The 56,006-nt window shown below is 59.5% G+C and carries 54 protein-coding genes, 3 tRNA genes and 1 pseudogene (2 of these 58 running past the window's edge); 35 read left to right on the top strand and 23 right to left on the bottom strand.

Going from position 1 to position 56,006, the window contains the following annotated elements; genetic code table 11:
- The 4 genes from M1E04_RS19115 to recX all read left to right on the top strand — a co-directional run.
- Positions 1 to 10 carry the 3' end of a hypothetical protein gene (locus M1E04_RS19115; protein ID WP_265386899.1) on the top strand. It extends 122 nt beyond the left edge of the window, so 10 of the gene's 132 nt are visible here — the last part of the coding sequence; its start codon lies off the left edge, out of view; it ends in the stop codon at positions 8 to 10.
- A 104-nt stretch (positions 11 to 114) separates the two neighbouring features.
- Entirely contained in the window at positions 115 to 615 is a 501-nt protein-coding gene (locus M1E04_RS19110; protein WP_456291870.1) for a CinA family protein, read from the top strand.
- Positions 616 to 700: 85 nt separating this feature from the next.
- Entirely contained in the window at positions 701 to 1,765 is a 1,065-nt protein-coding gene (recA, locus tag M1E04_RS19105) for a recombinase RecA (RefSeq protein WP_065989790.1), read from the top strand.
- Positions 1,766 to 1,773: 8 nt separating this feature from the next.
- A complete protein-coding gene (recX, locus tag M1E04_RS19100; RefSeq protein ID WP_065989787.1) occupies positions 1,774 to 2,241 on the top strand; it encodes a recombination regulator RecX in 468 nt (155 codons plus the stop codon).
- Between the two features lie 48 nt (positions 2,242 to 2,289).
- Here recX and M1E04_RS19095 read toward each other — a convergent pair whose 3' ends face one another.
- Together M1E04_RS19095 and M1E04_RS19090 are read right to left on the bottom strand one after the other, a co-directional pair.
- Complete coding sequence (locus tag M1E04_RS19095; RefSeq protein WP_456291869.1) at positions 2,290 to 3,405, bottom strand: LOG family protein; 1,116 nt, start codon at positions 3,403 to 3,405, stop codon at positions 2,290 to 2,292.
- 378 nt (positions 3,406 to 3,783) lie between these two features.
- Positions 3,784 to 4,209 carry a quorum-sensing-regulated virulence factor family protein gene (locus M1E04_RS19090; protein WP_065989783.1) on the bottom strand — a complete coding sequence of 142 codons (426 nt, stop codon included), beginning with the start codon at positions 4,207 to 4,209 and terminating at the stop codon, positions 3,784 to 3,786.
- Positions 4,210 to 4,431: 222 nt separating this feature from the next.
- Between M1E04_RS19090 and M1E04_RS19085 the strand changes: the two genes are divergently transcribed.
- Positions 4,432 to 5,163: a tRNA-uridine aminocarboxypropyltransferase gene (locus M1E04_RS19085; RefSeq protein ID WP_456293215.1), complete on the top strand. Its 732-nt coding sequence runs from the start codon at positions 4,432 to 4,434 to the stop codon at positions 5,161 to 5,163.
- Positions 5,164 to 5,223: 60 nt separating this feature from the next.
- Here the strand turns inward: M1E04_RS19085 and M1E04_RS19080 are convergent, their stop codons facing one another.
- Positions 5,224 to 6,108 (bottom strand): DMT family transporter, encoded by an 885-nt coding sequence (locus tag M1E04_RS19080; protein WP_456291868.1) that lies wholly within the window; start codon positions 6,106 to 6,108, stop codon positions 5,224 to 5,226.
- 175 nt (positions 6,109 to 6,283) lie between these two features.
- Between M1E04_RS19080 and erdR the strand changes: the two genes are divergently transcribed.
- Together erdR and M1E04_RS19070 are read left to right on the top strand one after the other, a co-directional pair.
- Positions 6,284 to 6,931, top strand: coding sequence for a response regulator transcription factor ErdR (gene erdR / locus M1E04_RS19075; protein ID WP_065989781.1), 648 nt, complete (start codon positions 6,284 to 6,286; stop codon positions 6,929 to 6,931).
- Positions 6,932 to 7,036: 105 nt separating this feature from the next.
- On the top strand, positions 7,037 to 7,405 hold the full coding sequence (locus M1E04_RS19070) for a diacylglycerol kinase (protein ID WP_065989780.1): 369 nt from the start codon (positions 7,037 to 7,039) through the stop codon (positions 7,403 to 7,405).
- A 27-nt stretch (positions 7,406 to 7,432) separates the two neighbouring features.
- Here the strand turns inward: M1E04_RS19070 and M1E04_RS19065 are convergent, their stop codons facing one another.
- Positions 7,433 to 8,359, bottom strand: coding sequence for a LysR family transcriptional regulator (locus M1E04_RS19065; RefSeq protein WP_065989779.1), 927 nt, complete (start codon positions 8,357 to 8,359; stop codon positions 7,433 to 7,435).
- A 122-nt stretch (positions 8,360 to 8,481) separates the two neighbouring features.
- Between M1E04_RS19065 and fpr the strand changes: the two genes are divergently transcribed.
- The gene (gene fpr / locus M1E04_RS19060) at positions 8,482 to 9,261 is read left to right on the top strand and encodes a ferredoxin-NADP reductase (protein WP_065989778.1); all 780 of its coding nucleotides are present in this window, start codon (positions 8,482 to 8,484) and stop codon (positions 9,259 to 9,261) included.
- Positions 9,262 to 9,425: 164 nt separating this feature from the next.
- On the opposite strand, the gene tsaA is transcribed toward fpr, so the two are convergent.
- From tsaA to M1E04_RS19045, 3 genes are all read right to left on the bottom strand, one after another.
- Positions 9,426 to 10,133, bottom strand: coding sequence for a tRNA (N6-threonylcarbamoyladenosine(37)-N6)-methyltransferase TrmO (gene tsaA, locus M1E04_RS19055; protein WP_192132136.1), 708 nt, complete (start codon positions 10,131 to 10,133; stop codon positions 9,426 to 9,428).
- A 17-nt stretch (positions 10,134 to 10,150) separates the two neighbouring features.
- Positions 10,151 to 10,612 (bottom strand): YehS family protein, encoded by a 462-nt coding sequence (locus tag M1E04_RS19050; RefSeq protein ID WP_192132134.1) that lies wholly within the window; start codon positions 10,610 to 10,612, stop codon positions 10,151 to 10,153.
- A gap of 70 nt (positions 10,613 to 10,682) precedes the next feature.
- The gene (locus tag M1E04_RS19045; RefSeq protein ID WP_192132132.1) at positions 10,683 to 11,393 is read right to left on the bottom strand and encodes an rRNA pseudouridine synthase; all 711 of its coding nucleotides are present in this window, start codon (positions 11,391 to 11,393) and stop codon (positions 10,683 to 10,685) included.
- Positions 11,394 to 11,555: 162 nt separating this feature from the next.
- Between M1E04_RS19045 and M1E04_RS19040 the strand changes: the two genes are divergently transcribed.
- Complete coding sequence (locus M1E04_RS19040) at positions 11,556 to 12,551, top strand: alpha/beta fold hydrolase (RefSeq protein ID WP_065989770.1); 996 nt, start codon at positions 11,556 to 11,558, stop codon at positions 12,549 to 12,551.
- A 12-nt stretch (positions 12,552 to 12,563) separates the two neighbouring features.
- Here the strand turns inward: M1E04_RS19040 and M1E04_RS19035 are convergent, their stop codons facing one another.
- Entirely contained in the window at positions 12,564 to 13,016 is a 453-nt protein-coding gene (locus M1E04_RS19035; protein WP_192132130.1) for a GNAT family N-acetyltransferase, read from the bottom strand.
- Positions 13,017 to 13,136: 120 nt separating this feature from the next.
- The gene (gene rimO / locus M1E04_RS19030) at positions 13,137 to 14,474 is read right to left on the bottom strand and encodes a 30S ribosomal protein S12 methylthiotransferase RimO (protein WP_065989766.1); all 1,338 of its coding nucleotides are present in this window, start codon (positions 14,472 to 14,474) and stop codon (positions 13,137 to 13,139) included.
- Between the two features lie 270 nt (positions 14,475 to 14,744).
- Here rimO and M1E04_RS19025 point away from each other — a divergent pair, with 270 nt between their 5' ends.
- Positions 14,745 to 16,643, top strand: a complete 1,899-nt coding sequence (locus M1E04_RS19025; RefSeq protein ID WP_065989764.1) for a potassium transporter Kup — start codon at positions 14,745 to 14,747, stop codon at positions 16,641 to 16,643.
- A gap of 209 nt (positions 16,644 to 16,852) precedes the next feature.
- On the opposite strand, the gene M1E04_RS19020 is transcribed toward M1E04_RS19025, so the two are convergent.
- The 4 genes from M1E04_RS19020 to M1E04_RS19005 all read right to left on the bottom strand — a co-directional run bounded on the left by M1E04_RS19020 (position 16,853) and on the right by M1E04_RS19005 (position 21,534).
- Positions 16,853 to 18,142, bottom strand: a complete 1,290-nt coding sequence (locus M1E04_RS19020) for a virulence factor family protein (RefSeq protein ID WP_192132128.1) — start codon at positions 18,140 to 18,142, stop codon at positions 16,853 to 16,855.
- The gene (gene mprF / locus M1E04_RS19015; protein WP_456291867.1) at positions 18,142 to 20,784 is read right to left on the bottom strand and encodes a bifunctional lysylphosphatidylglycerol flippase/synthetase MprF; all 2,643 of its coding nucleotides are present in this window, start codon (positions 20,782 to 20,784) and stop codon (positions 18,142 to 18,144) included. The genes M1E04_RS19020 and mprF overlap by 1 nt, the downstream gene beginning before the upstream one ends.
- 329 nt (positions 20,785 to 21,113) lie before the next feature.
- Positions 21,114 to 21,190 (bottom strand) — tRNA-Met (locus tag M1E04_RS19010).
- Positions 21,191 to 21,457: 267 nt separating this feature from the next.
- Positions 21,458 to 21,534 (bottom strand) — tRNA-Met (locus M1E04_RS19005).
- A 237-nt stretch (positions 21,535 to 21,771) separates the two neighbouring features.
- On the opposite strand from M1E04_RS19005, the gene dinB reads away from it, so the two are divergent.
- Complete coding sequence (dinB, locus tag M1E04_RS19000) at positions 21,772 to 22,830, top strand: DNA polymerase IV (RefSeq protein WP_456291866.1); 1,059 nt, start codon at positions 21,772 to 21,774, stop codon at positions 22,828 to 22,830.
- A gap of 17 nt (positions 22,831 to 22,847) precedes the next feature.
- Here the strand turns inward: dinB and M1E04_RS18995 are convergent, their stop codons facing one another.
- From M1E04_RS18995 to M1E04_RS18985, 3 genes are all read right to left on the bottom strand, one after another.
- The gene (locus M1E04_RS18995) at positions 22,848 to 23,804 is read right to left on the bottom strand and encodes a hypothetical protein (protein WP_192132121.1); all 957 of its coding nucleotides are present in this window, start codon (positions 23,802 to 23,804) and stop codon (positions 22,848 to 22,850) included.
- Between the two features lie 83 nt (positions 23,805 to 23,887).
- Entirely contained in the window at positions 23,888 to 25,603 is a 1,716-nt protein-coding gene (locus M1E04_RS18990) for a proline--tRNA ligase (protein ID WP_192132119.1), read from the bottom strand.
- A gap of 173 nt (positions 25,604 to 25,776) precedes the next feature.
- Entirely contained in the window at positions 25,777 to 27,099 is a 1,323-nt protein-coding gene (locus M1E04_RS18985) for an OprD family porin (RefSeq protein ID WP_192132117.1), read from the bottom strand.
- Between the two features lie 981 nt (positions 27,100 to 28,080).
- Between M1E04_RS18985 and M1E04_RS18980 the strand changes: the two genes are divergently transcribed.
- Together M1E04_RS18980 and M1E04_RS18975 are read left to right on the top strand one after the other, a co-directional pair.
- Positions 28,081 to 28,506: an HIT domain-containing protein gene (locus M1E04_RS18980; protein ID WP_456291865.1), complete on the top strand. Its 426-nt coding sequence runs from the start codon at positions 28,081 to 28,083 to the stop codon at positions 28,504 to 28,506.
- 2 nt (positions 28,507 to 28,508) lie between these two features.
- Positions 28,509 to 28,715, top strand: a complete 207-nt coding sequence (locus M1E04_RS18975) for a SlyX family protein (RefSeq protein WP_065989748.1) — start codon at positions 28,509 to 28,511, stop codon at positions 28,713 to 28,715.
- 77 nt (positions 28,716 to 28,792) lie between these two features.
- Here the strand turns inward: M1E04_RS18975 and M1E04_RS18970 are convergent, their stop codons facing one another.
- The gene (locus M1E04_RS18970; RefSeq protein ID WP_004667445.1) at positions 28,793 to 29,014 is read right to left on the bottom strand and encodes a cold shock domain-containing protein; all 222 of its coding nucleotides are present in this window, start codon (positions 29,012 to 29,014) and stop codon (positions 28,793 to 28,795) included.
- A gap of 108 nt (positions 29,015 to 29,122) precedes the next feature.
- Positions 29,123 to 29,398 (bottom strand): annotated as a pseudogene (locus M1E04_RS18965) (cold shock domain-containing protein membrane protein); the annotation flags it as partial.
- 425 nt (positions 29,399 to 29,823) lie between these two features.
- On the opposite strand from M1E04_RS18965, the gene M1E04_RS18960 reads away from it, so the two are divergent.
- From M1E04_RS18960 to M1E04_RS18875, 18 genes are all read left to right on the top strand, one after another.
- Positions 29,824 to 30,297: a Dps family protein gene (locus M1E04_RS18960; protein WP_037014103.1), complete on the top strand. Its 474-nt coding sequence runs from the start codon at positions 29,824 to 29,826 to the stop codon at positions 30,295 to 30,297.
- 436 nt (positions 30,298 to 30,733) lie between these two features.
- On the top strand, positions 30,734 to 31,081 hold the full coding sequence (locus M1E04_RS18955; protein ID WP_065989744.1) for a ribbon-helix-helix domain-containing protein: 348 nt from the start codon (positions 30,734 to 30,736) through the stop codon (positions 31,079 to 31,081).
- 262 nt (positions 31,082 to 31,343) lie between these two features.
- Positions 31,344 to 33,119, top strand: a complete 1,776-nt coding sequence (gene aspS / locus M1E04_RS18950; protein ID WP_065989742.1) for an aspartate--tRNA ligase — start codon at positions 31,344 to 31,346, stop codon at positions 33,117 to 33,119.
- A 151-nt stretch (positions 33,120 to 33,270) separates the two neighbouring features.
- The gene (locus M1E04_RS18945) at positions 33,271 to 34,017 is read left to right on the top strand and encodes a YebC/PmpR family DNA-binding transcriptional regulator (protein WP_065989740.1); all 747 of its coding nucleotides are present in this window, start codon (positions 33,271 to 33,273) and stop codon (positions 34,015 to 34,017) included.
- Between the two features lie 124 nt (positions 34,018 to 34,141).
- Entirely contained in the window at positions 34,142 to 34,666 is a 525-nt protein-coding gene (gene ruvC / locus M1E04_RS18940) for a crossover junction endodeoxyribonuclease RuvC (RefSeq protein ID WP_065989739.1), read from the top strand.
- Positions 34,667 to 34,727: 61 nt separating this feature from the next.
- The gene (gene ruvA / locus M1E04_RS18935; protein ID WP_065989737.1) at positions 34,728 to 35,336 is read left to right on the top strand and encodes a Holliday junction branch migration protein RuvA; all 609 of its coding nucleotides are present in this window, start codon (positions 34,728 to 34,730) and stop codon (positions 35,334 to 35,336) included.
- The gene (gene ruvB, locus M1E04_RS18930; protein ID WP_065989736.1) at positions 35,337 to 36,392 is read left to right on the top strand and encodes a Holliday junction branch migration DNA helicase RuvB; all 1,056 of its coding nucleotides are present in this window, start codon (positions 35,337 to 35,339) and stop codon (positions 36,390 to 36,392) included.
- Positions 36,393 to 36,529: 137 nt separating this feature from the next.
- Positions 36,530 to 37,000 carry a tol-pal system-associated acyl-CoA thioesterase gene (ybgC, locus tag M1E04_RS18925; protein ID WP_456291864.1) on the top strand — a complete coding sequence of 157 codons (471 nt, stop codon included), beginning with the start codon at positions 36,530 to 36,532 and terminating at the stop codon, positions 36,998 to 37,000.
- Positions 36,990 to 37,685 carry a protein TolQ gene (gene tolQ / locus M1E04_RS18920; RefSeq protein ID WP_037014076.1) on the top strand — a complete coding sequence of 232 codons (696 nt, stop codon included), beginning with the start codon at positions 36,990 to 36,992 and terminating at the stop codon, positions 37,683 to 37,685. Before ybgC ends, tolQ begins: the two co-directional genes overlap by 11 nt.
- A 14-nt stretch (positions 37,686 to 37,699) precedes the next feature.
- Positions 37,700 to 38,164 (top strand): protein TolR, encoded by a 465-nt coding sequence (gene tolR, locus M1E04_RS18915; RefSeq protein WP_037014073.1) that lies wholly within the window; start codon positions 37,700 to 37,702, stop codon positions 38,162 to 38,164.
- The gene (tolA, locus tag M1E04_RS18910) at positions 38,164 to 39,255 is read left to right on the top strand and encodes a cell envelope integrity protein TolA (RefSeq protein WP_065989723.1); all 1,092 of its coding nucleotides are present in this window, start codon (positions 38,164 to 38,166) and stop codon (positions 39,253 to 39,255) included. Before tolR ends, tolA begins: the two co-directional genes overlap by 1 nt.
- 17 nt (positions 39,256 to 39,272) lie before the next feature.
- Positions 39,273 to 40,553: a Tol-Pal system beta propeller repeat protein TolB gene (gene tolB, locus M1E04_RS18905; protein WP_205902582.1), complete on the top strand. Its 1,281-nt coding sequence runs from the start codon at positions 39,273 to 39,275 to the stop codon at positions 40,551 to 40,553.
- A 53-nt stretch (positions 40,554 to 40,606) separates the two neighbouring features.
- On the top strand, positions 40,607 to 41,110 hold the full coding sequence (pal, locus tag M1E04_RS18900) for a peptidoglycan-associated lipoprotein Pal (protein WP_065989719.1): 504 nt from the start codon (positions 40,607 to 40,609) through the stop codon (positions 41,108 to 41,110).
- Positions 41,111 to 41,116: 6 nt separating this feature from the next.
- Positions 41,117 to 41,935: a tol-pal system protein YbgF gene (ybgF, locus tag M1E04_RS18895; protein WP_296306192.1), complete on the top strand. Its 819-nt coding sequence runs from the start codon at positions 41,117 to 41,119 to the stop codon at positions 41,933 to 41,935.
- Positions 41,936 to 42,114: 179 nt separating this feature from the next.
- Positions 42,115 to 42,762: a 7-carboxy-7-deazaguanine synthase QueE gene (gene queE, locus M1E04_RS18890; protein WP_065989715.1), complete on the top strand. Its 648-nt coding sequence runs from the start codon at positions 42,115 to 42,117 to the stop codon at positions 42,760 to 42,762.
- Between the two features lie 15 nt (positions 42,763 to 42,777).
- Positions 42,778 to 43,452: a 7-cyano-7-deazaguanine synthase QueC gene (queC, locus tag M1E04_RS18885; RefSeq protein WP_167355802.1), complete on the top strand. Its 675-nt coding sequence runs from the start codon at positions 42,778 to 42,780 to the stop codon at positions 43,450 to 43,452.
- A 63-nt stretch (positions 43,453 to 43,515) separates the two neighbouring features.
- Positions 43,516 to 43,591 (top strand) — tRNA-Lys (locus M1E04_RS18880).
- Between the two features lie 658 nt (positions 43,592 to 44,249).
- Positions 44,250 to 45,161, top strand: a complete 912-nt coding sequence (locus tag M1E04_RS18875; RefSeq protein WP_192132114.1) for a DMT family transporter — start codon at positions 44,250 to 44,252, stop codon at positions 45,159 to 45,161.
- 396 nt (positions 45,162 to 45,557) lie between these two features.
- On the opposite strand, the gene M1E04_RS18870 is transcribed toward M1E04_RS18875, so the two are convergent.
- On the bottom strand, positions 45,558 to 45,872 hold the full coding sequence (locus tag M1E04_RS18870; RefSeq protein WP_192132112.1) for a DUF7693 family protein: 315 nt from the start codon (positions 45,870 to 45,872) through the stop codon (positions 45,558 to 45,560).
- A gap of 113 nt (positions 45,873 to 45,985) precedes the next feature.
- Here M1E04_RS18870 and M1E04_RS18865 point away from each other — a divergent pair, with 113 nt between their 5' ends.
- The 4 genes from M1E04_RS18865 to M1E04_RS18850 all read left to right on the top strand — a co-directional run bounded on the left by M1E04_RS18865 (position 45,986) and on the right by M1E04_RS18850 (position 51,586).
- A complete protein-coding gene (locus M1E04_RS18865; RefSeq protein WP_192132110.1) occupies positions 45,986 to 46,807 on the top strand; it encodes an NADPH-dependent oxidoreductase in 822 nt (273 codons plus the stop codon).
- A 385-nt stretch (positions 46,808 to 47,192) separates the two neighbouring features.
- Entirely contained in the window at positions 47,193 to 49,220 is a 2,028-nt protein-coding gene (locus M1E04_RS18860) for an FIST N-terminal domain-containing protein (protein WP_065986019.1), read from the top strand.
- 53 nt (positions 49,221 to 49,273) lie between these two features.
- The gene (locus M1E04_RS18855) at positions 49,274 to 50,083 is read left to right on the top strand and encodes a helix-turn-helix transcriptional regulator (RefSeq protein ID WP_192132108.1); all 810 of its coding nucleotides are present in this window, start codon (positions 49,274 to 49,276) and stop codon (positions 50,081 to 50,083) included.
- Between the two features lie 105 nt (positions 50,084 to 50,188).
- Positions 50,189 to 51,586: an NAD-dependent succinate-semialdehyde dehydrogenase gene (locus M1E04_RS18850; protein WP_197985948.1), complete on the top strand. Its 1,398-nt coding sequence runs from the start codon at positions 50,189 to 50,191 to the stop codon at positions 51,584 to 51,586.
- A 114-nt stretch (positions 51,587 to 51,700) separates the two neighbouring features.
- On the opposite strand, the gene M1E04_RS18845 is transcribed toward M1E04_RS18850, so the two are convergent.
- From M1E04_RS18845 to M1E04_RS18830, 4 genes are all read right to left on the bottom strand, one after another.
- On the bottom strand, positions 51,701 to 53,194 hold the full coding sequence (locus tag M1E04_RS18845; RefSeq protein WP_456291863.1) for a M10 family metallopeptidase C-terminal domain-containing protein: 1,494 nt from the start codon (positions 53,192 to 53,194) through the stop codon (positions 51,701 to 51,703).
- A 281-nt stretch (positions 53,195 to 53,475) separates the two neighbouring features.
- Positions 53,476 to 54,165 carry a type 1 glutamine amidotransferase domain-containing protein gene (locus M1E04_RS18840; protein ID WP_065986742.1) on the bottom strand — a complete coding sequence of 230 codons (690 nt, stop codon included), beginning with the start codon at positions 54,163 to 54,165 and terminating at the stop codon, positions 53,476 to 53,478.
- Between the two features lie 224 nt (positions 54,166 to 54,389).
- The gene (locus tag M1E04_RS18835; RefSeq protein ID WP_065986744.1) at positions 54,390 to 54,992 is read right to left on the bottom strand and encodes a TetR/AcrR family transcriptional regulator; all 603 of its coding nucleotides are present in this window, start codon (positions 54,990 to 54,992) and stop codon (positions 54,390 to 54,392) included.
- A gap of 141 nt (positions 54,993 to 55,133) precedes the next feature.
- Positions 55,134 to 56,006 carry the end of an ABC transporter ATP-binding protein gene (locus M1E04_RS18830; RefSeq protein WP_065986746.1) on the bottom strand. The gene runs 987 nt beyond the window's last position, so the window shows 873 of its 1,860 coding nt (coding positions 988-1,860); its start codon lies off the right edge, out of view; the stop codon is at positions 55,134 to 55,136.

Below are 56,006 nucleotides of genomic sequence, written 5' to 3'. Positions count from 1 at the left end.
GCGCAAATAAGTGTCTTGCAGGCGTGATCCGGATTCAGGTCGCGTCCTGTGTTGCAGATCGACCCGGCTGGTGTAGCGTGTCTGCTTCGCCTCGACCGATACGGAGAATCTCCCGTGGATGACATTACCCATCTGGCAGCAACCCTGGGCCAGCAACTGTTGGCAACAGGCGCGCAGGTCAGCACGGCCGAATCCTGCACCGGAGGCGGTATCGCCGAAGCCATCACCCGAATCCCGGGGAGCTCGGCCTGGTTCGAGGCCGGGTATGTCACTTACTCCAACCGGCAGAAGACCCGACAACTGGCAGTGCCGGAAGCGGTGTTTGCGCAAGTCGGTGCCGTCAGTCGCGAAGTGGTCGAGGCCATGGCAAGGGGCGCGCAGGCCAACAGCGGCGCGCAGTTTTCGGTCGCGGTCAGCGGCGTGGCCGGGCCGGACGGGGGCTCGCTGGAGAAACCCGTGGGCACGGTGTGGGTCTGCTGGGGTGTGGCGGAACGATTGATCGCCGGGCGGTTTCTATTTGCAGGTGACCGCGATGCGGTCCGCCGACAAACGGTGATCGCCGCGCTAGAGGGGCTTGTCCGGCTCTCTCGCGGAGAAATACCAAATCAGGGGTAGGCGCGCGTCGGACCCTGTGGAATAATACTGGCTACTTATACAGTTATATCGGCCGTCAAGGCCTAACCTATTACGAGAGGATTCAATGGACGACAACAAGAAGAAAGCCTTGGCTGCGGCCTTGGGTCAGATCGAGCGTCAGTTCGGCAAAGGTGCCGTAATGCGCATGGGTGACCATGACCGCCAGGCTATTCCTGCTATCTCCACCGGCTCGCTGGGCCTCGATATCGCACTCGGTATCGGTGGCCTGCCAAAAGGCCGGATCGTTGAAATCTACGGCCCGGAATCTTCGGGTAAAACCACCCTCACTCTGTCCGTCATCGCAGAAGCCCAGAAAATGGGCGCCACCTGCGCATTCGTCGACGCCGAGCACGCGCTCGATCCAGAGTACGCCGGCAAGCTGGGCGTCAACGTCGATGACCTGCTGGTCTCCCAGCCAGACACCGGCGAACAGGCCCTCGAAATCACCGACATGCTGGTGCGTTCGAACGCGATCGACGTCATCGTCGTCGACTCCGTTGCCGCTCTGGTGCCAAAGGCTGAAATCGAAGGCGAAATGGGCGACATGCACGTCGGCCTGCAAGCCCGACTGATGTCCCAGGCGCTGCGTAAGATCACCGGTAACATCAAAACTGCCAACTGCCTGGTTATCTTCATTAACCAGATCCGTATGAAGATCGGCGTGATGTTCGGCAGTCCGGAGACCACCACCGGTGGTAACGCGCTGAAGTTCTACGCATCGGTCCGTCTGGACATCCGTCGCACGGGCGCGGTCAAGGAAGGCGACGAAGTCGTCGGTAGTGAAACCCGCGTTAAAGTCGTCAAGAACAAGGTGGCTCCGCCGTTCCGTCAGGCTGAGTTCCAGATTCTCTACGGCAAGGGCATCTACCGTAACGGCGAGATCATCGACCTCGGCGTGCTGCACGGTCTGCTGGAGAAATCCGGTGCCTGGTACAGCTACCAGGGCAGCAAGATCGGTCAGGGTAAGGCCAACTCCGCGAAGTTCCTGGCGGACAACCCGGAAATTGGTACCACCCTCGAAAGGCAGATTCGCGAGAAGCTGCTGACGGCAGCGCCTGATGTGAAGGCCCAGTCGTCCCGCGTAGCGGCAGACGATGTGGCTGAAGTCGAAGCTGACGCGGACATCTGATCCCCGCCATGCCAGCTGTGCTTGATACGCCCGTCGCTGTAAGGCGTACTGCAATGGACCTGCTCGCACGACGCGAGCACGGTCGTGTCGAGCTGACGCGCAAGTTGCGTCAGCGCGGCGCTCCCCCCGAATTGATTGACGCAGCGCTCGACCGTCTGACGGAAGAGGGTCTGCTATCTGAATCCCGATACCTCGAAAGCTTCGTTTCCTACCGTGCCCGTTCTGGCCACGGCCCTTTGCGTATCCGCGAAGAGCTGGGGCAACGCGGCTTGCCGCGTGCAGACGTCGAACAAGCGCTGCGCGAGTGCGGCGTGGACTGGTGGGAGAAACTGGAAGCGCTGTGGCAGCGCAAGTTCAGCGGTCAACTGCCCAGGGATGCTCGCGAGCGTGGCCAGCAGATGCGCTTTCTGAGTTATCGCGGATACCCGCCCGAGCTGATTGGTCGTTTGCTGAGTGGCAAGGGCAACGACGACTGACGCGTGATCTGCCTGAAGGCGCGCAGACGCGCCCTCAAGCATGCACCATCACATCGATTTCACAGGCTCGCTCCCTCGGGCCTGCTGAGAGTGCGCAGGTCTTGCCCAGTTTTCCTCCAGGTTTATGCAGTCCACCAGTTCGCGCAAGCGGCCATGGTTGCGGCCGTTAAACGTGAATGCCAGGCGCGTGAGATGGCTGAACTGCGCTTCGTCATATTCGTCCTGATGCCCGTATTGCTGGAAGTCGCCGCTTAACCGCAGATCGACAAACCTGTCCTGCAGGGCGTTCAGCGCCTGTTCGCTCAAGGCGTGGTGCATGCGAATGACGAAGGTGTTCTTCAGCCAGCGGCTGGAGTGAAAGTTGCTGTAGAAGCGGTTGATCTCTGCGACGGCCTCATCGGCGCTGTACACCAGCTTCATCAGGTTCATGTCCGTAGGCAGAATGTACTTGTTCGTCTCCAGCTCATTTCTGATGAAGCTGAGCGCTCCTTCCCAGAAGGTCCCGCCCGGGGCATCCAGCAGCACAATGGGAACCAGCGGACTTTTACCGGTCTGGATCAGCGTCAGCACTTCCAGCGCTTCGTCCAGGGTGCCAAACCCGCCTGGGCAGAGCACCAGCGCATCGGCCTCTTTGACGAAAAACAGCTTGCGCGTGAAGAAGAAGTGGAACGGCAGCAGATTGCCGGTGCCATCCACGGTCGCATTGGCGTGCTGCTCGAAGGGCAGGGTGATATTGAAGCCCAGGCTGTGATCCAGACCGGCGCCTTCGTGGGCCGCGGCCATGATCCCGCCACCGGCGCCGGTGATGACCATCAGGTCCGAAGCGGCCAGCTGCTTGCCCAGTTCACGGGCCAGCGCATAAACAGGATGTTCGAGGGGTGTGCGGGCGGAGCCGAACACGGTGACCTTGCGCCGGCCTTTGAATCGTTCGAGCACCCGGAAAGCATTTTCCAGTTCGCGTAACGCTTGCAGGGTGATTTTGGCATTCCAGCGATTCAGGTCGTCCTGGGCCATGCGCAGGACGGTCAGGGTCATGTCCCGGTACAGCGGAAGATTGGGGCTGTCCGGGGCGACCGAACCGAGGAGCTCTTCGACCTTGAGGGTGAGGTCGTTTCCGTTGCTCTGAAAGTGTTGAGACAACGCGTCACTGGGTACGTACGGCATTCACGCTTTCTCCTTCTGCAGAATCATTGACCGTCACCAGGGGGCGGGATCGCGACGCTTCATGCGTCGGCGTGCGCAGCTCATCCGAAAGACAGGGGAGCATCAAAGCTGCGCGGCGCCCGATTCTGGACTAATCCGTGGTTGAAAAGAGAAAACATTGATGGCAACCGGTGCCGCAGGCAACCCTTTCTTGCATGCAAAATGTGATGAGTCAGGACGGGCACGGCGAAACGAAAAGCAGGCACCAGGATCAGCGATCAAACAGCGGGCGGGACGTGCTGAGTGGCGGGAATTTGAATGGCGTATGTAGCGGGGAGGGGAAGGCAAGACTGCGCGTTGAAGGGGTCTCGAAACGCGCAGCCCGTAAAGCTCGTTACATCACTTCTTGTGGGCAGGGGGCTTGGCAGCGCAGTCCGCCGCTTTGATTTCCTGGGTGGTGATGAGCTTGTTGGTTTTGTATTCGGTGAACTGGTACCGCAGGATCGCGCCCTTGGCCATCAGTTGGCGGTAACCGGCGTTGCGGCACACGCTACCGCCCAGCTGACCGCGGACGTCGTCCGGGTTTTCGCGCATCTGAGCCGCCTGGCCGGACTGCACGCTCAGGTGGTTGATCAGCATCTTGCCTTCAACGGTGTAGCCTTCGTCGAGGATGTCTTCGTTGATGGCGCGTGGGGTGCCGACACTGCTTTCCTTCGCGACTTTATCAAGCATCTGGCTCAGTTCGTAATCCTGCTTGGACGCCGCGTTGGCGCACAGTGGAGCGACGAGCAAAAGCGTGAGAGTGGGGGCGATGAGGCGCAGCATTGAATTCTCCTGGTGCGTGGACGGGTGTTGCAGAGGCTGGCCGTTGGACCGGCGACATCCCGAGGCGTTCACTGTGGGCGTGAGTGCTCTCAAGGCCGGGCAGTATAGGGGAGGAGCCTTGGCGGACACCAGAGAGCACGGCGCCTTGGCCCGCGTCTGATAGAATGCCGCGACTTTTCGACCTGCCGGATGCCCCTCGTGTCACTGCCTTCTTACCCCTCAATGACCCAGACTGTTTTTCACGGTAATTCGGTCGCACGTCTGAGAGATGAGCGGGAGGAGGAGAGCACGAAACCTTTCCTGGCTCGCGGATCACGTGCGCCAAGGTGCCATTGCTGTCGAGTGATCGAAAGTCACTGCCTTTGCAGGTGGCGTCCCAAGGTCCAGGCACGATCTGGGGTTTGCCTCATCATGACCAAAAAAGAGGTATTCAAACCCAGCAATACCGGTTGGCTGATAGCAGACGTGATTCAGGATAACCATGCGTTTGTGTGGTCACGCACTGAGGTCGACGAAAAGCTGATTGCATTGCTCAATGATCCGCAATGGCATCCCTACCTGGTGTTCCCGGGTGAATACGTAGCGGCGGAGCGCGTCACCAACACCGTGACGATTAACCCGAACAAGAGACCGCTGTTTGTGCTGATTGACGCGACATGGACTGAAGCGAGGAAGATCTTCCGTAAAAGCGCCTACTTTGATTCGATCCCGATTTTAAGCCTGATTCCCGAGAAGCTTTCACGATACAAGTTGAGACGCTCTACCCGCAGCGAACATCTGTGTACCGCTGAAGTGGCCGCACTGTGTTTCGATCTGGCCGGCGATACTGAGGCAGGCTCTGCGTTGAGCTGTTATTTCGATGTGTTCAGTCAGCACTATTTAGGGGCTAAAAATCAGTTGCCCCTCGACTTGCTAAGCGATGCCCATCAAGAGCTGAAGGGTTACCTCGAGTAGTCATCAGTTGTGTCGCCGCCCGCGAGCCGCCTTAAAACGGCTCGCAATACGAGTAAGACCTCAGGCGAGAGTTTTCTTCGGCCACAACTGCGCCAGCAGCATCCCCGCCAGCATTAATCCACAACCGATATAACCACGCAGTTGCAAGGCCTCTCCCAGAATCCAGGCGCCGGCGATGGCGGCGAACACGGCTTCCAGAGAGAGGATGATGGCGGCATGGGAGGCAATGGCGTGCTTCTGCGCGACCACTTGCAGCGTGTAACCCACGCCGACCGCGACGATGCCGCCATAAAGCAGGGAAGGGCCCGCATTGATGATCGCATTGAGGGCGATCGGTTCGAAGAGGACTGCCAGGAGCAGGCTCACTACCGAACAGGTGGCGAACTGTAAAAAAGCCAGACGGATCGGGTCGTGGCGGCTGGCGAACAAACTGACCAACACCACGTGTGCACCCCACACGAACGCGCCGATCAACTGCAGCCAATCCCCCGAAGCGACGTGAAAGTTATCGCCGATACTGAGCAGGCACATGCCGACCACTGCCAACAGGCAGCCCAGCCAGGTGCCCAGCCCGGTTTTATGCCCGAGCAGCAAGCCCAGCAACGGAACTACAATCACGTAAAGGCCGGTGATGAAGCCGGAGTTTGTCACGCTGGTAAACAGCAGGCCGACCTGTTGCAGGTTGATGCCCAGTGCCAGCGCTAGGCCCATGATGATGCCGGCGCGTAACATGCCGCGATTGAGCAAGGGCTCCGGCACGCGGGCCGTCTTGGCATTGCGCAGAATCAGCGGGATCAGGCAGAGGGAGCCCAGCGCGAACCGCAGACCCGAGAACAGATAGGGACCGATGTGATCCATCCCGGCGGTCTGGGCGACGAAGCCGGTGCCCCAGATCAATGCGGTCAGGAGCATGAGCAGGTCCGCTCGCAGGGCATGGTTTGGCATGATGGCACTCGTCAGGTCGGGGGCGCAGACTTTGCCGCAAAGCATCAGGCTTGACCACCCCGACTTCGCTGGGCATCCTTGGCGCCGCTCACGTACGGTCCCTGTGTCAAGATGTCGCGGGTGACCTCATTGGGTGTTGAATTCGTCGGCGCTCAGTCACTTACAGGATCATGAAATGCCATACGAAATCCTGATTGCCGACGACCATCCCCTGTTTCGCAGCGCCTTGCATCAGGCGCTGAGCCTTGGGCTCGGGCCGGACGCCAGATTGGTCGAGGCCGAGAGCATCGCTGATCTGGAAGCGCGACTGACCGAGAAGTCTGACTGGGATCTGGTTCTGCTGGACCTGAACATGCCCGGCGCCTATGGCTTTTCGGGGTTGGTGCTGTTGCGCGGTCAGTACCCGCAAGTCCCGGTGGTGATGGTCTCCGCTCAGGAAGAGGCCGCGGTGGTGGTCAAGTCCCGCGAGTTCGGCGCCAGCGGCTTCATCCCGAAATCCAGTTCCCTGGAAACCATTCAGAAGGCCGTGCGAACGGTGCTGGATGGCGATGTCTGGTGGCCCCCGCAGGTCAACGAAAGCATCAGCGTGTCGCCGGAGGCCAAGGCCGCCAGCGAAGGCCTTGCCAGCCTGACGCCCCAGCAGTTTCGCGTGTTGACGATGGTCTGCGAGGGGTTGCTGAACAAGCAGATCGCCTACGAGCTGAGCGTGTCGGAAGCCACGATCAAGGCCCACGTCACGGCGATCTTTCGCAAGCTCAACGTGCGCACCCGAACCCAGGCCGCTTTACTGCTGCAACAATTGGAATCCATTCCCCAGAGCTGATTCCCGCGAATCAGGCTAAACCCGGGCTTTACGCGGCTGACCTTCACACTTTTTTGACCGTCGCCGCACTAGCCTCCACCGCTTTCATTCATCAGTAGTTTTCCTATGACGTCCCCATTCAAAGGCCAGACCGGCCTCAAACGTATTCTCAACGCGTCTGGCTATTCCTTTGACGGCCTGACCGCTGCATTCAAGGGCGAAGCGGCGTTCCGTCAACTGGTGCTGCTCAACGTCGTGTTGATCCCGCTGTCCTTCGTGTTTCATGTCAGCCGCGGCGAGCGCGCGATCCTGATCGCGGTGTGCCTGTTGGCGCTGATCGTGGAACTGCTGAACTCGGCCATCGAAGCCGCGATTGACCGGATTTCCCTCGACCGCCACCCGCTGTCGAAGAACGCCAAAGACATGGGCAGCGCCGCACAGTTCGTGGCGCTGAGCATGATTGCCGTGGTCTGGGGCCTGATCTTGCTGGGCTGACAATCGCCTTTATAGCCGGGCTGCGCGTCAGGCAATGCTCGGCAGCACAATCTCGTCGCTGCGGTTAACACCGGCGGTGAATGAGCGACAGAGGTCGAGGAATTCGCGGATAGCGGACGTCTGATATTTCTGTTTGTGCCAGATGAAGTAGAACTGGCGCACCAGATCCAGCTCCGGCGTTTCAACCGCAACGAGGCTGCCGCGACGGAAAGCGTCACGCAGGGCCAGACGCGAGATGCAACCAATTCCCAGCCCTGACTCCACAGCACGTTTGATCGCCTCGGTGTGTTCCAGCTCCAGCCTCACGTTCAGGCTGTTCAGGTGATGACGCATGGCCTGATCGAAGGTCAGGCGCGTCCCCGAACCCTGCTCCCGCAAAATCCACGCTTCCCGCGTCAATTCCTCCAGTGACGCCCGGCCCTTTTTGGCCAGCGGATGCTGAGGGGCGCAAAACACCACCAGCTCATCCTCGACCCAGGTTTGCACTTCGATGTCGGGGTGGCTGCAGTCGCCTTCGATCAAGCCCAGATCGATTTCGTAATGGGCGACCTGCTGAACGATGTTCGCCGTGTTTTGCACGTGCAGCTTCACCTGGCTCTCGGGGTGGCGCTGCATGAAGCTGCCGATCAAGAGGGTTGCCAGGTAGTTGCCGATGGTGAGCGTTGCACCGACCGCCAGCGAGCCGAAGCCGGACTTGCCGTTTAGCAGGTCTTCGATCTCCTTCGCCTGATCGAGCAGCGCAACGGCCTGGGGCAACAGTTGCCGGCCGGTGGCATTGAGGCTCAGGCGCTTACCGGCGCGGTCGAACAGCTGGCAGCTGGACTGGCGCTCCAGTTCGGTGATGGAAGTACTCGCCGCCGATTGCGATAAGGAGAGCAGGACCGCTGCGCGGGAAACGCTTTCCTGCTGGGCGACGGCGACGAAAACCTGGAGCTGACGGAGAGTAAATCGCATATCTATATAACCGATAACCCATATCTTGATAATTCAGTTAACAGATATTGTGTCTGCCACTAGAATGTCGCGCAATGGCGCATCGACTGGCGCACGTTATTTATCAGGAGCTCCCACGTACCATGAGCAACATGAATCACGAGCGTGTCCTCAGCGTTCATCACTGGAACGACACCCTCTTCAGTTTCAAGTGCACCCGTGATCCTGGCCTGCGCTTCGAGAACGGTCAGTTCGTCATGATCGGTCTGCAGCAGCCAAACGGGCGCCCGCTCATGCGTGCCTACTCCATTGCCAGCCCGAACTGGGAAGAGCATCTGGAGTTCTTCAGCATCAAGGTGCCGGACGGCCCGCTGACCTCCCAGCTGCAGCATCTGAAGGAAGGCGACGAGATCATCATCAGCAAGAAGCCTACGGGCACGCTGGTGCTGGATGACCTCAAGCCGGGCAAGCATCTTTACCTGCTCAGCACCGGGACCGGTCTGGCGCCGTTCATGAGCGTGATTCAGGACCCAGAAACCTACGAGCGTTTCGAGAAGGTCATCCTCTGCCACGGCGTGCGTTACGTGAACGAAGTTGCTTACCGCGAGTTCATCACCGAGCATTTGCCGCAAAACGAGTTCTTCGGCGAGATGCTGCGCGACAAACTCATCTACTACCCGACCGTGACCCGCGAGCCGTTCGAGAACGAAGGCCGCCTGACCGACCTGATGCGCAGCGGCAAGCTGTTCAGCGACATCGGTCTGCCACCGATCAACCCGCAGGACGACCGCGCCATGCTGTGCGGCAGCCCGAGCATGCTCGACGAAACCAGCGAAGTGCTTAACAGCTTCGGTCTGACCGTTTCGCCGCGGATGCGCGAGCCGGGTGATTACCTGATCGAGCGCGCCTTCGTCGAGAAGTAACGCCATTCAGATACGACCCAATCGCCGATGAACATCCTCGCAGCCCTGCGAGGGTGACGTCATCGGCGAATAGGTCAGTACAGGCACCCGCATTTTTGGGGTCTGAAAAAAACCGCCTGGAGGTCACGGACCAGGCGGTTTTTTTGTGGGCAGGCGTCAGTCGTTTATCCACCGGCGGCGGGAACCACCTCCAGCACGCAAATGACACCCGGCTGCGGATAGTGCCAGCGAACGTCCAGATCCCAGAACTGCGCGCCGTAGCGGCGCTCTGGCGTGGGCGTCTGGTAGGCCGGTCGCGGGTCTTGAGCCAGGCACTGCTCGATCAGCTCGATCAGGGGTTCTTCGAGGCGCAACCCCTGTTCGCGGGCCTGGGTCAGCGCCGGGTCGGACCACTGCACCGGAATCATCTCCGGCGCGGCGGCGGCCATGCTGTTGCGTGCATCAGCGATCACATCGGCGTAAGGCACGTAGGGTTTGACGTCCAGCACCGGGGTGCCGTCCAGCAGATCGATGCCTGACAACCACAGGCGCCCGGCCTCGACCTTGTCCAGCTTGACCACCGACTGACCGATGCCGTTCGGCCGATGGGTGGCGCGCGTGGCGAACACGCCCATCGACTGATTGCCGCCGAGGCGAGGAGGGCGCACCTTGAGTCGCGGCTTGTCCTCCAGGGCTTGATGAAACAGAAAAAGCAGCCAGACATGGCTGACTTGTTCCAGGCCCTGCACGGCGTCACCCTGATCAAAGGGCGCGATCAACTCCAACACGCCCCGCGCGGCAGGCGCCAGTTGCGGCTGCCGGGGAATCGCAAACTTCTCTTTGAAGCACGAGCGCATGAAACCGATCGGCGAAACGCTGTAGGCCTGGGTCATCAACGGAGCTGCAGCGCTTAGCCGCGTACGCGCAGGGTCAGGCCGCGCAGGAAGTTGCGCAGCAACTGGTCGCCACAGACACGGTAGTTGGTATGACCCGCCTTGCGGAACAGGGCGCTGAGTTCAGGCTTGGACACCGGGAACTCGGACGCCTTGAGGATCGCGTGCATGTCGTCTTCCTTCAGCTCGAAGGCCACACGCAGCTTTTTCAGAACGATGTTGTTGGTGATCGGCAGCTCGACAGGCAGCGGCGGGCGGCTCTCGTCCTTGCCGCGCTTGAAGAACACTAGACCGTCGAGGAAGTGCGCCATGACTTCGTCGCTGCATGGCACGAAGCCTTCCTCTTCGTCTTTCTTCATGTAGGCCATGACATCGGCCTTGTCAGCGTCGAACCCGCCGAGCTTGATGATATCGACCACTTTGGCGTCGTTGATATCAAGCATGTAACGGATGCTGCGCAGTACATCGTTGTTCATCATGGTGCGTGTATTTCCTGGGGATTCGCAGATGAGCGCCCGCGAGAGTCGATAGGGCGCTCAGAAAGGGGATTCAGAATTTTTCTTTGTCGGTCATGTAGCGCCACTGGCCTTCAGGCACCTTGCCGATGGACACGCCGCCGATACGAATACGTCGCACCGAAACAACCTTCAGGCCTACCGCTTCGCACAGCTGGGCAATGACCCCGGGCTGCGGGTTTTTCATGGCGAAGCGCAGGCGGTTTTCGTTCTGCCAGCTGGCTTTGACCTTGGGCAGTTCCTTGCCCTTGTAGGTCATGCCGTGGTTCAGGCGGTTGAGGCCGTGGGTAACCATGTCGCCCGAGATCTCGACGACGTATTCCTGCTCGATCTTGCTGCGGTCGTCGGTGAGTTTGCGCAGGATTTTCCAGTCCTGGCTGAACACCATCAGGCCGCTGGCGTTGGCTTGCAGCGTGGAAATAGATTCCAGGCGCAGGAAGTGCCCTTTGAGCGGACGTCGGCCGATGCTGTGGTCGGCGGACAACGTACCGGGCGTGATCAGCGCCAGGGCGCTTTCAGGGGCCATGCCCGCCGGCGCGTTGAACAGCAGGGTGACGGATTCAGGGGTATCGGCTTTTGCTTCCGCATTCAGCACCACGGTCTGGTTTTCGACCTTGAACTGGGGCTCGTCGACGACAACGCCGTCCACCGTGACCCAGCCGCCTTCAATGAACAGCTCGGCTTCGCGCCGGGAGCAACCGACCAGCTCGATCAGGCGTTTGGAAAGGCGAATGGGGTCAGTCATGAGAAAAGCCGTAACAAAATGGAAAGGCGCCTATTGTACCCGCCCAGGCACCGTTAATCGCGGCCACATTGAAATTGGCGGGTGAATAAGCCTCCACTCGATGGATTTTTCCGGGAGCGACGCAGGTCTGCTCTCTATTCCTACATTGTCTGGAGCGAATTCATGACCAAATGGCTACCCGCACTGCTGATGACTGTCAGCCTGCCGCTACTCGCTGCGCAAACCCCGGCCTACGGCCCGCAGCTGGAAGGCTTCCAGTACCCGTTCCCGGCGCAGAACTTCAGCTTCGATTCCCAAGGCGCACCGGTGCAGATGGGTTACATGGACATCAAGCCGACTGGCACCGCCAATGGTCGCAGCGTGGTGCTGCTCCACGGCAAGAACTTTTGCGGCGCCACGTGGGAAGGCACTATCAAGGCGCTGACGGGCGCAGGTTATCGTGTGGTCGCGCCGGATCAGATCGGCTTCTGCCGCTCCAGCAAGCCGGCGGACTATAAATACACCTTCCAGCAACTGGCGCAGAACACCCAAGCGCTGCTGACCCAACTGGGCATCGATCACGTCACGGTGGTCGGGCATTCCATGGGCGGCATGCTGGCGACGCGCTTTGCGCTGATGTACCCCGAGCAAGTGGACCAGTTGCTGCTGGTCAACCCTATCGGTCTGGAAGACTGGAAAGCCAAAGGCGTACCGGATCGCAGCTTCGATGACTGGTATACCCGGGAGCTGAAGACCAACGCCGGCAGCATTCGCAAGTATCAGCAGTCGACCTATTACGCCAACGAATGGCGGCCCGAGTTCGATCACTGGGTCAACATGCAGGCCGGCATGTTCAACGGCAAAGGCAAAGAGGAGGTGGCGCGAGCTTCTGCCCAGACCTACGGAATGATCTTCAATCAGCCGGTGTTCTACGACTTCGAGAAATTGAAGATGCCGACCGTGTTGCTGATCGGCCAGAAGGACAATACCGCCATTGCCAAAGACGCAGCGCCTGAGGCATTGCGCAAGACGCTGGGCAATTACCCGGAGCTGGGCAAGGCCGCCGCCAAGCGCATTCCCCAGGCGACGCTGGTGGAGTTCGCCGGGTTGGGCCATGCGCCGCAGATTCAGGATCCGCAGCAGTTCAACAAGGTGCTGTTGGAAAACCTGAAGCGTTGATTCGGTTGAGCTTCAGCTGATCCTGAGCCGCATCCGCAGCATCGGATGCGGCCGACCGAGTCCATCGACTTCCGCCCGGCCCACCACCTCAAACCTCTGCCGTTCATAAAAGCCCAGCGCCTGGGCGTTCTGCTCGTTCACGTCCAGCTCGGTGATGTGGAAATGCTCGATCGCGTAGTCCAGCAGTTGCTTGCCCAGGCCCATGCCACGGTGTTCAGGGGCGATAAACAGCATTTCGAGTTTGCCCGGCGTGGTGCCGGCAAAGCCAGTGATGCGCAGGTGCGAGTCCCGGCTGCAGAACAGGTTCACGGCGCCCAGGTATTGGGTTTCCAGCAGATGCCGCAGCAGCGTGATGTAGTTCTCCGGCAGAAAGTCATGGGTCGCGCGCACGGAGGCTTCCCAGACCCGGGTGAGTTCGGCGAAGTCGTGCTGCCTGGGCAGATAGATGACCGAGTGCCGGGCCATATTGCCGCTGCTCCCTGGGTAGTGATCCTGATGTGGGGACGATAGCCAGAAAAAACAAACCCCGCCGTTTTACGGGCAGGGCTGTTGGAGGTGAAGCGCTGTCGAGCTGGAAATTGAGCCTTAGATCGGCTCAGCCCACAGGTCGTACTCATCGGCATCTACAACGCGGCACATGACCTTGTCGCCTGGCTTGAAGTCACGGTCGCTTTCGACAAACACATTGCCGTCGATTTCCGGCGCGTCGAAGAACGAACGACCGACGAAACCCTGTTCATCCACTTCGTCGATCAGCACTTCGATTTCCTTGCCGATTTTCATCTGCAGGCGCGCGGCGCTGATGGCTTGCTGGTGCGCCATGAAGCGGTCCCAGCGATCCTGCTTGATGTCGTCCGGCACGATCGGCGCATCCAGCAGATTCGCCGGTGCACCCTCGACAGGGGAGTACTGGAAGCAACCGACGCGGTCGAGCTGGGCTTCAGTCAGCCAGTCCAGCAGGTACTGGAAGTCTTCTTCGGTTTCGCCCGGGAAGCCGACGATGAAGGTCGAACGGATGATCAGGTCCGGGCACTGCTCGCGCCAGTTCTTGATGCGCGCCAGGGTCTTGTCTTCGAAGGCCGGGCGTTTCATCAGCTTGAGGATCTTCGGGCTGGCGTGCTGGAACGGGATGTCCAGGTACGGCAGGATCTTGCCCGCCGCCATCAACGGAATGATCTCGTCGACGTGCGGGTATGGGTAAACGTAGTGCAGGCGCACCCACACACCCAGCGAACTCAGCGCCTGGCACAGCTCGGTCATGCGCGTGCGCACCGGCTGGCCGTTCCAGAAACCGGTGCGGTATTTGATGTCGACGCCGTAGGCGCTGGTGTCCTGGGAGATCACCAGCAGCTCTTTCACGCCGGCTTTGACCAGCCGCTGGGCTTCGTCGAGCACGTCGCCAATCGGGCGGCTGACCAGCTTGCCGCGCATGGACGGGATGATGCAGAAACTGCAGCTGTGGTTGCAGCCTTCGGATATCTTCAGGTACGCGTAATGTCGCGGGGTCAGCTTGACCCCTTGCGGCGGTACCAGATCGATCAGCGGGTTGTGATCGAGCTTTGGCGGCGCGGCGTCATGGACGGCATTGACCACTTGCTCATACTGCTGCGGACCGGTCACGGCCAGTACGCTCGGGTGCACGTTGCGGATGACGCTTTCGTCGACGCCCATGCAGCCGGTGACGATCACTTTGCCGTTCTCGGCCAGCGCTTCGCCGATGGTCTCGAGGGATTCGGCCTTGGCGCTGTCGATGAAACCGCAGGTGTTGACCACGACCACGTCAGCGTCCTGGTAGGTCGGAACGACCTGATAGCCTTCCATGCGCAGCTGAGTCAGGATGCGCTCGGAATCGACCAGGGCCTTCGGGCAACCGAGGCTGACAAAGCCGACCTTCGGGGCGGCGGACGTGGTGACGGTGGACATTGACTAACCTCGGCGTAGGATGCCCGGCGAATAGCCGAAGCATTGACTGGGCGCTTGGGGCGCCTCTGATCAAAAAGTGCGCAATTCTAGCGGCGCGTCGAACGATTGACCAGTGTTATACAGAGAATTACGACGAGTGCTGCGCTATGCTTCGCGGCGTTACGCCCGGCGCCCCAAGTGGGCCGGGCGCATCGGAATTTACCGGTGCGGCGCAGGTCAATCCGACAACGCCGGATCGCGGTGATCGAGTCATGGTTTCAGGAGTGGTAAATGGGTCACGCAACGAGTCAGGCAGGGGTCGGGCATTCTTCGGCAAAACCGCTGAGTCTGCTGGTGGGCGCGGTGGGTGTAGCCTATGGCGACATCGGTACCAGCCCGCTGTACACCATTAAAGAAGTGTTCGTCGGCGGCTACGGCGTGCAAGCCGGTCACGACGCCGTACTGGGCATTCTGTCGCTGATCTTCTGGTCACTGATCTGGGTGGTCTCCTTCAAATACATGGCCTTGGTGCTGCGTGCCGACAATGACGGCGAAGGCGGCATCATGGCGCTCACGGCGCTGGCGCGAAGGGCTTCAGCCAAATACCCGAAGCTGCAGGCGAGCATGATCGTCTTTGGCCTGTTCGGCGCAGCGCTGTTTTACGGCGACAGCATGATCACCCCGGCGATCTCCGTGTTGTCGGCGGTCGAGGGCATGGAGCTGGCATTTGACGGGCTTGAGCACTGGGTGGTGCCCATTTCTCTGGTTGTGCTGGTGGCGCTGTTTCTGATTCAGCGTCACGGCACCGCGCGGATCGGCGTGATGTTTGGCCCGATCATGGTGCTGTGGTTCGTGACCCTCGGCGTGCTCGGTGTCCACGGCATCCTCCAGCAGCCGGAAGTGCTGCACGCGGTCAATCCGGTGTGGGCGGTTCGCTTCTTTATCGATCATCCCGGCATTGGCGTATCGGTCCTGGGCGCCGTAGTTCTCGCACTGACCGGTGCCGAGGCGCTGTACGCGGACATGGGTCACTTCGGTCGCAAGCCGATCTCGCGCGCGTGGTTCGCGCTGGTATTGCCGGCGCTGGTGCTGAACTACTTCGGTCAGGGCGCCCTGGTGATCCAAGACCCGGAAGCGGTGCGCAACCCGTTCTACCTCCTGGCGCCGAGTTGGGCGCTGTTGCCGTTGATCGCGCTGTCGACCCTGGCGACCATTATTGCTTCGCAGGCGGTGATCTCCGGGGCGTTCTCGATGACGCTGCAGGCGATTCAGCTCGGCTATATCCCGCGCATGTACATCCAGCACACCTCAAGCGACGCCCAAGGGCAGATCTACATCGGCGCGGTGAACTGGGCGCTGATGGTCGGGGTAATCCTGCTGGTGCTGGGCTTTGAGTCTTCCGGCGCGCTGGCCTCGGCCTACGGCGTGGCGGTGACCGGCACGATGCTCTGCACGACGATTCTGGTGGCGGCGGTCATGCTGCTGGCCTGGAAGTGGCCACCGCTGATCGCGGTGCCGATTTTGGCCGGATGCCTGTTCGTGGACGGCATGTTCTTCGCGGCGAACGTGCCAAAAGTCCTGCAGGGCGGGGCGTTCCCGTTCCTGGCGGGCATTGCGCTGTTCATCCTGATGACCACCTGGAAGCGCGGCAAGCAGCTGCTGGTGGACCGCATCGACGAAGGGGGTCTGCCGCTGCCGATCTTCATCAGCAGTATTCGCGTGCAGCCGCCCCATCGCGTTCAGGGTACGGCAGTGTTTCTGACGGCGCGTGCGGACGCCGTGCCCCATGCGCTGTTGCATAATTTGCTGCACAACCAGGTGCTGCATGAACAAGTTGTATTGCTGACCGTTGTGTACGAAGACGCCCCGCGCGTGCCGGCAGCGCAACGCTTCGAGGTCGAGGCGTTTGGCGAGGGCTTCTATCGCGTGATTCTGCACTTCGGCTTCATCGACGAGCCGGACGTACCGGCAGCGCTGAGCTTGTGTCACCTGAAGGAGCTCGACTTCAGCCCTATGCGCACGACCTACTTCCTCAGTCGCGAAACCGTGGTCTCGTCGAAACTGGAGGGCATGGCCCGCTGGCGCGAGGGTCTGTTCGCGTTCATGCTGAAGAACGCCAACGGCAATCTGAGGTTCTTCAAGCTGCCATTTAACCGCGTGATCGAACTGGGTACGCAGGTGGAGATGTAATCAGCTCCGTTTCGGCGCGATGGGGTTTAACCGGGAATGTGTCGGGTGTCACGCCGCGAGATTGATGGCGTACATACAGGCCTCTTCCCGGCTGAAGTCGATCCCCCGGGGATGAAACTTATCCCAGATGCTAACCGGCTTGAGCAGACCCCGAAAACAAAAAAATCCCCGCACTCGCAAGAGCGCGGGGATTTTTTATGGGTGCTGGATTACTCGGCGGCGGGCTCTTTGCCCTTCCACTTGTCGATCACCGCACTCAAGCGCTTGGCCAGGGCAGGGTAGTCTTCGTCAAAGTGATGGCCACCGGGCAGCTGCATCTTCTCGCCGGGCGCAGTGGCTTCGGTGCAGCCGCTTTCGTCCTTCTCTTCGATGCCGTAGACGCACAACACCTTGTCGCCGGGCAGCTTGGCCATTTCAGGCCCTGTCGCGGCTTCTTTACCGGCAGCGCCCAACCAGCCTTCAACAGCAATCTCGAAGCTGCCTGTGCGGGCGAAGGCGAGCAGGATGATCCCGTCGACCCGCGCCTTGTCTTCTTCCGGCAAGCGGTTGTAGATCGCGGGCAGCACATCGGCGCCGAAGGAGTAGCCGGCAAGGACGAAGTGCTTGGCACCCCATTTCTGCCGGTAGTGGGCCATCAGCTCGCTGAGATCAGCGGCCGTTTGCTCGGGGGACTTGTGCTCCCAGTAATAACGCAGCGTGTCGATGCCGACGACTGGGTAGCCGCCCATTTTCGCCATGTCGCCTGCCACGTCCTTGTCCAGGTCGCGCCAGCCGCCGTCGCCGGACAGAAACAGCGTCACCGTGTCGGAGGGCTGTGAAGACGGCACCTCAACCACAGGAATGTTCAGGCCGCCGTTGTCATCACCACCAATCAGCCGACGGCGCACTTCGTTGTTCAGCACCTGCGGGTACTTGATGTCGTAATCGCTGATGCTGGTTTCGGTGTTGGGTGCGTCGCGAACCAGCGTGGCGCTTTCGTCGTCAGGCCCATCGTTCCAGGCGACCGTCCATTTGCCGTGCGCGGCGGCTTTCGGCACAGGGTCGGTGCAGCCCGGCTGATCACGGACAAAACCGACCGAGATAGCTCGGGCGTTGTCGTTGTTCTGACCGGCCAGCCAGCGCCAGGCCACCGAAGCACCAGGCCCGACACCGGCGACCAGATCAGGGGCACCGTCGAGCTTCTGCAGCGCAGCATTGAAGGTCTTGGCCTGAAGCTGACAGTCATCCTTCGGCAGTGTCACTTGGATCACACGAGCGGAAGCGTCGTAGCTCAGGGCGAGCAGTTGCTTCTCGGTCAGTGATTCTTCGGCGGTGACGGCCAGGGCGACTTGGGTTTTCACCTTGGTCGAGGGCACTACACGGATCAGCGCAGAGCCGTCGTCCAGGGTGATGTGTTCAAGGGTCGGTTGCGCGGCGGGGCGGTTCCACAGCCAGAAACCCAATGCCACCACCAGAATTACCAGGGCTGCGAGCAAAAAGCGCCAGTAGCGTTGAATCATCAGCGTTTCACCAATCCAGTCAGGCCGCCCGCGATCAGGGCGGCGGTATCTGCCAGTGCCACCAGCGGATCAAGTCCTGCGGGCACGGCCATATAACGAGGTTCCCAGTCAGGCTGGAATTTGTCTTTGAAACGGCGCAGCCCCTGGAAGTTGTAGAGCTGTTCGCCACGGCTGAACACCATCGAACCCAGACGCTGGGTCAGAGGTGCGCCACGCCGCGGTTGCAGCCCGGACAACGGCACCATGCCGAGGCTGAAGCGGGCGTAACCTTCTTTTTTGTAATGCAGGATCAGCCCGACCATCATGAATTCCATGGTCAGCTTTGGCGCTTCCGGGTGCGAGCGCATCAGGTCCAGGCTCGCCAGATCATTGCGCGAGGTCTCCAGCAGATTGGAGAATGCGACCGGCTTGCCCTGGAAATGGACGATGGCGATACGGAAATGCTTGAGGTACTCCAGGCTGAAACGGCCCAGCGAGAAGCCTTTTTCGCGGACGTTCTTGCCCATTAGCCACGCATCGGAAATCACTTTGAGCTCATCCATGGGCGCTTGACCCACTTCATAGATTTCCAGCGACAGACCGTCGCGCCCACCCCGGTTCCAGGTGTAGCGCAGGTCCTTCATTTCCTTGCCCTTGGCTTCGATATCGAACTTGTGCAGATCCACGCGGGCTTCTTCGCCCAGCTTGATCGCAGTCAGGCCGATGTCCATGTAGAACGGCAGGTTCTCGGCGCGCACCTGATAGAACACGGGACGGGCATGGTGAACGTCGCACAGATCTCGAAACTGCCAGATCAGCTCGGCCCGTTGCTGGGTCGGGCCAATCGGGTCGTACAAGGCAACCAGGCTGCGGCCACGATGGGCGTACATCAGAAAGGCGTTACCGTCCGGGTGCATCAGCACCGCTTTGTCGCCGGTGAGGACCAGACCACCATCGGGCTGGCTGGACGCTTTGATGATCTCTGCCGCTTTGGCCAGTTGCGCCTCGTCAGGCAGGTTGATCACAGGGCGAGCGGTGCGCAGCAACCAGGTCAGCGAGACGATCAACAGCAACACCGCGCTGCCCAGTGCCGAACGCAGCCCGCGAGGGGCGTCGGCGTCCAGGGTGAATTGCCACCACAACTGATGGCTGTAGGGCACGTCCTGGTAGGCGAACAGCAGCAACCAGACCGAAGCGCCCAGCACGCAAACACTGGCGACCAGATACAGCGGCGAAAACGGCAGCTCCAGCAAACGACTCGGGCGGTAGAACGAGCGCCGGAAGATCGCCAACAGGCACGCGGTCAGGAGCAGCAGGCTCGCTTCTTCCCAGTCGAAGCCCTTGAGGATAGACAGGATGGAGCCCACAAACAGCAGAATCGTGGTCAGCATCCATGCCGCGGAGAGGCGACGACGCAGGCCCTGGGCAAGCAGCAGGCAGAGCACGCCAATCAGGCTGGCGCCGAAGTGAGAAGCGTCGATCAGTCGATGGGGAATGAGGAACCCGAGACTCTCCAGACGGGTATCAATCTCGGGCGTGGAGCCGGAAAACAGCAGTACCACGCCGGAGAGGAACACCAGCAACGCCAGAATCGGGGCGCCAAGGCCTGATGCAACACGCATGGCCTGTTGCGCGAAAAGAAGTCGCTTGGCCTCACTGTAGAGCAGCACCAGACACGCGATCAGCAGTGGCATCACCACGTAAATCAGGCGGTACAGCAGCAGCGCGGCAGCCAACGGTGCAGCGCCCAGTTCGTCGGCAAATGCGGCGAGCAGAATGGCTTCAAAGACGCCGACTCCACCGGGCACGTGGCTGAGAACACCGGCGGCCAAGGCCAGCAGGTAAACCAGCAGGAAAGCGCCGAAGGGTGGGGCGGAGGGCAGCAACAGATAAAGGACGGCCGCAGCGGCTGCAACGTCCAGCGCGGTGATCACCAGCTGCATCAGCGTCAGGCGCACGCCAGGCAAACGCAGCGTTCGGCGGCCGGCGCGCACCAGCAAGTTATGCGGGATCGTCTGTTCCGGCAGACGTCGGCGATAAATGGCATAACCCAGGATTGCGCTGGTGGCCAACACCGCCACCGCCACGGTGGACAGCACCGGCACCGATACATGCAGCGCCAGCGAAGCGGCGGGCAGGTCGCTCAAGGTCGCCAGGGCAGCCAGCGGGGGAAGTGCGCAACCCAGTGACAGGCTGGCGAATAGGGTCATGTGGGCAACTTCGCCCGCACCCACTCCCAGTCGCGAATAAAGACGGTAACGAACCGAGCCGCCGGACAACATTGACAGGCCTACGGCGTTGCCGATGGCGAACGCGCAAAACCCGCCCATGATCAGCGACTTCGGTGGCAGATCGACATTGGCGTAGCGACTCGCGGACCACTCGTAGCCCAGCAGAATCACAAAGCCGATCGCCGTCGCCAGCACCGCGCCCGCCAGAGAAGGCAGCGGCACGCTGAGCAGCGAATCCTGCAGGGCGTAGATGTCCAGCTCGGTCAGCATGTGCCGGCAGGCGATCAGGGCGACGGCGAACAAAAGGATGGTGACGCCCAACCCGATGGGTTGACGATACTTGCTCACCAGTTCGCGTGGGCGCAATCGTTTCGGGGGAGCCGGAGGATGCTCCGTCACTGCTTCATTTGTGTCGGACGGGTTGGCGCGCATCAATCACTCCTTGGATCGTGCGCGACAGGATGGAGGTATACAGCCAAGTTACCAATCCCTACGCAAAAAATAATTCAGGATGTTAGCGCTTCAACGTCTAACGGGCGAATACCACGGGTACGTATCAGTGACCGTTCAGTCTAGGTTCAGTCGCTGGCCAGCGTATCGGCCGGGGCGATTAAAACTATTGCCCCGGCAACATACAGTAACAAGACCTCTCGGATGAGCGCACCCCGGTAATGGGATGTGACAAGGATTCCGACCCGCTGTTCGTGAGCTTTCAGCGAGGCAAAAAAAAGGCCACTCTTTCGAGTAGCCTTTTTAGATGTTGGTTGCGGGAGCCGGATTTGAACCGACGACCTTCGGGTTATGAGCCCGACGAGCTACCAGACTGCTCCATCCCGCGTCTGTGTGGCGGCATTCTACAGTCGAACGACAAAGTGTCAACCTTTAATGCCAAGGATCGACAAAATAACCGTATCGGGAGCGTTGGGTCGCCTAAGTGGCGGTTGGACAAGGTTTTTATCGAAATCCGCGCCTAAGGGCTGGTCGCCGTCATACATGGGCCCGGTTTGATTCATATGAAGAGGTGAGGGGGGTAACGATGGGGGTGGGCTTGCTCAAACAGCGGCCACAAAAAAGGCCACTCTTTCGAGTAGCCTTTTTTGATGTTTGGTTGCGGGAGCCGGATTTGAACCGACGACCTTCGGGTTATGAGCCCGACGAGCTACCAGACTGCTCCATCCCGCGTCTGTGTGGCGGCATTCTACAGAGGATCGCCGGGGTGTCAAGCAATCGGCAGAAAAAAATGCTTTTTCTTCAAGCGGTTAGCGTGGCGGTTGGGACGGATATCGGTGGCGCGCCTCGGTTTAGGGGTATTTTGGCTGGTTGGGTGGCGCGCACATTCCGTAGGGAGCGAGGCTTATTAAGTGTCAGAAAGTCGCGTGAATGAGATACTGCGCGACCGCTTTCCTACGACTCCATGTGATGCCGCAGCGCAAAATCATCCATATCGACTGTGATTGCTTCTACGCCGCGATTGAGATGCGCGATGACCCGCGCCTGGCCGGCAAGCCCCTTGCAGTGGGTGGGTCGGCAGAACGGCGGGGTGTGATCGCCACCTGCAACTATGAGGCCCGGGCCTACGGCATTCGCTCCGCGATGTCATCCCGTCATGCGCTGACACTGTGCCCGGACCTCACCATCGTCAAACCGAGGATGGACGCCTATAAAGAAGCATCGAAAGAGATCCAGACGATCTTCCGCGACTACACCGACCTGATCGAGCCGCTTTCGCTGGATGAGGCTTATCTGGATGTCACGGAATGCGAGCACTTTGCCGGCAGCGCGACGCGCATCGCCCAGGACATTCGTCGGCGGGTCTCCAATCAGCTGCACATCACGGTTTCCGCCGGCGTTGCCCCGAACAAGTTTCTGGCCAAGATCGCCAGCGACTGGAAAAAGCCCAACGGGCTGTTTGTGATCACGCCTGATCAGATCGAAGGCTTCGTCGCCCAGTTGCCAGTGTCCAAATTGCACGGTGTCGGCAAAGTCACCGCCGACAAGCTTGGCCGCCTCGGCATCATCACCTGCACCGATCTACGCGGCTGGAGCAAGTTGTCGCTGGTGCGGGAATTCGGCTCGTTCGGCGAGCGGCTGTGGAATCTGGCCCATGGTGTGGATGAGCGTCCCGTGCAGAACGACAATCGGCGGCAGTCGGTCAGCGTCGAAAACACCTACGACACCGATCTGCCGGACCTCGCCAGTTGTTTGCTGATGCTGCCGGCGTTGCTGGAAACGTTGAACGACCGCATCGGTCGGATCGACAGCCTCTACCGCCCCGGCAAGCCGTTCGTGAAGGTCAAGTTTCACGACTTCACCCAAACGACGCTGGAACAGGCGGGGGCAGGGCGGGACTTGAGCAGTTACGAGCAACTGCTGACCCAGGCGTTCGCACGCGGTGGCAAGCCTGTGCGATTGCTGGGAATCGGCGTGCGTCTGCATGACCTTCGTGCTGCCCATGAACAGCTGGAGTTGTTCAGCTGAGGCTGGTTCAGGCCAGGTTATTCGCTGCCCGGCGGCACTGCGACCAGTCGACCGGCGTCTTTTGCCAGTGACCGAAGGAATTCGTGCTGCAACTGCGGATCGTTGCGGGTCAGTTCGATCAATGACTGTTCCAGCTCACTGGCTTCTTCTTCCAGGCCCAGCTCGGACAGACGCTTGACGCGATGCACCCACTGGCTGACTTCGTCGTCTTCCAGATCGTCGTAAATCAGGTCATGGGCTTCAATCAGCTTGCCGCGCAGTGATTTGCTCAGCGGCAGTGTGGCAGTTGCCTGGACGTTGCTCTGGTCATCCTGAACCTTGATGTTCAGCTGGGTGACATAACTCAGGTTCTGCTCGGCGAACGGGCTGTCCAGCAGATTCACCCGCAGCACGCCGTTACGGTCCGTATTCAGCTCGTGGGCCTCTTTGCCCGCAGTGACTTCAACCGGCGCTTCACTCCACGGCAGGCTCGAATGCTCGACGCGATGATCGCGCTGCACCTCGTCGATACCGGCCAGGTTCTGTTGAGCGCGTCCATGGGAGGGCGCATTCATGAACGGGTTGACGCCCGCGACCCCGTAAGTGAGCCAGTCCTTGGTGACACTGTCCGGCAGGCTGCCGAACGTCAGCACGTTGACCACGTTGGCGCCGACGCCCGCGACGATGGCCACGGCGCCCAGGGGGATTTCATAGACTTCCCGCCAAGGCTGATACGGCGTGTACCGGTCGTAGTGGCGGGTGACTTCGAATTCAGTGATGTCGAAGGTTTTCAGCTCGTGGATGCGTATCCGGCGCTGGGGCAATTCCAGCGTCTTGGGCTCGCCAAGGTCGACCTGAAAACTGTGGTCGAGCAATTTGCGCTCGACACGTTCTTCATGCTCGCTGCGCTGGGACAGATGATTGGCACAGCCGCCGAGAGCCAGGCTGGTGCACAACACAGTGCCCGCGAGACGTGAGGTATTTCGCTTGAACATGAGATCTCTAGGTGCAGGTAAGGCGCATCGCAGAGGCGTGGCGGATGAAAGCGCGCCTGCACAATCGCAGGCGCGCCATCCGGTCAGCGCTTGATCCGGTCCTTGATGAAAGACAACACATCGGCAACAGGCAGGGCCTGCGGTTCGGCTTCGGTGCGGCTCTTGTATTCGAGGTTGCCCTCAGCAAGACCACGGTCACTGACCACGATGCGATGCGGAATGCCGATCAGTTCCATGTCGGCAAACTTGATCCCCGGGCTGGTCTTCTTGTCGCGGTCATCCAGCAACACTTCGAAGCCCGCCGCCGTCAGTTCGGCGTACAGCTTGTCGGTTGCCTCTTTGACTGCATCGGTTTCGTAGCGCAGCGGCACGAGGGCGATCTGGAAAGGCGCGAGCGCGTCGCTCCAGATGATGCCGTTTGCGTCGTTGTTCTGCTCGATCGCAGCCGCCACAACGCGGGACACACCAATGCCGTAGCAACCCATGGTCAGGGTGACCGGCTTGCCGTTCTCGCCCAGCACCTGGCACTTCATCGCGTCGCTGTACTGGGTGCCCAGCTGGAAGATGTGCCCGACTTCGATGCCGCGCTTGATGATCACATTGCCCTGACCGTCAGGGCTTGGGTCGCCGGCGACGACGTTACGCAGGTCAGCCACGGCGGGAACCGGCAGGTCCCGTTCCCAGTTGACGCCGAAGTAGTGCTTGTCATCAATGTTCGCGCCAATGCCGAAGTCGCTCATCAGCTCCACCGAGCGGTCGATGATGCACGGCAGCGGCAGATTCAGCGGGCCGAGGGAGCCCGCGCCGGCGCCGATGGCGTCACGCAGTTCGGCTTCGGAGGCCATGACCAGCGGGCTGGCGACTTGCTCCAGATTGGACGCCTTGATTTCGTTGAGCTCGTGATCGCCACGGATGATCAGCGCAATCAGCTTGCCTTCCTCGGCAGCATGCACAACGAGGGTCTTGACGGTCTTTTCGATCGGCAGATTGAACTGCTCGACCAGGGCCGCGATGGTCTTGGCGTCGGGGGTGTCGACAAGGCGCAGTTCTTCAGTCGGGGCAGGGCGGCTGGCCTCGCGCGGAATGGCTTCGGCTTTTTCGATGTTGGCGGCGTAGTCGGAGGTGTCGCTGAATACGATGTCGTCTTCGCCGGACTCCGCCAGTACGTGGAACTCATGGGAGCCCGCACCACCAATGGAGCCGTTGTCAGCCACCACAGGGCGGAAGTTCAGGCCCAGGCGGGTAAACACGTTGCAGTACGCCTGATGCATACGGTCGTAGGTTTCCTGAAGGGAATCCTGGGTCGCATGGAAGGAATAGGCGTCCTTCATGATGAATTCGCGGCCGCGCATCAAACCGAAGCGCGGGCGGATTTCGTCACGGAATTTGGTCTGGATCTGGTACATGTTGATCGGCAGCTGTTTATAGCTGTTGAGCTCGTTGCGGGCCAGATCGGTGATGACTTCTTCGTGGGTCGGGCCCGCGCAGAATTCGCGATCATGACGGTCTTTCAGGCGCAACAGCTCAGGGCCGTACTGTTCCCAGCGGCCCGATTCCTGCCAAAGCTCTGCCGGTTGAATGCCCGGCATCAATACTTCCAGCGCGCCCGCTGCGTTCATTTCTTCACGAACCACCGCTTCGACCTTGCGCAATACCCGCAGGCCCATGGGGAGCCAGGTGTAGAGACCGGAGGCAAGTTTGCGAATCATGCCGGCACGAAGCATCAGCTGATGGCTGATCACGACCGCATCGGATGGCGTTTCTTTCTGTGTGGCGAGCAAATATTGACTGGTACGCATGGTCGGCCGTTGTCGGTTGCGGTGACTGGGAAATGACCCGGCATTGTACGGTGGTGGTATCGCTGAGTACAGGCCGGACGGGCGCCGCAAGGGGAGGGATTGTCAACCGTGCGCCCATGAAAAAGCCCGGCGCGAAGGCCGGGCTTTTCGATAACGAGTGTCAGACAGTGCGATTACAGGACCGAAATCGGGTAGTCGACGATCAGACGGAACTCGTTGATATCGCCTTCGCCCTGGTCAGTGTTGGCACGGTGGAATGCTTGACGGATGCGGAACGACAGGTCTTTGGCTGGGCCGGTCTGAACAACGTACTTGGCCTCAACGTTGGTCTCGTGGTGTTTGCCATCCTCACCGTACAGACCGGTGTAGGTGCTGTTCGACGGAGTGTGAGTCCCGTCGATGTCAGTACCTGTCACGTAGCGAGCCATGAAGCTCAAGCCTGGAACACCGTAAGTGGCCATGTTCAGGTCGTAGCGGGCTTGCCAGGATTTTTCACCCGGGCCGTTGAAGTCGGAGTATTGAATCGAGTTCGCCAGGAAGATCGAGTCGCCACCGCGGTTGTTGTCGCCGATACCGATGTAGTCGAACGGTGTATCACCGTTAACTTTCTGGAATGCCAGGGTCAGGGTATGAGCGGCCAGGAACGAGTAGGCTGCAGACAGGGAGAAAGTGTTGTTGCTAATGTCGCCTGCTTTCTTGCTGCCGGTGTCCTGGGTGTTGTAGTAGTTGAAGTCGAACGCCAGCGCCTGGTCGTCGGTCAACGGCAGTGCGTAGTTCACGTTGCCGTAGGACTGGTTCCACACGTCTTCCAGTTTGTTGTAGTAGAAACCAACGCCCAGGTTGTCAGTGATCGAGTACTTGCCCCCGCCATAAGTAGCGGACTTGGAGGTCACGCCAGCGTAGGTGGCCCAGATATCGCCGTTGTGGGTCATATCGTCCTGGCTGGTGCCCGAAGTGAAGCGACCGGCTTCTACGTCAAGACCTTTGATCTCGCTGCTCTGCAAGGTCACGCCAGTTGCTGTTTGCGGCAGCAGGCGGGAGCCGCCGACTGCGAAGACCGGGTTCTGCGGCTGCATGTCGCCGATCTTCAGTTCGGTCTTGGAGACGCGGAATTTAACAGCGCCACCGGCCTTGCCGAAGCTGTCTTCGTTTCGGCCCTGGCTGTCGGTGACCAGGTTGCCTGAACCAGAGTATTTGTCGGAGCCATCGAGCTTGAAGCCGGCGTAACCGAATGCGTCAATACCAACACCGATCATGCCTTGGGTGTAACCGGAGCTGTAGTTCGCCCAGAAACCTTGGGTCCAGTCCTTGTCGTCTACGGCGCCATCTTTTTTGTCGCGGTTGAAGTAGTAGTTACGAGCTTTGAGTTCCAGCGTGCTCCCCTCTACAAAACCAGTTGCTTCGGACTGATCGCTTACGAATGCCGCAGCCGATGCCAATTGGGTGCTGGCTGCAGTAACTGCCAGTGCGATTGCGCTCCACTTCATCACTCTCATCGTGACTTTGCTCCTTTGGTTTTTAAGAAGAGTACTGCCGTCCACCTGTTTTTTTATCTGGCCGGCTTCTTTCTTTTTGGTGTCGGCGAAATCTACAACACGCTGACATTATTGGCGATAGTGACAAACCTATCCTTTCAGTTTCTTTACGGCCTTGTCGCCGCCAGCTTTGTCCATGTCGCTACTGAACAGCTCCTGTTTATTCAACCGTGCGCTACCGGGTCACTGTGGACGCTGAATTCATTCATCACTCATCGAATCCAGCCGCTCCAGCTACCTTGTCAAACGACGCTGAGTCCGTTCGGGTCCGGCCTGTCTTTCGACGCGCTCGTCTTCAAGCTTGTGTGTGACAAAGCAACAACCGTGCACAAAATTTCGACGAACATGAAAAAAATGTCGAAAGCGGTGAGGAAACATTCGATGTGGCCCTTAACCCACTGAATTAAAACGATAAAAATATTTTAGATAGCCTGCTTTGTAACATCAGTTGCCTTGAGGATAACGCGGGCAAATGTCACTGGCGTTACCTGTTACCCCTCCGGAGTGGGTAAATCGCGGATAGCTGTCACATATTCGCGCCTCATCTGAGTCTTTTTGGTGCGTCGTCCGGCGAAGTTGCCTGCGTTTGGTTCTCTCGGATCGGAGTCGGCCTGGTCGCTGGCGTTATGCAGCTAGGGTCAGTGTGTAAAATTGAACGTGAGGCCCGAGTTCAAAGGGTTTTCCCGAAATCCGGTGCTTGATTTGCAGCAACACATTCGGGCCTTAATCTGCTTCATGAGCGTGCGCTGCGTTTTTTTATGCTCGCTTCTGGTGCGAGGCGGGCGCGTACTGCTCGCCGATCAACACCAGATCCGCAAAATGCCTTGAACCGCAGTGCCAGATGAATCACGCGGAGTTCACGAGTATCCTTCCGTCTCCCACGACCTCCATCGGGCCGGTGTCTTGGCTCGATAAATCTAATCGGCGATCAGGAGTATCAACGTGTTTGTTCTGGATCCGCGTTTGCTGCAAGACACACTGCCGATTGGCGATTTCCCGCTGTGCACGCTGCTGCTGTCCAATGATTCCAATTACCCATGGTTCATCCTGGTGCCAAAGCGTCCGGACATCAGTGAAGTGTTTCAGCTTTCAGAGACGGAGCAGGCCCAGTTGTGGAGGGAAACCACCTACCTCTCGGCCGTACTTGATCGTACTTTCAAGGCCGACAAAATGAACGTTGCAGCCTTGGGAAATATGGTCAATCAGCTGCATATGCACGTCATCGTTCGCCGGGTCGGCGACGCGGCGTGGCCTGCGCCGGTGTGGGGCAAGCACCCCGCCAAGCCTTACTCGGCGGAGGAGGTGGCCCGGATTACCACGCTACTGAAGTCGGAATTGACCGAAGCATTCACCTTTAAGGAGGACTGACCATGGAGCTCGAATCTCGGGTCATGGAGCTGGAAAGTCGACTGGCTTTTCAGGACGATACGATTCAGGCCCTCAACGACGTATTGGTTGCCCAGCAGCGCAGCCTTGATCGTCTGGAATTACAGATCGCCGCCCTGATCAAGCGTCAGGAGGAAATGGGCGGGCAGGGCGACGGCTTTGCTGAAGACTCGCGTCCCCCTCACTATTAAGGGAAAGGGCGCTAAGGGCAGGAATTTCAGCCAAAAAAAACCGCGCCTGTGAGCGCGGTTTTTTTTTTGCGGCGACGTTAACGGCGCGGGAGCGCAGCGATGACGTCTTCCGCTTGCAGGCCTTTGTCGCGGTTCATCACCGAAAACTCGACACGCTGGCCTTCGACCAGAACGCGGTGACCTTCACCGCGGATAGCGCGAAAGTGCACGAAGATATCATCGCCCGAATCACGGGAAATGAATCCGAAGCCTTTGGAGGTGTTGAACCACTTTACCGTGCCGGTATCGCGGTTGCCCAAGTCCTGGGACTGCGCGGCGGGCGCGGGAGAGGAGCGATAAAAGCTGACAGCCAGGTGCAATGCCACGGCAATCACGACAGCGAGCAGACTGACCAGAACGGCCGGTTGGCCGGCGATGGTTTCAAGTGGAACGACCAGCGTGAGGATTTGAAGCACGACGGCCAGGACGAGCAAGCCGCTGACCAGGTTTTGCAGTTGATGACGTGGACCTTTATTCCAGTAGGGGATCACTGGCGCGAGCACCAGGTTGATGAGGCCGAAGAGCGCCAGGTACAGCGCATCCGGTTGGGACAGGTAAGAAGACAGCGCTTCACTACGCAGGCTGGGGATGAAAGACAGCAGCAGGGCAGCTGCGCCCGTTAGCAGGTGGACTATTTTCAACATTTCGATGACTCACATTAAGATGGATCACAAGGAAATAGCGGGTGACCTTCGGTACGCTTCGGGAAAAAAGGGAGGCGTGATGCACGAGTGTCGGTCCTGCCTATGCACTGCCGCCGGACGGCACTTTGGTGGCAGCGCGTCTGTATTTAACAGCAAAGCCGAGAGCTACTCAAATCAAGCGCTTAGCGCCCGTGCAGGCGGATGATTGCCGCCGTATGCCGGTTTTTTTTGATTGCGATCAAAAGCTCGTTCCAGAGCGGCCGCCATAAACAAACCGTCACGCCGATCGTTGCTATTAAATGAAGCGGGTCTGACCGCGGTCGTGGTGGCCGAACTAATCCCGACAGATGGCTGCGCAGGGTCAATGGTCTTGATAGAGTGGTCGGCAGTCGTTTGAAAAAAACCATCATAGAAGAGGGCTGAACATGGCAATCGATATCGGCATCAGCGAAGAAGACCGCAAGTCCATCGTGGACGGTCTTTCCCGCCTGCTGGCAGACACCTACGTGTTGTATCTGAAAACCCATAACTTTCACTGGAACGTGACGGGCCCGGCTTTCCGTACGCTGCACCTGATGTTTGAAGAGCAATACAACGAACTGGCGCTGGCGGTGGATCAGATCGCTGAACGTATCCGCGCACTGGGATTCCCGGCCCCGGGTACCTATTCGACCTATGCACGTTTGTCGTCGATCAAGGAGGAAGAGGGCGTACCTGCGGCCGAGGACATGATTCGTTCGCTGGTTCAGGGGCAGGAAGCGGTCACCCGTACGGCACGGGGCATCTTTCCGTTGCTGGACAAAGTGAGCGACGAGCCAACGGCGGACTTGCTGACCCAGCGCATGCAAGTGCATGAGAAAACGGCCTGGATGCTGCGCTCGATGCTGGAAACCCAGTAATCAGACACGCAGTAAGCGACAACTGATCAACGAAACACAGGCGCGGGCAACGTAACGAGTGCCCGCTCCGCACTGCCGCTACCCGCCTCGCACGACTGTCCCCTCCTGATTCATCCTCTGTGTCAAATCCCTCCGCTCATCGCGCTCATCTGTAAAACGCATTCGCCGAGTTTGTCGAGTCGGGCTGACTGCAGTCGTCGGCTGAACGGGACGAAATAAATCGGCGAAAAATACATATCTAACACCCCGAGGGAGATAGGGTCTGGGCCGTTTGCCGCCTCTCGAAAATCACCCCTGCAGCGTGGCGATCTCCTACAGGTTCAGAGTGCTCCTTCTGCTGGTTGCGCCTTTTGGAATACGGCTTGATAGACACCTCTTTTCAACTGATTGCGAAGGTGCCGATGCCAAATCCGTAATCGCAACAAGGGGGACCTGCATGAACCTGAATACTGCCCGAGAGGGATGGGAGCCGACCCAGTGTCTGAACGCCCGGGGCGACCCTTTTATCGAAAATTTCAACATGAGCCTCGCCCAGCCGCACGCCAGATCGGTGAGGCTCAATGGGCTGGCCACGTGCCTGCGACTTGAGGAGGTGTACTGGAATATTCTGTCCGAAATGGCCCGATTCAACGATTGCTCCATCAATGCCGTGCTGTCCTACGTCGATCGCGAGGTTCACCTGCGTTACGGCGGCGTCAAGAACTTCAGCGGTCTGATCCGCGTCGTGTGCGTAGCGCACGTATTGAGTGCCGAGGGCTTGCGGTTGACGCCGTCCCCGACATGACCTGATTTCAGCGGGCCCGTTGCGGCGGGCCTGCATTCGCTGGCGGCACCGCGCCATCCACGCGCCGCGCCGACATCTTCTTGCCCGGTATCGGGCTGCGCGGCTGCACAGCGATGATTATCCCTATATAATCCCCCGCCTTACTGTGGAAGGCAGGAACTGACCGTCAGGTCGGACTGCATGCCAAAGCTTGCGCACCCTTGCACCGGCGACGGGCGAAAGCTCCATCGAATTCCGAATTACGAGAAGTGAACACACGATCATGATGCGCAGCCATTATTGCGGCCAACTGAACGAGAGCCTGGAAGGTCAGGAAATTACCCTTTGCGGATGGGTCCATCGCCGTCGCGACCACGGGGGGGTGATTTTCCTCGACATTCGCGATCGTGAAGGTCTGGCCCAAGTGGTTTTCGATCCGGATCGTGCTGACACCTTCGCCATCGCCGACCGTGTTCGCAGTGAATACGTGGTCAAGTTGACCGGTAAAGTGCGCGCGCGTCCTGCCGGCGCCGTCAACCCGAACATGGCGTCGGGCGCAATCGAAGTGCTGGGCTACGAGCTCGAAGTGCTCAACGAGTCGGAAACCCCGCCGTTCCCGCTCAATGAATACTCCGACGTCGGCGAAGAAACCCGCCTGCGTTATCGCTTCATCGACCTGCGTCGTCCGGAGATGGCTGAAAAGCTGCGTCTTCGCTCGCGTATTACCTCGAGCATCCGTGGCTTCCTGGACGGCAACGGCTTCCTGGATGTCGAGACGCCGATCCTCACCCGCGCCACGCCCGAAGGCGCCCGTGACTATCTGGTTCCAAGCCGCACCCATGCGGGCAGCTTCTTCGCCCTGCCGCAATCGCCTCAGCTGTTCAAACAACTGCTGATGGTTGCCGGTTTCGACCGTTACTACCAGATAGCCAAGTGCTTCCGCGACGAAGACCTGCGTGCCGATCGTCAGCCTGAGTTCACTCAGATCGACATCGAGACCAGCTTCCTCAACGAAGAGGACATCATGGGCATCACCGAGACCATGATCCGCAAGCTCTTCAAGGAAGTGCTGGATGTGGAGTTCGACGACTTCCCGCACATGACCTTCGAAGAAGCCATGCGCCGCTACGGCTCCGACAAGCCGGACCTGCGCAACCCGCTGGAGCTGGTTGACGTTGCCGATCAGCTTCAGGCTGTGGACTTCAAGGTGTTCAGCGGCCCTGCGAACGATCCGAAGTGCCGTGTCACGGCGCTGCGCGTTCCCGGCGGCGCGAGCATGCCGCGCAGCAAGATCGATGAGTACACCAAGTTCGTTGGCATCTACGGCGCCAAAGGTCTGGCCTACATCAAGGTCAACGAGCGCGCCAAGGGCGTCGAAGGCCTGCAGTCCCCGATCGTCAAGAACATCCCGGAAGCCAACCTCAACGTGATCCTTGATCGCGTGGGTGCAGTGGACGGCGACATCGTGTTCTTCGGCGCTGACAAGTTCAAAATCGTCAGCGAAGCACTGGGCGCTTTGCGCATCAAGCTGGGCCACGACCTGAACCTGCTCACCTGTGAGTGGGCACCGATGTGGGTCGTTGACTTCCCGATGTTCGAAGAGAACGACGACGGCAGCTTCTCCGCGCTGCACCACCCTTTCACCGCGCCGAAATGCTCCCCTGAAGAGCTCGAAGCCAACCCTGCGACGGCGCTGTCCCGCGCCTACGACATGGTGTTGAACGGCACTGAGCTGGGCGGCGGTTCGATCCGTATCCACCGCAAGGAAATGCAGCAGGCCGTGTTCCGTCTGTTGGGTATTTCCGAAGACGAACAGCAAGAGAAGTTCGGCTTCCTGCTCGATGCGCTGAAGTACGGCGCGCCGCCCCACGGTGGTCTGGCGTTCGGTCTGGATCGTCTGGTCATGCTGATGACCGGCGCTCAGTCCATTCGTGAAGTCATTGCCTTCCCGAAAACCCAGAGCGCTGCGGACGTGATGACCCAGGCGCCGGGCGTGGTTGATGCCAAGGCATTGCGTGAGCTGCACATCCGCCTGCGCGAGACGCCGAAGGCCGAGTAAGCCGTGTAGGCCTTGTAGAACATGGGGGGCTCGGCGGACCGACCATTCGGTCCGCCCTGATCCCCGCCCATTCCGGGCACAGATTCGAGTGAAGCGTCTGCGTGTGAGCGATCAAGCGCGGGCGTGCGTGTTTCAAGGTTTGGAGCGTGTTATGGCTGGTCATTCCAAGTGGGCGAACATCAAGCACCGCAAAGAGCGTCAGGATGCCAAGAAAGGCAAGATCTTCACCAAGTGGATCCGCGAGCTGACCGTCGCTGCCCGTCAGGGCGGTGGTGATCCGGCGTCGAACCCGCGTCTGCGTCTGGCGCAGGACAAGGCCCTCGGCGCGAACATGAGCCGCGATATCATCGACCGCGCCATCGCTCGTGGCGCCGGTGCGGCCGATGCCGATGACATGGTCGAACTGGGCTACGAAGGTTACGGCCCCGGTGGCGTCGCGGTCATGGTCGAAACCATGACCGATAACCGTAACCGGACTGCGGCTGCCGTACGCCATGCGTTCAGCAAATGCGGTGGCAACCTGGGGACTGACGGTTCAGTGTCCTATCTGTTCGAGCGCAAGGGGCAGATATCCTTTGCACCGGGCGTTGATGAAGACGCGCTGATTGAAGCTGCCATGGAAGCGGACGCTGACGACGTGGTGACCCACGAAGACGGCTCCATTGACGTGTTCACCTCGTTCTCCAGTTTCTACGCTGTGCGCAATGCGCTGGAAGCCGCTGGTTTCACGCCCGCCGATGCGGAAATCGTGATGCAGCCGACCACCAGTGCGGTGCTCGATCTGGACATGGCGGAGAAGGTCCTCAAGCTGATCGATATGCTGGAAGACCTGGACGATGTGCAGAACGTCTATTCCAATGCAGAAATCCCGGACGAGGTGCTGGAGCAGCTTGGCTGATCCTTCGCCCGCTCGGACTTGAGGCCGGAGCGCACGAAGCGTTGATGATCAACGCTATCGGCCTCCGGCTTCTGCCTTTATGCTGCGTCCAATTGTTCGCGTTACCTCTCAAGCTGCAGGCGTTATGACTCTTATTTTAGGTATCGACCCCGGTTCACGAATTACCGGGTTTGGCGTGGTGCGTGATACCGGGCGTGGCTGCGAGTACGTGGCCTCGGGTTGCATTCGTACGGGCACAGGCTTGCTTCATGAACGGCTGCAGATTGTGTACCGCGGCGTGCGCGAGGTCATTCAGACGTACGGCCCGGTGACCATGGGCATCGAAAAGGTGTTTATGGCGCGTAACCCCGACTCGGCCTTGAAGCTGGGTCAGGCCCGCGGTGCCGCTATTGTTGCGGGCGCCGAAGAGGGGCTGGAGATCGCCGAGTACACTGCGACCCAGGTCAAGCAGGCCGTCGCCGGAACAGGCGGTGCCAACAAGGATCAGGTGATGATGATGGTGATGCATCTGCTCAAGCTGACCACCAAGCCTCAGGTGGATGCTTCGGATGCATTGGCAATCGCCATGTGTCATGCACATACCCGATCCAGCCTCATCCCTCACGGCCTCAATACCGCGCGCAGTCGTGGCGGTCGTCTGCGGCTCTGATGGCATTATTTGCGTTAGCACGGCCCGTCGCAGCGACGGGCATCTGGAAAGGATTTGATTCGTGATTGGACGTCTACGCGGTACGTTGGTCGAGAAGCAGCCGCCGCATCTGGTACTGGATGTCAACGGCGTGGGTTATGAAGTCGAAGTGCCCATGACCACGCTTTATCGCCTGCCTCATCTGGGCGAAACCGTAACGCTGCACATCCATCTGGTGGTCCGCGAGGACGCGCACCTGTTGTTCGGGTTCTACGAGAAGCGTGACCGCGAGATGTTCCGCGAGCTGATTCGTCTGAACGGGGTCGGACCAAAGCTGGCGCTAGCCCTCATGTCGACGCTGGAAGTGGATGAGTTGGTGCGCTGTGTCCAGGCGCAGGACACCTCCGCGCTGACCCGCGTCCCGGGCGTTGGCAAGAAGACCGCCGAGCGTCTGTTGGTTGAACTGAAGGATCGCTTCAAGGCGTGGGATTCGCTGCCGGGCACCTTCGCCCTGGTATCGGACGGACCAGGCGCGCCGATGGCAGTGGCGACGGCGGAGTCGGATGCAGTCAGCGCCTTGATTTCCCTGGGCTACAAACCCCAGGAAGCGAGCAAGGCAGTGACCGCGATCAAGGACAAGAATCTCAGCAGCGAAGACCTCATTCGCCGCGCATTGAAGGGGATGCTGTAAGTGATAGATGCCGACCGTCTGATCGCCGCCACCGGGCGTGACCGTGACGAGCAACTGGACCGTGCCATCCGGCCGCTGAGCCTGGCCGACTACATTGGTCAGCCTACCGTGCGTGAGCAGATGGAGCTGTTCATCCAGGCGGCGCGCGGGCGCAGTGAAGCGCTGGACCACACGCTGATCTTCGGTCCGCCGGGCCTGGGTAAAACCACGCTGGCACACATCATCGCTCAGGAAATGGGCGTTTCGATCAAGAGCACTTCGGGGCCCGTGCTCGAGCGGCCGGGTGATCTTGCGGCGATTCTCACCAATCTTGAGCCGCACGACGTGCTGTTCATCGACGAAATCCACCGTCTGTCTCCCATTGTCGAGGAAGTGCTTTACCCGGCAATGGAAGATTTCCAGCTGGACATTATGATCGGTGAGGGCCCTGCGGCACGCTCCATCAAGCTCGACCTGCCGCCGTTCACGCTGGTGGGGGCGACCACCCGTGCGGGCATGCTGACCAATCCGCTGCGTGACCGCTTCGGTATCGTGCAGCGTCTTGAGTTCTATAGCACCGCGGATCTGGCCACAATCGTGTCGCGCTCGGCGAAAATTCTCGGGCTGTACATTGAGGACGAAGGCGCATTCGAGATTGCCCGCCGTGCACGGGGCACGCCACGGATCGCCAACCGGCTGCTGCGTCGGGTGCGGGATTTCGCCGAGGTGCGCGCCAAGGGCGAGATCACCAAGGCGATTGCGGACCTCGCACTGAACCTGCTGGACGTCGACGAACGTGGTTTCGATCATCAGGACCGGCGCTTGCTGCTGACGATGATCGAGAAGTTCGATGGCGGGCCGGTCGGGGTGGACAACCTTGCGGCGGCGATCAGCGAAGAACGACACACAATTGAAGACGTGCTGGAGCCCTATTTGATTCAGCAAGGCTATATGATGCGCACACCTCGCGGCCGCATGGTCACGCGGCATGCGTACCTGCACTTCGGTCTGAACATTCCCTCGCGGATGGGCGACCGGGCAGTGATGGATGAACCGGTCGAAGACCCTGACGAATAAATGCACAATTGACCGATTTATTCGGGTGATTGAGGGTCTGAAGGGCAGTCACCGCTAAGTGATGTGACGCGGGCAGTAAAAACGGTGAAAAACAGTTGCCTGGCCGGATTGGCAACCTGAGGAGTAAGCACTAGAGTATGCGCGCGCAAAACGGGGCTCAGTCGTTCGCACATCGTTGTCGCGTTTATTACGAGGACACCGATGCCGGCGGCATCGTTTACTACGTCAATTACCTGAAATTCATGGAGCGGGCTCGAACCGAGCGACTGCGGGAACTGGGCTTTGCCCAATCCGCAATGGCGGGTGTCGAGAACCTGTTGTTCGTCGTGCATTCAAGCGAGGCTCGATACCACAAGCCCGCGCGGCTGGACGACGAACTGCTGATCAGCGCCGAAGTAATCGAATTGAACCGCGCCAGCCTGCGCTTTGAGCAACAGGTCAGGCGGGCTGCGGATGATGTACTGCTCTGCGAAGGGCAGTTTTTGGTGGCGTGTGTGCGCGCCGACAGTTTGAAACCCCGGGCCATTCCCGAAGCTCTGCGCACGGCCTTTGCCGGGCAGGGCGGCGCGGGTACACATTCAGAGCAGGAGATACAGCGTGGAAGCTAACGTCGTCGACCATTCCTCCATGTGGAGTTTGGTCAGCAATGCCAGCGTGGTTGTACAGTTGGTGATGCTGATCCTGGTGGCCGCCTCGGTCACCTCGTGGATCATGATTTTTCAGCGCAGCGCCATGCTGCGCGCCGGTCGTCGCGCATTGGACAGCTTCGAGGAGCGCTTCTGGTCAGGTATCGATCTGTCCAAGCTCTACCGTCAGGCCGGCAGCAATCCGGACCCGGACTCCGGCGTAGAGCAGATCTTCCGCGCGGGCTTCAAGGAATTCTCCCGTCTGCGTCAGCAGGCTGGCGTCGATCCGGATGCCGTCATGGAAGGTGTTGCACGTGCCATGCGCGTCGCGATCTCCCGTGAAGAAGAGAAACTCGAGCAGAGCCTGCCCTTCCTGGCAACCGTGGGTTCCACCAGCCCGTACATCGGTCTGTTCGGTACCGTCTGGGGCATCATGAACTCCTTCCGCGGCCTCGCTACGGCGCAACAAGCCACTCTGGCCACGGTTGCACCGGGTATCGCCGAAGCGCTGATCGCCACTGCCATCGGCCTGTTCGCCGCGATTCCTGCGGTCATCGCTTACAACCGTTTCGCCGCTCGTGGCGAGAACCTGATCGGTCGTTACTACACATTCGCCGACGAGTTCCAGGCGATCCTGCACCGTAAAGTGCACACCAGCGAAGAATAAGCAGGTATTTCCCAATGGCTTTAATCGCTCGCGGCCGACGCAACAAGCGCAAGCCGGTCGCCGAAATGAACGTGGTGCCGTACATCGACGTGATGCTGGTGCTGCTGGTTATCTTCATGGTGACGGCTCCGATGATCAACCAGGGCGTGAAAGTTGATCTGCCCAAGGTCTCCAGCGAGGCTTTGCCGCAGGACAACAACAATCAGGTTCTGACGATCTCGATCAAGGCTGACAAGACCTATTACTGGAACCTTGGCAGCGAAGTCGACACCGACAAGCAAATGGACAAGGCAATGACCTTGCCGCAACTGACCAGCGCAGTGACCAAAATCATTGCAGCCGGCCGTGACGCGGGCAAGCAGACCCAAGTGTTCATCCGTGGCGACAAGACGGTCGACTACGGCGCTGTCATGGGCACGATGGGCGGGTTGCAGAAGGCCGGGGTCGGGAACGTTGGTTTGATTACCGAGGCCCCCTGATGCAGCCGATTCGAGAGCCGTCCGCCTCGGAAAGCTACTTCTGGCCGTCCGTCTGGGCGGTAGGACTGCACGTCCTGATTTTTGGTTTGTTGTTCGTCAGCTTCGCAATGACGCCCGAGCTTCCTGAAGCCAGGCCGATTGTTCAGGCCACGCTCTATCAGTTGAAATCAAAAAGTCAGGCAACCACCCAGACCAACCAGAAGCTTGCCGGTGAGGCGAAGAAGTCCGCTGCGCGACAAACCGAAGTCGAGCAGATGGAGCAGAAAAAAGTTGAGCAAGAGGCGGTGAAGGCGGCGGAACAAAAGAAAGCCGATGCCGCTCAAAAAGCCGAAGAACAAAAGGCCGAGGAAGCGAAAAAAGCTGACGACGCCAAGAAAGCCGATGACGCCAAGAAAGCTGCGGACGACGCCAAGAAGGCCGAAGCCAAAAAAGCGGATGACGCGAAGAAAACCGCTGAAGAGAAGCAATTGGCTGATATAGCCAAGAAGAAAGCCGAAGACGACGCGAAGAAGAAAGCCGAGGAAGACGCCAAGCGCGCGGCCGCCGAGGAAGCCAAGAAACAGGCTGCCGAGGACGCGAAGAAGCAGGCTGCAGACGACGCCAAGAAAAAGGCTGCCGAAGACGCGAAGAAAAAAGCGGCTGAGGACGCCAAGAAGAAGGCTGCGGAAGACGCGAAGAAGAAAGCCCAGGACGCGGCTCGCAAATCAGCGGAAGACAAGAAGGCGCAAGCACTGGCCGACCTGCTTTCCGACAAGCCGGAACGCCAACAGGCGCTGGCCGATGAGCGTGGCGACGAAGTGGCTGGCAGCTTCGATGATTTGATTCGCTCTCGGGCGGCTGAAGGTTGGGCACGTCCCCCTTCCGCGCGCAAGGGCATGACAGTCGTGCTGCAGATCAACATGTTGCCGGACGGCACCGTGACTTCTGTCAACGTGAGCAAGTCCAGCGGCGATGGTCCTTTCGACAGTTCAGCAGTAGCGGCGGTCAAGAACATTGGTCGTTTGACAGAGATGCAGGGAATGAAGCCTTCGGACTTCGCACCTTACCGTTCATTCAAGATGACATTCACACCTGAGGACCTAGCCTTGTGATTAACCTTCTTCGAGGAATGCTTGTCGTTCTGTGTTGCGCAGCGGGTTTCGCCGCTGCCGACGAAAAGAACATTCTGGTAACAAGCGGCAGTGACCGCGCTACGCCAATCGCGGTGGTGCCGTTCGGCTTGCAGGGCGGCAGTGTGCTGCCGGAAGACATGGCCAAGATCATTGGCAACGACCTTCAGAACTCGGGCTACTACTCGCCGATTCCAAAGGAAAACATGATCAGCCAGCCAAGCCAGGCCAGCGAAGTCATCTTCCGTGACTGGAAGGCGCTGGGTGCCCAGTACGTCATGGTCGGCAGTATTGTTCCATCGGGCGGTCGCTTGCAGGTCCAGTACGCGCTGTTCAATGTGGCCACCGAGCAGCAGGTCCTGACCGGCAACGTTTCGGGCACCGCAGACCAATTGCGTGACATGTCGCACTACATTGCCGACCAGTCATTCGAGAAGCTTACCGGCATCAAGGGTGCGTTTTCGACCCGCATGCTGTACGTGACTGCGGAACGTTTTTCGACTGACAACACGCGCTACACCCTGCAGCGTTCGGATTATGATGGCGCCCGTGCTGTCACGCTGTTGCAGTCCCGTGAGCCGATCCTGTCGCCTCGCTTTGCGCCCGACGGCAAGCGTATTGCCTATGTGTCGTTCGAACAGAAGCGCCCACGGATCTTCGTTCAGCACATCGACACCGGTCGTCGCGAGCAGATCACCAACTTCGAAGGCCTGAACGGCGCCCCTGCGTGGTCCCCGGATGGCACTAAGCTGGCCATGGTCTTGTCGAAAGATGGCAACCCGGAAATCTATGTGATGAATCTGGCGTCGCGTCAATTGTCGCGAGTGACCAACGATTCTTCCATTGATACAGAACCGTTCTTCGGTAAAGACGGCTCCACGCTTTATTTCACGTCTGACCGCGGCGGCAAGCCACAAATCTATAAAACCAATATTAATGGCGGAGGGGCAGAGCGCGTTACTTTCATCGGTAACTACAATGCCAACCCTAAGTTATCGGCGGATGAAAAGACTCTGGTGATGATTCATCGTCAAGATGGCTTCACTAACTTCAAGGTGGCAGCTCAGGATTTGCAGCGCGGTAGCGTAAAAATCCTCACAGACAGCAACCTTGATGAGTCGCCTACTGTTGCGCCTAACGGCACCATGGTAATCTACGCCACCCGCCAGCAGGGCCGGGGAGTCTTGATGCTCGTGTCCATTAATGGACGCGTAAGGCTCCCGCTTCCTACCGCTCAAGGCGAAGTCAGAGAACCTTCCTGGTCCCCTTACCTGAACTGACGCGGCGCTTTACGTTGTACTTAACACACTTGGGGTTCATTAGGAGTTTTACGATGGAAATGCTGAAGTTTGGTAAATTTGCTGCGCTGGCTCTGGCCATGGCTGTAGCTGTAGGTTGCTCGTCCAAAGGCGGCGACAATGCCGGTGCTGGCGGCGCTGCTGTTGATCCTAACGCTGGTTATGGCGCTAACTCTGGCGCTGTTGATGGCAGCCTGAGCGAAGAAGCTGCTCTGCGCGCTATCACCACTTTCTACTTCGAATACGACAGTTCCGACCTGAAGCCAGAAGCCATGCGCGCTCTGGACGTTCACGCCAAAGACCTGAAAGCCAACGGCGCTCGCGTAGTTCTGGAAGGCAACACCGACGAACGCGGTACTCGCGAATACAACTTGGCCCTGGGCGAGCGTCGTGCGAAAGCCGTTCAACGCTACCTGGTTCTGCAAGGCGTTTCGCCAGCTCAGCTGGAACTCGTTTCCTACGGTGAAGAGCGTCCAGTTGCTACCGGTAACGACGAGCAATCGTGGGCTCAAAACCGTCGCGTCGAACTGCGTAAGTAATTTGACATGCGAACGTGCCGACGTGCTTTAACCGTTTTGGCTCTCACCCTTCCTCTTGCAGCGATGGGTGCGGTTCCTGTGGTCGATGACAACTCTGGCTCTGCTGGTAGCAGTTATCCGCCATCGGGTTATGGCACGTCTGGCGCCTACGCCGGGGGTGCGGCTACGGCCGCGCCTTCGGCGCAAGGTCAGCTGTTCATGCAATTGCAGCAAATGCAGGACGAAATTTCGCGCTTGCGCGGAATAGTGGAAGTTCAGCAGAACGATATCCAGCAGATGAAGCAAGAAGCGCTGGATCGTTACAAAGATCTCGATTCCCGTATCGGAGCTGGAGGCGCATCTGCCCCATCAGCTACCAACAATTCAGCATCCGACGGTGGCAGCAATGCCGGCGGAGCACCCGCGTCATCAGCCGCTCAAGCGCCTCAGGCGAGCAGCGAGCCCGGTGACCCAGCGAAAGAAAAGCTTTATTACGACGCTGCTTTCGACCTGATCAAGGCGAAAGACTTCGACAAGGCCAGTCAGGCTTTCGGAGCGTTCCTGCGCAAATACCCGAACAGCCAGTACGCGGGCAATGCTCAATACTGGTTGGGCGAAGTCAATCTGGCCAAGGGTGACCTTCAAGGTGCCGGTCAGGCCTTCGCAAAGGTCAGTCAGCTTTACCCAAAGCACGCCAAAGTGCCTGATTCCCTGTACAAGCTGGCGGACGTTGAACGTCGACTGGGTCACACTGACAAAGTGAAGGGTATCCTTCAGCAAGTGGTTGCTCAATATCCGGGCACCTCAGCCGCTCAGCTGGCTCAGCGAGACCTGCAGCGTCTCTGATTGCTACTCAATCTGACCGCTGATTCAAGAAAGCCGCGCATTGCGCGGCTTTCTTCGTTAGAATTCCGCCCCCGAAATTCCGGTATTGATTACGCTTCTGTGGATTCTGCGTGCGCAGGGTGTACAGAAGTGCCTGACGGAGGCGGATGGCCTGTTTAGCCGTTACGCCCGTGGCCCCTATGCAAGACACATTACGCATCACCGAAGTTTTCTACTCTCTGCAGGGTGAAACGCGCACGGCAGGCTTGCCTACCGTTTTCGTGCGACTCACCGGCTGCCCATTGCGTTGCGGTTATTGCGATAGCGAATACGCCTTCACCGGCGGAACCATCCAGACCCTCGATTCACTGATGGAGCAGGTTGCCAGCTATCGCCCGCGCTACGTCTGCGTCACAGGCGGCGAGCCCCTTGCTCAGCCGAACGCTATTCCTTTGCTTCAGCGGCTGTGTGACGCGGGCTACGAGGTTTCTCTGGAAACCAGTGGCGCGCTGGACATTTCGAAAGTCGATCCCCGCGTGAGCCGCGTCGTCGACTTGAAGACCCCAGGTTCAAAAGAAGTGGCACGCAACCGATACGAAAATATTGACCTGCTCACGCCCAACGACCAGATCAAATTCGTGATTTGTTCGCGGGAAGATTACGACTGGGCCGTCTCCAAGATCATTCAGTACGGTCTGGACCGTCGCGCCGGCGAAGTGCTTTTTTCCCCTGTCCACCGCGATTTGAACGTCAGAGACCTGGCCGACTGGATCGTTGCCGACAACCTCCCGGTGCGTCTGCAATTGCAGTTGCATAAAATCCTCTGGAACGACGAGCCGGGGCGCTGAATGAGTGAGCAATCGATGACTGAGAAAAGAGCGGTAATCCTGCTGTCCGGCGGCCTGGATTCGGCCACCGTGGTGGCAATGGCCAAGGCCGATGGTTTTAGCTGCTACACCATGAGCTTCGACTACGGCCAGCGGCATCGCGCCGAGTTGCAGGCGGCGGAGCGGGTAGCGGCGGATATGGGCGTCGTTGAGCACAAGGTCATCGGCCTTAACCTCAACGGCATCGGCGGGTCTGCGCTGACTGACAGCAGCATCGCGGTGCCGGAGACGCCGGGCGAAGGCATACCGGTGACATACGTGCCGGCGCGCAATACCGTTTTCCTCTCTCTCGCGTTGGGCTGGGCCGAAGTGCTCGGCGCACGGGATATCTTCATCGGGGTCAACGCCGTGGATTACTCCGGCTACCCGGATTGCCGTCCGGAGTTTGTCGAGTCGTTCGAGCGCATGGCCAATCTCGCCACCAAGGCTGGCGTTGAAGGGCAGGGATTCAGGATACAGGCGCCGCTGCAGATGCTGAGCAAGGCCGATATCGTCAAAACCGGTACGCGTTTGGGTGTGGATTACGGGTTGACGGTTTCCTGCTATCAAGCCGACGAGCAGGGGCGTGCTTGCGGAAAATGCGACAGCTGCCGCTTGCGCGCTGAGGGCTTCGCGGCGGCGGGTGTGACGGACCCGACGCGTTATTTTTAAATTATTTTCGCTTGGGTGTTGAATTACTGTGAAATATCAGTAATATACGCGCCACAACGAAGCGGGTCGTTAGCTCAGTTGGTAGAGCAGTTGGCTTTTAACCAATTGGTCGTAGGTTCGAATCCCACACGACCCACCATTTCGAAAATCTGGAAGGCCCATGAAAATGCGGATTTCCAGATTTTTTTTTGCCTGTCTGAAAAGCAGTAGGGCGTGAGTAAAGCTGCGAACTGAGGCGATGCAACTGGGAACTGGGCACGACTATTCCCTCAGTTTCGCTGTGTGCCAGGCGACTGCAGCTTGTTGAAGTTGTCCACCTCCTTTCGCCCTGTGCATCCAATCACCTGATGCGCGCCGCATCTGACTGGCCGTCTACCGAAGCGCGATGTGATGCTTTTGTGGGTCACCCCTTCCAGCGACATCCGGATAGCTCAGCTGGCCTCGCTGGAAGTCGCAGACGTGCGGTATCCCATCGGAGCCATCAAGCCTGAGGTGTAGTCACGCGCAGACTTCACCACGGGCCGTCGGCCGCGCATTGTCTACCTGACCCCACCTACGATCCCTTCCTGCCTTGCTCCAACGATCGACCCAGTGAGAATTCGGCACGCCTTCGCGGTTGCGCTCTCATGGCGACATCAGTAATGATTGTTGGATCCAAGTGTGCGCAAGAATCGTAGTTGCCCCCTCAGCCTGCTTAAACGGCGGGCTTTGGCAGCATCTTCACATCCTCGAATTTCGCCCCGTCAATACGGGCCAACATCTCCTCGGACGACAAACCAGTACAGGGAACGACATCAATGCAATCTAATTTCAGCAAAGGCGTTATTTTCGCGCTCTCCGCTGCCGCACTGAACGCAACCATTGGGGTGCTCAGCAAGTTGCTCATGAGCAATGGCTTCACTTCCAGCAGCGTTGCCGTCATCAAAACGATAGTGGGGTGCATCCTGCTCTCGATCGTGCTGCTTTTTCTCAAGCGTCCGACCTCAGCCGCCAAATGGAGCCAGGCGGCGATCTGCGCGTTCCTTGGTATTTTCGTGCTGTTCCATTTCGAGACTTCCGCCTACCGGCATTACGCCGCCGCGGGTGTCGTCGTCGTACTCATGGCCAGTGCCTCAATTTCGTCGATCATTCTGGGGCGCCTGTTCCTGAAGGATCCCATCACTGCAAACGCAACCGTGGGTGCCGCACTTGCCATCTCAGGGATTGCAGTGATATTCGGCGCTGATTTGCAGCAGGGTTTCACTCTGGAAGGCGCAGCGCTGGCCTCCGTCGCAGGCTGTGGCTACGGAGCGTTTTCAGTTGTGATGAAAAAAATGGGTGTTTCAGGTGGCTTGCATTTCACTCGTCAACTGCTCTTCTTCGGCAGCCTGTACCTGCTGATGCCTGCCGCTGGCGATGGCTTCGTGATAGGCGAGCTGTCATCCATGGCGATTGCCGCACTGCTGGCGCTGGCCGCGCTGCCGACCATCCTTGGCTTTTTCTGCACGACCAAGGCGATCGAATACCTCAAGCCATCCCAGGTGCAAGCGCTTGAACTGACCGAACCGCTCTTCGCGGCACTGCTGGCATTTGTCGCCCTCAATGAAGTACCGCGCGAAAGCCTTTATCTGGGAGCGGCCCTGATCATCGCTGGTTTGTGTTTCTCCAACGAACTGATACGTCTGGGTCACAAAGCGTCGGCCCAGGCGGAGCGGGTCAGTCGCATTTAATGGGGATTCATTAGGGGCTGCGTTGCCGAATGCCTTGGGCTAAGCGCGTTATGTCACGGGGGCTTGGAGCGAGTCTTACGCCCGCTTGTCTCTAACAATGGGTCGTAGGTTCGAATCCCACACGACTCACCATTTGAAAATCTGGAAGGCCCATGAAAACGGGTTTTCCAGATTTTTTTGCCTGTCTGAAGGTAGGTGGTCGGGTTGAGTCAGTAAGTCAGAGCCTTCCAGCCCATCTCACGCCTTGCCTTGCGCACTGCCACTGCCTTGAGAAGACGCACCCGTATCGCTCCGGACGTTATACCGCTTGAGTGGCAACTGATCCGCTTTGGTTCCGTCATCCCACGCTATGGGGCCGAGCCCGTTTCTTTTGACGCGCGGTGTATGAGCGTTCGCTTAGATGAGGGAGAGCAGCGTTTCCAGCTGACCGCGTTCCCACGTGCTCAGCAGCTCAAGGGGATCAGTGCCGTAACGCTGGCGGGCGTCAAACATATAAGTCCGGCCTTCGGGGCTGAGGCAGCGGTCGCAGTGGTCCAGGGCGTTGTGCTCTTTGTAAAACGTGATCAGCCAGCCATCGGCATCGACGGTCATCAGTCCGCTGTCGGTCTGGACTTGAGCGTTGCCGTCCACCCGACGCATCACCCGAATGCCGAGGGCAATGTCACGCAGGACCTGACAGGTGTCACGCGCAGTAAGAGGCTCTGCTGACAAATGGCTTTCCTCGGATGGCTCAGTTTGAAGGGCGGTCGCATGAAAATGCCTACCCAAGGCATGCGCCTGTGGCATCGATTTGGTAGCCTCGCATCACTTTTTTGGAGAGATTTATGACCACAACCAGCCAATCCAGAATGGCGGCGCGGTACGGCGAACCCGATGCGTCTGCGCTCACCACCTGGAACGATACCATCGATCAATTGCTCGACCATCGCAGCGTTCGCGCTTTCAGCACCGAGCCTCTGCCGGATGGGCTGGTGGAAACACTGGTCGCTGCTGCGCAGTCTGCAGCCACCTCTTCAAACCTGCAGGTCTGGAGCGTGGTCGCGGTGCGGGACACGGATCGCAAGGCGCGCCTCTCGGCGCTGGCCGGCAACCAGGCTTACATCCGACAGGCGCCGCTGTTTCTGGTATGGCTTGCCGACCTTTCTCGCGTCTCCCGTGTAGCCGAGCAGCAGCACGCCGAACTGCACGCGCTTCCCTACCTCGAAAGCCTGTTGCTGGGCACGATAGATGCTTCGCTGGCGGCTCAAAACGCCGTTGTGGCACTCGAATCGTTGGGGCTTGGCAGCGTTTACATCGGCGCCATTCGCAATGACATCGAGGGGGTCGCCAAGGAGCTAGAACTGCCTCCACACGTTTACCCCGTATTTGGCCTCTGCGTCGGCTATCCCTCCAGCGAACTGCCCGCGAAGGTCAAACCGAGGCTTCCACAGGCCGCGGTGCTTCACCACGAAACCTACGCGGCGGAGCCAGAGCCGGCCGCAGTCGCCGCGTATGATCAGCGGTTGGGGGCTTTCTACCAGCGCGAGGGGATGAGGGCAAACGGTTGGTCTGAACAAGTCGTCAACCGACTTCGTGACACCTCCAACCTCCATGGCCGTGAACATTTGGTTGAGCAATTGATCCGGATGGGGTTTGGCCTTCGCTGACGACGGGGCTCCAGGATTCAGCGATGGGATGAGCGCGCCTTGATTGCGCATGACAGATGCAGGCCTCAGCATCAGTGCGGCGGGCAGGACGTCGTTTTGATCGTCGAAGCAATGAGGTCGCGCCGCCACAGGTGGGCGTCGACAGAACGCCGGAGATTATGAAATCCCGGCGCTCACGCTAAAGCCCCCTTCGCGGCGGGCGCCACGGCTTTCGCATCCATCGCACCGACGGCGATTGAAACTGAAGCAATCATGCGGGCTTAGGTTCGCCCCCCCCGACCAATCCCGCGGGTTGTCCTTCAAGTCAGATTTTCCACGGCCGATACAGAGGAAAGCTGCCGCGTATGCAGTCATGCGCTCAGCGATCCCTTCTAGTGAGCCGACGATGAACCCACTCAAACTCTTCAACCGATCCCGCGCGAACCGTCAGGAAGCGATCAGCATTAACTGCACCGCTGGTGAACTGGATCGTGCCTTGGCAGGCGTGCGTTCGGTTCCCGTTCTGGTGACGGGTTTCGTCTCTCCCCATCTGGACATCGATCAGGTCGCGGCGCGTATCAAGCAGCGCTTTCCCGGCAGCGCGCTGAGCCTGTGCACCACCTCCGGCGAGCTGTGCAACAGTGCGACCGGTTTGTATTGTGCGACGGGCGATCGCTGGGACCGCATCGTCTTGCAGCTTTTCGAAAAAAGCGTGATTGCCTCCGCTGAAGTGGTGATGGTGCCGCTGGAATGCGAAGACATCCGCAGCGGCGGCAAGCGCATGGAAATGCGTGAGCGTATTGAAAAACTGGTCAACAATATCAAGCGTGCCCAGGTCAGCACGGCCATCGACCACCGCGACACCCTGGCCTATGTGGTGTTCGACGGCTTGTCGGCGTCCGAATCGTTCTTCATGGAAGCGCTGTACGAGTCCGGTCGCTTCCCATGCCTTTTTGTCGGCGGTTCGGCTGGTGGCAAGTCGGATTTCAAGAAGACGCTGATCCACGACGGCCAGCGCAGCTATCAGAATCATGCGCAGATTGTCTTCATCAAGACCGCTGCCGACATACGGTTCGGCGTGTTCAAAAGTCAGAACTTCAAACCCGCCGGGCTGACCTTCAGTGTCCTGACTGCGTCGGTCGAAGACCGCACCATCGACCAGGTGATCGACAGCCAGGGCAACATCATGAGCATGGTCCAGGCCCTGTGTAACGCCTTCAGTTGCGACGCTCACGCCCTGGAAAAGAACCTCGCGGAGTACTCCTTCGCCATTCGCGTGGGCAGCGAACTGTTCGTGCGATCGATCGCGCGCATCGACCATGCACAGCAAATCATTCAGCTGTTCTGCGACGTGGCCCCCGGCGAGGAGCTGGTGATGGTCAAGCGCACCCCGTTGCGCGAAGCCACCCAGGTGGATTACGAGCAATTCCTGCGCGGCAAGGGCGGGCAGCCCGTGGCGGCGATCCTCAACGACTGCATCTTGCGTCGGGCCAACAACGGCAAGGACCTGGGCAGCATGACCGGATTGTTCGGTGACGTGCCGGTGGTGGGGTTCTCGACCTTCGGCGAAATTCTCGGCCTGAACCTGAACCAGACGCTCACGGCGATCTTTTTCTTCCGGGTGGCAAAAGGCGCGTCATTCACGGATGAGTACGTGGACAATTTCATCGCCCACTACGGAGAGTTCAAGGCGTTTTTCCTGCGCCGCCAGCTGAAAAAGATGGTGGGTTTGAACCACGTCATCGTGAAGCAGATCGAGGCGTTCAAGCTCAACGATTTCAACAATGCGCTGGACACTCGCGGGCTGGATACCAAAGTGCTGCCCGTGTTCGAGGGCCTGGCCGCACTGGGTAGGGTCCTTGCCCAGGCCGGTCAGCAGCAGGAAGAGATGTCCACGCAAATCAAGCACTATTCCGGCGAGCTGCACCTGTCCATGGACGATCTGGCCGGAACGATTGACCAGCAGAACACTGTCTCGACAAACGCCGGTAATACCGTGGTAGCGCTGGTCAGCCAGGCGGACGAAGCGGTGGTCGGCGCACGAGCCCTTGCGGAATCGAGCCTGCGGATCCAGTCCATCGTGCAGGTGATTCAGCAAATCGCCGGACAGACCAATCTGCTGGCGCTCAACGCCGCGATCGAGGCCGCGCGGGCAGGGGACCTGGGCCGAGGCTTCGCCGTGGTCGCCGACGAAGTGCGCAAGCTGGCGGAAATCACCCGCAAAAACGCAGCGGAGATTGGCGTCGACATCGACCTGCTCTCCAGCGAGATTCAGCGGGTGGCGCAGCAGATCGAGGACCAGTCCACCGGCGTCGGCGCGTTGCGCGAAATGCTCGATTCCCTGGAACACTCGAACCAGGCCACCGAAGGCACGGCGCGGCGTACTAAAGCCATCGCCGATACCTTGACCGGCTTGACCCACGCCAGACCATGACCCACGATGCCTGATTGTCGGCGATAAACGACAGCATGGATCACGAGTGAGTTATGGCGAAAAGACCGTCGATAGAGCAGCGCCGCGAGTTCGGCAATTTCCTGTCCAGCCGGCGGGCGCGCCTTGATCCGAAGGACTTCGGTCTGCCGGAGGGGCCCCGGCGCACGCCGGGATTGCGCCGCGAAGAAGTGGCGGCGCTCGCCGGGGTCAGCGTCAGTTGGTACACCTGGCTTGAGCAGGGCCGTGACATTCAGCCCTCGCCGGACGCGCTGGAACGGATATCCAAAGTCCTCAAGCTCGACCGTGTGGAGTCCGCGCACCTGTACGCGCTCTCCGCGCTGGAAGTGCCGGTTGCTGCGACCGGCGGCGGGGTGACGGCCGGGCTGGAAATGCTGGTGCGCGCGATCAACCCGATTCCGGCGTATGTGCGCAACGCCCGCCTCGACATCCTGGCGTGGAACGACGCCATCGCCGAGCTGTTCGTCGACTACGGTTCGTTGCAACCCCATGAGCGCAACACGCTGCGTCTGCTGTTTCTGTACATTCCTTACCGAACCATCATCCTGGATTGGGAGCAAATGGCGCGGGGCATGATCAGTGCGTTTCGGGCATCGCGCGCGTTGGCTCAGGACAAGGCACCGTTTGATAGCCTGATCGAAGAACTCTCGGCCGTGAGCCCCGAGTTCAAAGAGTGGTGGCAGGACACCGAGGTCAAAGGCTTCGAAGAGGGTCGCAAGCGCCTGCTGCACCCCATCAGCGGCCATATCGATTTCACCTACGTCGCATTGACGCCAGAAGGGCGGCCGGACCTGTCGCTGGTGACCTACATTCCCCGCCACACTGCCTATGACTCACGGTCATAGGATAACAACACGCCTTCCTGGCTATTTCGGGCTTGCCTAGAGTGACGGTCATCGCAGCGCACATGTGCTGCACCGACCGCCAACGAGGTAATCACGATGTCTGACCTGAGCCCGATCTCCACCGCAAACGTCGCCACATCACGCAACCCGGCCACCGGTGAGCTGATCGCCACTTATCTCTTCCAGACGCAGGCTGAAGTCGAGCAGTTGCTGGACGTGAACGCTGCGGCGTTTCGTCTGTGGCGCGCCACTCCAATGGCTGAGCGAGTGTCGGCTTACCGTCGTCTGGCAGCCATCCTCCGTGAGCGGTCGGAACCCTTCGCTGCGCTGATCACCGCTGAAATGGGCAAAACCCTGGCGGCGGCCCGTGGTGAAGTGGAGAAGTGCGCGGCCACGATCGAGTGGATTGCCGACAACGGCCCGGCGATTCTTGCCGATGAGCCGGTCAATGTAGACGGCGACGATGAAGTCCATGTGTCCTTCCTGCCGATCGGCACCGTGCTGGCGGTGATGCCCTGGAATTTCCCGCTGTGGCAGGTGATTCGTGCCTCCGGGCCGATCATGTTGTCGGGCAATGGCTTCATGCTCAAGCACGCGCCGAACGTCATGGGCTCGGCTTACGCGCTGCAAGAAGCCTACGAGGCGGCGGGCTTTCCAAAAGGGCTGTTCACCAACCTTATTGCCGACAACGACACCGTGGCCCGCACCATTGAAGACCCGCGCATCGCTGCAGTGACGCTGACGGGAAGCATGCGCGCAGGTTCTGCCGTCGCCGCCACCGCAGGCAAGGCACTCAAGAAGAGCCTGCTGGAGCTGGGCGGTTCGGACGCCTTTATTGTGCTGGCCGACGCGAACATCGACCTTGCGGTGAAAGCCGCCGTCGAAGCGCGTTTCCAGAACGCCGGCCAAGTCTGTCTCGCGGCCAAGCGCTTCATTCTCGAGGCGCCGATCGCCGAGCAATTCACCCGTCAATTCGTTGCGGCGGTCGAACAACTGAAAGTGGGCGATCCGTTGGACAGCGCCATCAATGTCGGCCCGATGGCTCGGGCTGATCTGCGCGATGAGCTGGATGGTCAGGTTCAACGCACTGTTGCAGCCGGCGCGACGTTGCTGCTGGGCGGGAAGAAAATCGACGGCCCCGGCAACTTCTACGCGCCTACCGTGCTGGCCGATGTGAAGCCAGGCATGGCCGCATTTGATGAAGAAACCTTCGGGCCGGTGGCCGCGATCACCATCGCCGCCAACGCCGAAGACGCTATCCTGCTGGCGAACACCAGTGACTACGGACTGGGCGGCAGCCTGTGGACCCAGGACATTCCGCGCGCGCAACGCATCGCCCGGCGTCTGGAAACCGGCGGCGTGTTCATCAATGGGTTTCCGGCCACTAACGCGCGCATCCCGGTGGGAGGCGTCAAAAAGAGTGGCTACGGTCGCGAGCTGTCCCACTTCGGGTTGCGCGAGTTCACCAACGCCCAGGCGGTGTGGGCCAAAAGCGTTGACTGAGAGTCAGTGAGCAGTACCCGCATGGGAGAAGCTGTGTCACCGCCCATGCTGCAAAAAGCCGTCGCACCTGCGACGGCTTTTTCGTACCTGCCATTTGGAAGGGCGCTTCTCGATTCAACCGATCGGGTGCAGGTCAGCGGGTGCCAGGCCCACAAGCTCGATATGCGCAGCGCTCGCGTCAGCCACGATCAGGTTATCGGCGGTGAAAGTCTTGGCGACGTTTTTGTCGATACTGATCTCGAATCGGTTACCGTCAGCGTCCGCTTCGTAATCCTTGAGGTAGGTGCGGTGCAGAGCCGTGTCATAGATCACCTTGAGCGTGCCATCGGTGCCATCGCCAAGGCCTGTGTAACCCAGCGCTGAAACATCGATGCGGTCCTGAGTGGCGTCGAAGTTTTTGATGAAGTCCGAATTGCCCCGGAAGCTGTCGCTCTTCTCGACATATCGGAAGGTGTCGACCCCGGTGTTGCCCACCAACAGATCATCATCACCGCCTCCGACGAGGATGCCGCCCGCGGTCGAATTGGTGAACGTGTCACGGTGGTTATCGCCAGTCAGCGTCTGGTTGGCGCGGTCTGCTGCGTTGTCCCCGGCAAAGGTGAAGCGATCCATGTCCTGCAGGCCGGTAAGCGGATCCCGGTCGTATTGGGTCAGGTGCACGGCGAATAGGTTGCCGTCCTCATCGGCCTCGAAGGATTGGGCAATCGCGTAACCAGCTTCATTGTCGTAGCTGTAATTGAGCGTGCCGTTGTAGCCATTGCCAAGGCCGGTGAACCCCAGTGCCGAAACGTCCAGCAGATCACCGTCACCGAGGCTGAAGCTGTGGATGAGATCAACGCTGGACTGGCCTGTGCCGTCGTTCACGAAGCTATCGGTGAGATGCTCGAAGACAAACGTGTTACGGGAGCCGCCGCCATACATCTCGTCCGCTCGGCCTCCACCGGTCACGATGTTGCCGGAGCGGGGAACGACCAGAATGTCATCGCCATCGGTCCCGGTGATGACGTATTGCTTGTTGCTTAGCCCATGTTCGCGGCCATTGCTTTCTGCAGTCAGGTCGTAGCGCAGGGCGAAATTTTGCGTGCCAAGCTCAGCGGCGTGATCGCCTTCAAGTCTGACTTCGAATGCCTGGCCTTGGGCGTTTTTATCCAGAGAGCGAACATAGGTAATGTCCTCGTCGGCGTTGTAGGTCACTGCCAGATCGCCGTTGTGGCCATTACCAACGCGCTCCAGCCCGAGGGCTGTCAGGTCAAGTACGTCAGTGGATTGGAAGTTTTTGATCAGGTCCGAGTGGGAGCCCTGTTTGTCGAAGTAACTGTCCGTCACCGAGGTGTAGACGAACGTGTTCCCGTAGACATAAGCGGAGTGGCTGGTGATCGTATCGACGCCCGCGCCGCCGTTGTAGCGATCCTGCGCGTTGCTGAACGGGTCGGGATCCCCTTCCTGACCGATGAGGATGTCGTCGCCATCGCCGCCAGAGATGAAGTCCCGCTTTGTGGTGCCCGTGATGGTGTCGTCATCCGCCGTGCCCACGTAGCTGTCATAGGTGCCATGAGCAGTCATGACAACCGCTTCACTCTGCAATGCCGCTTTCGTTCCCTGAGCCATTTTTTCTCTCGCGATAGAGGGGTTGGTACTGCGATCGCCGTAAACGACAGATCCAGTTGCAATGGGCACCATGGGTGTTCATCAATGCCCGCCACTACCGTGGTAGACCCGTTAAAGCCGTGTTTGTTTGGTTATTCGCCTTCGCCCAGAAACGACAAAGCCCGACATAAAGTCGGGCCTGGGGTCGGGTTGAATCCGTTCATTACCAGTTCATGGCAGTTATCTCGTTGCGAAGGTGAGAAGCGGGGAGGGGTGCGAACACCCCTCGCGCTGGGCGGTGATCAGGCCGATTTGTTCTGCAGTGCTTCGATCAGCACGTCTGCCGCAGGACCGGAGGAAGCAGGGTTCTGACCGGTGATCAACAGACCATCGGTGAGGACGTACGAGCCCCAGTCCGGACCTTTGGAGTAGACGCCGCCGAGTGATTTCAGCTCGTCTTCCACCAGGAAAGGCACCACATTGGTCAGGCCGACCGCTTCTTCTTCGCTGTTGGCAAAGCCGGTGACCTTCTTGCCTTTCACCAGTGGCGTGCCGTCGGCGCTCTTCACGTGGCGCAGCACGCCAGGGGCGTGACAGACGACAGCGACGGGCTTGCCGGCTGCGATGAACGACTCGATGAGCTGAACGGAATTTTTGTCTTCGGCCAGATCCCACAGAGGGCCATGGCCGCCTGGGTAGAACACAGCGTCGAAATCTGCCTGGGACACGCTGTCCAGGCGAACGGTGTTGGCGAGCAGGGCTTTGGCGGTTTCGTCTTTTTCGAAACGACGGGTCAGGTCGGTCTGGAAGTCGGGCTCGTTGCTCTTCGGGTCCAGCGGAGGTTGGCCACCTTGTGGCGAAGCCAGAACGATTTCAGCGTTGATGTCGCTGAATGCGTAGTAGGGCGCGGCCAGCTCTTCCAGCCAGAAGCCGGTAGGACGGCCGGTGTTGCCAAGGGTGTCGTGGGAAGTCAGAACCATGAGAACTTTCATCGGGTGTATTCCTTGTGACGGGCTAAAGTAGGTACACCATAGCCCTGAGTAGACCAGTCGTCTAGAGTTAATTCAAAAAATTATTTGCGCGTTGATTGAGCGATGGAGAGGTCCGCGCAAATGAGGTGCATGGGCTGGGCCGCACGAGGCCGGCAGGCGTCATGGCGGCGTGAACCAGGGATGAGGGGTTGCAGATGGTGCGGCGCACGGTTGCCGTGCGCCAATCAGGCCAGGCGCAGAATCACACGCGTGGTCGCCATGGCTGTTTCAAAAGGGGCAAGGCTTCTTTCAATCTTGACCATCACGCTGGCCCCTACCCACAGTTGATACAGGCTTTGCGCAACGGCGAAAGGATTCTCGCAGGCGGGCAGCGAGCCGTCGGCAACGCCAGCCTCGATCGCGCTGCCAAGCCGGTCGGTGATCCCGGCAGTGCCTCGCTTGAGAACGGCGCGCATGGTTTCCGACAGATCGGCCACTTCAACGCCGAGCTTCACGGCGAGGCATTTGCCCTGGCATTCCTGAAACGACTGCGTGTCCTGCCAGACGCGCCAGTAGTTCATCAAGCGCTCGCCCATGGGCAGGCCGGGCTCGCCGAGGATGCGATCAATGTCAGCGAGGTAGTCGTCGAAGTAGTGCTCAAGCAACGCTTCCCCGAAGGCATCCTTGGAGCCGAAATAATGATAGAAGGAGCCTTTCGGCACGCCCGCAGCGGCCAGAATTTCGTTCAGGCCAACGCCGGAATACCCCTTGGCGGCCATGATGCGCTGGCCGACGTCGAGGATGCCTTGACGAACATCAGATGAACCACGTGTTTGGGGAGTATTCATAGCGTCGGAGAATACATCCTAGTAAGTCGGTCTACTAGAGGATTCTGATGGACGATGCTGTCGTGGGTCGGCGCGGCCCGCGTCGAACGACGGCTGCGCCCCAAGCCGTCGTTCAGCGCGTTTATACCGCGAGTCTGCCCGCTATACCTGATCCACCGCTTCAGGCACGCCCTGATCCTCACCCAGAAACCCACCGCTCTGGTGATGCCACAGACGCGCGTAAGTACCGTTCTTGGTGAGCAGTTCAGCGTGGGTGCCTTGTTCGATGATGCGCCCGTCGTCCATCACGATCAGCCGGTCCATGGCTGCAATCGTCGACAGCCGGTGGGCGATGGCGATCACGGTTTTGCCTTTCATCATCTCATCGAGGCTTTCCTGAATCGCCACTTCGACTTCCGAATCCAGCGCGCTGGTGGCTTCGTCCAGCAGCAAAATCGGCGCGTTCTTCAGCATCACGCGAGCAATGGCAACCCGCTGGCGCTGGCCGCCCGAGAGCTTGATGCCACGCTCACCGACCAGCGTGTCATAGCCGCTGTGGCCATGCTTGTCGCTGAGCTGACTGATGAACCCATCCGCCTGGGCATTGACCGCAGCGGTGTGGATTTCCTCATCGGTGGCGTCAGGCCGACCGTACGCAATGTTGTCGCGGATGGACCGATGCAGCAGCGAGGTGTCCTGAGTCACCATGCCGATGGCGCTGCGCAGGCTGTCTTGCGTGACCTGCTTGATGTTCTGACCATCGATGCGAATCTCGCCGCTGTCCACGTCATAGAAGCGCAGCAGCAGATTGATCAGCGTGGATTTACCGGCGCCTGAACGGCCGACCAGGCCTATCTTCTCGCCCGGACGGATGGCCAGATTCAAACCCTCCAGCACCTGGCGCTCGCCGTTGTAGTTGAAGCTGACGTTCTCGAAGGTCACCGCGCCGCCGGTGGTTTTCAGCGAGTTTGCATTGGGCGCGTCCTGTACTTTCGGGCCCTGAGTCAGGGTCGCCATGCCGTCCTGCACCGTGCC

It is taken from the genome of Pseudomonas sp. AK106 (assembly GCF_053903055.1).
This window is presented reverse-complemented; position numbering and strand designations above follow the sequence as displayed.

What these genes read in the sequence shown, in the direction of transcription:
- tolA (WP_065989723.1), top strand. Translation starts at nt 38,164, where the DNA reads ATGCAGCCGATTCGAGAGCCGTCCGCCTCGGAAAGCTACTTCTGGCCG.
- rimO (WP_065989766.1), bottom strand. Translation starts at nt 14,474, where the DNA reads ATGTCCACCGTCACCACGTCCGCCGCCCCGAAGGTCGGCTTTGTCAGC.
- pal (WP_065989719.1), top strand. Translation starts at nt 40,607, where the DNA reads ATGGAAATGCTGAAGTTTGGTAAATTTGCTGCGCTGGCTCTGGCCATG.
- tsaA (WP_192132136.1), bottom strand. Translation starts at nt 10,133, where the DNA reads ATGACCCAGGCCTACAGCGTTTCGCCGATCGGTTTCATGCGCTCGTGC.
- ybgF (WP_296306192.1), top strand. Translation starts at nt 41,117, where the DNA reads ATGCGAACGTGCCGACGTGCTTTAACCGTTTTGGCTCTCACCCTTCCT.
- M1E04_RS19050 (WP_192132134.1), bottom strand. Translation starts at nt 10,612, where the DNA reads ATGATGAACAACGATGTACTGCGCAGCATCCGTTACATGCTTGATATC.
- M1E04_RS19040 (WP_065989770.1), top strand. Translation starts at nt 11,556, where the DNA reads ATGACCAAATGGCTACCCGCACTGCTGATGACTGTCAGCCTGCCGCTA.
- M1E04_RS18995 (WP_192132121.1), bottom strand. Translation starts at nt 23,804, where the DNA reads ATGTTCAAGCGAAATACCTCACGTCTCGCGGGCACTGTGTTGTGCACC.
- M1E04_RS18955 (WP_065989744.1), top strand. Translation starts at nt 30,734, where the DNA reads ATGAACCTGAATACTGCCCGAGAGGGATGGGAGCCGACCCAGTGTCTG.
- M1E04_RS19020 (WP_192132128.1), bottom strand. Translation starts at nt 18,142, where the DNA reads ATGATTCAACGCTACTGGCGCTTTTTGCTCGCAGCCCTGGTAATTCTG.
- M1E04_RS19065 (WP_065989779.1), bottom strand. Translation starts at nt 8,359, where the DNA reads ATGCGATTTACTCTCCGTCAGCTCCAGGTTTTCGTCGCCGTCGCCCAG.
- M1E04_RS18860 (WP_065986019.1), top strand. Translation starts at nt 47,193, where the DNA reads ATGAACCCACTCAAACTCTTCAACCGATCCCGCGCGAACCGTCAGGAA.
- ybgC (WP_456291864.1), top strand. Translation starts at nt 36,530, where the DNA reads ATGCGCGCGCAAAACGGGGCTCAGTCGTTCGCACATCGTTGTCGCGTT.
- recA (WP_065989790.1), top strand. Translation starts at nt 701, where the DNA reads ATGGACGACAACAAGAAGAAAGCCTTGGCTGCGGCCTTGGGTCAGATC.
- fpr (WP_065989778.1), top strand. Translation starts at nt 8,482, where the DNA reads ATGAGCAACATGAATCACGAGCGTGTCCTCAGCGTTCATCACTGGAAC.
- M1E04_RS18875 (WP_192132114.1), top strand. Translation starts at nt 44,250, where the DNA reads ATGCAATCTAATTTCAGCAAAGGCGTTATTTTCGCGCTCTCCGCTGCC.
- M1E04_RS19070 (WP_065989780.1), top strand. Translation starts at nt 7,037, where the DNA reads ATGACGTCCCCATTCAAAGGCCAGACCGGCCTCAAACGTATTCTCAAC.
- M1E04_RS19095 (WP_456291869.1), bottom strand. Translation starts at nt 3,405, where the DNA reads ATGCCGTACGTACCCAGTGACGCGTTGTCTCAACACTTTCAGAGCAAC.
- M1E04_RS19045 (WP_192132132.1), bottom strand. Translation starts at nt 11,393, where the DNA reads ATGACTGACCCCATTCGCCTTTCCAAACGCCTGATCGAGCTGGTCGGT.
- M1E04_RS18975 (WP_065989748.1), top strand. Translation starts at nt 28,509, where the DNA reads ATGGAGCTCGAATCTCGGGTCATGGAGCTGGAAAGTCGACTGGCTTTT.
- M1E04_RS18855 (WP_192132108.1), top strand. Translation starts at nt 49,274, where the DNA reads ATGGCGAAAAGACCGTCGATAGAGCAGCGCCGCGAGTTCGGCAATTTC.
- queC (WP_167355802.1), top strand. Translation starts at nt 42,778, where the DNA reads ATGACTGAGAAAAGAGCGGTAATCCTGCTGTCCGGCGGCCTGGATTCG.
- aspS (WP_065989742.1), top strand. Translation starts at nt 31,344, where the DNA reads ATGATGCGCAGCCATTATTGCGGCCAACTGAACGAGAGCCTGGAAGGT.
- M1E04_RS18945 (WP_065989740.1), top strand. Translation starts at nt 33,271, where the DNA reads ATGGCTGGTCATTCCAAGTGGGCGAACATCAAGCACCGCAAAGAGCGT.
- dinB (WP_456291866.1), top strand. Translation starts at nt 21,772, where the DNA reads ATGCCGCAGCGCAAAATCATCCATATCGACTGTGATTGCTTCTACGCC.
- M1E04_RS18990 (WP_192132119.1), bottom strand. Translation starts at nt 25,603, where the DNA reads ATGCGTACCAGTCAATATTTGCTCGCCACACAGAAAGAAACGCCATCC.
- tolB (WP_205902582.1), top strand. Translation starts at nt 39,273, where the DNA reads ATGCTTGTCGTTCTGTGTTGCGCAGCGGGTTTCGCCGCTGCCGACGAA.
- queE (WP_065989715.1), top strand. Translation starts at nt 42,115, where the DNA reads ATGCAAGACACATTACGCATCACCGAAGTTTTCTACTCTCTGCAGGGT.
- M1E04_RS18865 (WP_192132110.1), top strand. Translation starts at nt 45,986, where the DNA reads ATGACCACAACCAGCCAATCCAGAATGGCGGCGCGGTACGGCGAACCC.
- M1E04_RS19035 (WP_192132130.1), bottom strand. Translation starts at nt 13,016, where the DNA reads ATGGCCCGGCACTCGGTCATCTATCTGCCCAGGCAGCACGACTTCGCC.
- mprF (WP_456291867.1), bottom strand. Translation starts at nt 20,784, where the DNA reads ATGCGCGCCAACCCGTCCGACACAAATGAAGCAGTGACGGAGCATCCT.
- M1E04_RS19090 (WP_065989783.1), bottom strand. Translation starts at nt 4,209, where the DNA reads ATGCTGCGCCTCATCGCCCCCACTCTCACGCTTTTGCTCGTCGCTCCA.
- erdR (WP_065989781.1), top strand. Translation starts at nt 6,284, where the DNA reads ATGCCATACGAAATCCTGATTGCCGACGACCATCCCCTGTTTCGCAGC.
- ruvC (WP_065989739.1), top strand. Translation starts at nt 34,142, where the DNA reads ATGACTCTTATTTTAGGTATCGACCCCGGTTCACGAATTACCGGGTTT.
- M1E04_RS18845 (WP_456291863.1), bottom strand. Translation starts at nt 53,194, where the DNA reads ATGGCTCAGGGAACGAAAGCGGCATTGCAGAGTGAAGCGGTTGTCATG.
- M1E04_RS18835 (WP_065986744.1), bottom strand. Translation starts at nt 54,992, where the DNA reads ATGAATACTCCCCAAACACGTGGTTCATCTGATGTTCGTCAAGGCATC.
- M1E04_RS18985 (WP_192132117.1), bottom strand. Translation starts at nt 27,099, where the DNA reads ATGAGAGTGATGAAGTGGAGCGCAATCGCACTGGCAGTTACTGCAGCC.
- tolR (WP_037014073.1), top strand. Translation starts at nt 37,700, where the DNA reads ATGGCTTTAATCGCTCGCGGCCGACGCAACAAGCGCAAGCCGGTCGCC.
- M1E04_RS18840 (WP_065986742.1), bottom strand. Translation starts at nt 54,165, where the DNA reads ATGAAAGTTCTCATGGTTCTGACTTCCCACGACACCCTTGGCAACACC.
- M1E04_RS19080 (WP_456291868.1), bottom strand. Translation starts at nt 6,108, where the DNA reads ATGCCAAACCATGCCCTGCGAGCGGACCTGCTCATGCTCCTGACCGCA.
- recX (WP_065989787.1), top strand. Translation starts at nt 1,774, where the DNA reads ATGCCAGCTGTGCTTGATACGCCCGTCGCTGTAAGGCGTACTGCAATG.
- M1E04_RS19085 (WP_456293215.1), top strand. Translation starts at nt 4,432, where the DNA reads ATGACCCAGACTGTTTTTCACGGTAATTCGGTCGCACGTCTGAGAGAT.
- M1E04_RS19025 (WP_065989764.1), top strand. Translation starts at nt 14,745, where the DNA reads ATGGGTCACGCAACGAGTCAGGCAGGGGTCGGGCATTCTTCGGCAAAA.
- M1E04_RS18960 (WP_037014103.1), top strand. Translation starts at nt 29,824, where the DNA reads ATGGCAATCGATATCGGCATCAGCGAAGAAGACCGCAAGTCCATCGTG.